Genomic DNA, 57,671 nt, shown 5'->3' on the forward strand with positions numbered 1-57,671 from the left:
GCTCGACTTGCATGTGTTAAGCCTGCCGCCAGCGTTCAATCTGAGCCATGATCAAACTCTTCAATTAAAAAATCGTTTGTGCGCTCCTCTACCTAAGTAAAGGCTCGCTGCTCAATGAATTCTGTCGTGTTATCCACCGAAGTGAATAACTACATAAAACGTACCATTCATATTAAACATATAAACAATACTTAATTTGTGCGACGTCTTCATTGCGCTGTTTTTGCTACCTAAGTAGCTGGTAAAATCAACTTCAATGTGAGTGTCCACACAAATTGCATGATAACTAATTGTTAAAGAAAATCTTCGACTTACGTGAAGTAGAAGAAAAGTTAAATCGCATTCGTTTAACCTTATCGCTCTAGGCCTTGCCTCNGCTTCTCAGGTCTCCCTGAAGAAGTGGAGCGCATTTTAGAGATTTTTAGCGCCGCGTCAACAGTTAATTTAACTTTTTTGTATACATTACATCTGAATGTATAAAAATAGTACAAAAGATCCATTTTTGCCAACGGATTAAACAAAAAGAGCGCCATTGCGCTCTTTAAGTGTAATTGAAGTTATATACCATTTTTAGGTTTTATTCTCTTCTTGACCTGTTACATCGGTATCGGTTTCATTTTGTTTTTTTTCTGAAGGAAAATCTGAATCATTATCATCACCAACGACATGCTCTAATTTTAATTTTTTAACTGAACGAATCGTAGTGAAAGGCCCTGAGCTTGCATATAATACGAAGATTACTGATAACAACTCAGCTGGACTAGCTGCTACAATAACAAAGACTAATACAATAAGTAGCACGACAATAAAGTTAACCTTGCCTTTCCAGTCTACGTCTTTAAAGCTGTTATATCTAAAATTACTCACCATTAGGAGTCCTGAAACTATCGTTATAACTCCTAACACTAAACCAAAATCTTGGCCATTTAGTTCGTATTCAGTTCCCACCCACACAAGGCTTGCAATTACACCTGCGGCTGCCGGACTTGCTAATCCTTGAAAATATCGTTTGTCAGCAACACCAACCTGTGTATTAAACCTTGCCAATCGTAGTGCAGCTGCTGCAACAAAGACAAATGCAGCCAACCAACCAAATTTCCCCATTCCGGAAAGCGCCCAATTATAAGCAACTAAACCTGGCGCGATACCAAAAGAAACCATGTCAGCCATACTGTCATATTCAGCACCAAATTCGCTTTGAGTATTTGTCATACGAGCTACTCGCCCATCTAATCCATCAAAAATCATAGCGACAAATATTGCAATGGCTGCATTAGCAAAATGACCATTCATTGAAGATACAACGGCAAAAAAACCTGAAAACAAGCCAGCCGTTGTTAATAAATTAGGTAATAAATATATCCCTCTTGTTGGGGAAGTATTATTGTTACTTTTATCTGACATAAAGAAATTTTTTAACACACAAATGATTAAACCTAATGATTAATTTAACATAAAAGCATTAACGAAGGCAGATATATTTACTAATTCTTAGTAAGTCTTCTTTTTAAAAGTTTGTAAACTTTTTCCTTAATTGATATAACACAATCTATTAATCCATATTAATAAAGCTTGGCTTAATGTATTTATCAATCGTCGAATAGGTAGGGATATGAAAATAAAATGTATAGGTATGTTACTTACTAGTGTTGCATTTTTTAGTTCAGCGACAAATGTCACCATATATCGTTGGGTAGATAACAACAATGTAGTTCACTTTAGTCAACAACAACCCGAACATGACGATTATACAGAATTATCTATGTCAGCCCCTACCCACAGTATTCCCATTGAAAAGGCTAAACCTGTCGCTTCAGTTGAAAATGCATTAGCAATTGAAGGTTCTAAAGATAAATGCGAAGAAGCTAAAGCCAATGTTCAAACTTTAAAAACTTACGATAAAATTCAATATAAAGATGAGTCTGGTGAGTTAAAAGTGCTTAATGAAACGCAAAAGCAGCAGCAAATTGAAATTAATGAAAAACAAGTGGAAGTTTATTGTCGAGGTTGAACTCGACAATAAACACCTTACCAAATTATTTTTTACTAAAAGTTAACGTTTGATCATTAACGAGTACATGGATTGTATCTCCAGCTTTAAACTCTCCGGATAGAATGCACTGCGCTAAAGGATTTTCTATTAGTTGTTGTATTGACCTTTTTAAAGGTCTTGCACCAAATAGAGGATCAAATCCCGCGTCAGAAATCAATGTAAGTGCTTCATCAGATACTTCAAATCCAATATCTCTTTCTTCTAAACGTTTAGCTAGTTCATTTAATTGTATAGAAGCAATAAGTGAGATTTGTTCTTGTAGTAATGGATGAAATACTACTGATTCATCTATTCTATTAATGAATTCGGGCTTGAAGTGTTGACTGATTTCAGCCATAACTTGAGTTTTCATTTCTTGATAACGTTCATTATCACCAAATGCTTGAATAATATCTGACCCTATATTAGAAGTCATAATGACAACAGTATTTCTAAAATCCACTGTACGGCCTTGTCCATCGGTTAACCGTCCATCATCAAGCACTTGTAATAAAATATTAAAAACATCAGGATGCGCTTTCTCAATTTCATCGAGTAAAATGACAGAATACGGCTTTCTTCGAACAGCTTCTGTTAAGTATCCACCCTCTTCATAACCAACATAGCCAGGAGGCGCTCCTACAAGTCGAGCAACCGAGTGTTTTTCCATAAACTCAGACATATCAACGCGGATTAAGGCATCTTCACTGTCAAATAGAAAATGCGCCAAGGCTTTCGTTAATTCTGTTTTACCTACACCTGTAGGGCCAAGAAATAAGAAAGAGCCTATAGGCTGGTTTGGATCTGCTAAACCAGCCCGAGAACGTCTAATAGCATTAGAAACGGAAACAACCGCTTCTGATTGCCCTATAACTCGCTGATGCAAGTTATTTTCCATTGAGAGTAATTTATCACACTCCTCTTCTAACATTTTAGCCACTGGGATCCCTGTTGCCCTGCTCAAAACGTCCGCAATTTCAACTTCACTAACTTTATTTCGTAACAAAGTCATTTCTTGCATTTCTGCTTGACTCGCAAGGTCAAGTTGCTTTTCTAAAGCAGGAATTCGACTGTATTGCAGTTCAGCCATATGATTAAGATCACCTGCTCTTCGAGCTGAATCTAGCTCAATTCTTGCTTGCTCTAATTCAGACTTTATTGCTTGAGTGCCATGAATAGCAGCTTTCTCTGAAGTCCAAACTTCCTCCAATTCATCATAACGGCTTTCAAAATCAGTTAGTTGTTCATTGATAAGCGACAAACGTTTAATAGATGAATCATCAGATTCACCCGCTAAAGCTTTCTGCTCTAGTTTTAATTGAACAATTTTACGCTCTAACTTATCAAGATCTTCTGGCTTAGAATCCATTTGTAAGCGAATACTTGATGCAGCCTCATCAATTAAATCAATTGCTTTATCAGGTAATTGTCTATCACTAACATATCGATGCGATAGCGTAGCAGCCGCTACTATTGCAGGGTCAGTAATATCTACTTTATGATGAAGCTCATAACGTTCTTTTAATCCACGAAGAATGGCAATAGTATCTTCAACTGAAGGCTCTTCAACTAATACTTTTTGAAAACGACGTTCAAGAGCAGCGTCTTTTTCTATATACTGACGATATTCATCAAGTGTCGTTGCGCCAACACAATGTAAGTCACCACGAGCAAGTGCTGGCTTTAACATATTCCCAGCATCCATTGCCCCGTCACCTTTACCAGCACCAACCATAGTGTGTAATTCATCAATGAATAAAATGACTTGCCCTTCTAGTTTGGACAATTCATTTAATACTGCTTTTAAGCGCTCTTCAAACTCCCCTCTATATTTAGCACCAGCAACAAGCGCTCCCATATCTAATGATAATACACGTTTGTTTTTCAATCCTTCTGGTACTTCGTGATCGACAATACGCTGTGCTAACCCTTCAACAATAGCTGTTTTTCCAACACCTGGTTGCCCAATTAATACAGGATTATTTTTAGTGCGACGTTGAAGAACCTGAATTGTACGCCTGATCTCATCATCTCGACCGATTACAGGATCTAATTTACCTTGCTCGGCACGTTCAGTTAAATCTACCGTATATTTATCTAGCGCCTGACGTGACTCTTCGGCATTAGGATCATTAACATTTTCACCACCACGAACATGTAAAATTGCGTCTTGTATCCGCTGTTCGCTCGCACCTAATGACTTTAATGTTTGTCCTAGCTGCCCTTTGTCTTCTAGAGCGGCCAAAATAAAAACTTCCGATGAGATAAACTTATCTCCCAATTTTTGGGCATATTTATCACATAAATTTAACAAACTACCTGAGGCAGCTGACAGTTGTACTTCTCCACCTGCGCCACTAACTTGAGCCAGATTTGATAGTATATTTTCAACTTGAGAGCGCAACGTAAAAACATCAATCCCCGCGCTTTTTAGTAACGGGAGAATACTACCATTACTTTGATTTAATAACGCTAGCATCAAATGTGCAGGTTCAATAAATTGATGGTCTTTACCTAATGCTATAGATTGTGCATCAGATATTGCTACTTGAAATGATTGGGTAAAACGATCTAAACGCATAGTTAACTCCTAAAGTCATACTCGTCTACAGTTTTGCAGACATACTCACCCTTTAATTAATAAATGGGGTTATGTGGATAACTTTCAATGCTTTTATTATAGTAACTTGATCTAAATCAAGTTCTAATATCGGCATTTATTAACTTTTAATGCAAATTACTGACGCCATTCTCCCAGTAATATTGTTACGACGATATGAATAATATTTATCCTGGTTTGCATAAGTACATTGCTGACTGTCAATAACAATGGTAACACCAGATAATTCTAATAAATATTTAGCTATGCCCGATAAATTTGCTTGATATTTAGCGACTTTATTTTTAGCAAAAAATAAAGTTAATTGAGGGTGAAGTTTTATAAAAGCCTGCCTAACATCTTCTCCAACTTCAAAATATTGCTGACTAATACAAGGTCCTAGCCAAGCAATAACTTCTTCTGGCTTACATATCATTTTATTTAATGTTGCACCAATAATATTACTCACTATTGAACGCCAACCACAATGAAGTGCAGCAACTTCATCGCCATTTTTATTAGACAATAAAATAGGTAAACAATCTGCAGTCATTATTGCCAAAGCTATATTAGGGGTACGTGTAATAATTGCATCTGCTGATGGGTATGGAAAAATTACATTCTCTATATTAAGAACATCGTTACCATGTACTTGTTCAAGCCACTGTACTTCGCAGCCTTTAGGAAGAAAGCGCTGTAAATAATGACGGTTAGCCAATACGGTACTTTCGTCATCTCCCACATGAAGACCTAAATTAAAGCGACCGAAATTAGAGGAAATACTTGCTGTCTGACATGTCCCCGATTGCGTTGATTGAAGCGCCTGTACATTATTGACAAACAGTTCAATATTTTCAACGGGTTGCTCAGTAGTTATCTTCACCATTTAGCTTAGTATCTTCTCTTAAAGTATTAGTCAAATTTACCATATCTTTCGGAATTTCTGCATGCCATGTCATTTCTTCACCTGTAATAGGGTGAAATAGCGATAACATTGCAGCATGTAATGCTTGACGTTTAAAGTCTTTTAACACTTCTCGTAACTCTGGTGTTGCATTTCGAGGAGGCCTTGGACGTCCACCATATACAGGATCACCAACAAGTGGGTGAGTAATATGCGCCATATGAACACGAATTTGATGAGTTCGGCCAGTTTCTAAGCGTAATCGTAAACGAGTATGTAAACGAAACTTTTCCATAACACGATAATGAGTTACTGACGGGCGTCCCATCATTGTAACCGCCATATGGGTGCGCTTAGTTGAATGGCGTCCTATCGGTTCATCAACAACACCACCAGCAGTCATAACACCACAAGCGATAGCCTCATATTCTCGGGTAATTTCTCGTGCTTGCAATGACTCAACTAAGTTAGTTTGTGCAGCAATTGTTTTTGCAACAACCATTAACCCCGTTGTATCTTTATCTAGTCGATGCACAATACCTGCTCTGGGCACTACATCAACTTGCGGACAATGATGTAGTAAAGCATTTAATATTGTTCCATCAGGATTTCCGGCACCAGGATGTACAACAAGCCCTGCCGGCTTATTAATAACCAAAATATCATCATCTTCGTAAACAATATTTAATGAGATGTTTTGGGGAATAAAACGGACTTCAGCTTCAATTTCGCTATTAATTTCTATTTGTTCACCGCCGTACATTTTTTCTCTAGGTACAGTTAGAACATTACCATTAACTGACACATTGCCAGCGAGTATCCATTCTTTTAAACGAGAACGTGAATAATCAGGGAACATTTCAGCCAAAGTCTGGTCGAAACGCTTACCTAAGCATGAATCTGGAACTATTTCTTGGTGTTGAATTTTCTCAGCCATTAAAATCTCTGTGAATTAGCACTGTGCAAGGTTTGATTGCTAGGTTAGAATGCAAAACTTATTTTACCCTTTTGCTCATTCAATTACATTAAGTAAATATGATCAGCAGTAGTTTAATTTTAATTAAAAACAGAGTAGTGATAATTAAGTCTATGGAAAAATTGACATTTAGAACCCTATTTATAGTATTTTTACTAGCAATAGCAGGCTGTTCATCTTCTAGCGATAATGAAGTGGACAAGGTGCCAGACAAGTCAGCTCAAGCATTATTTACCGACGCGCGCGAAGCATTGGACAATGGCTTATTTCAAAAGGCTATTCAAATTTTATCTGCAATCGACTCACGATTTCCATATGGGCCTATTAGTCACCAGGTACAATTAGATTTAATCTATGCATATTATAAGAGTGGTGATGCCGCTCAAGGAATTGCACTAACAGATAGGTTTCTTCGGTTAAACCCCGCACATGTAAACGTTGATTATGTATATTACATGCGTGCATTGATAAATTTATCGACTGAAAGTAACTTATTTCAAGATCTGGCTGGAATTGATCGCTCAGATCGTGACCCTAGCGCCTCTAGAGAAGCCTTTAAAGATTTAAAAACGATAGTTACAAATTACCCACAAAGTAAATATGCTGCCGATTCAAGAAAACGAATGATAGCAATCAAGTCTCGTTTAGCTGAGTATGAACTTAGCGTTGCTCGCTTTTATATAGAAAGAGAGTCATATGCGTCTGCAGCGAATCGAGGTCGTTATATAGTTGAAGTCTACTCACAAACAAGTCAAGTTGAAGAAGCCTTAGAAATAATGATTGAATGTTACGAAAAAATGGGGTTAACAGATCTTCGTAATAATGCAATGCAAGTATTAGCAGCGAATTACCCTGACAATGATAAAGTTGCTAACTAGTTAACGATAAGTTGAATAAAAAAGGATGCAAATAGCATCCTTTTTAATGGATTATATAACTTTAAATAGCCTCGTTATCTTCTTCACCGGTACGAATTCTGATAATACGTTCAACGTTTGTCACAAAAATTTTACCGTCTCCAATCTTACCTGTTTTCGCAGTATTCATAATTGCATCGACACAACGTTCAACATCTTCATCTGCCACTACTATTTCAATTTTTGCTTTAGGTAAAAAATCAACCATGTACTCTGCACCACGGTAGAGCTCAGTATGCCCTTTTTGGCGACCAAAACCTTTAACTTCTGAAACCGTCATACCATTTACCCCTATTTCACCGAGGTTTTCTCTTACATCATCTAATTTAAACGGTTTAATAATTGCTTCAATTTTTTTCATACTCAGCCTTTGTAATGTCCAAAACAACGATATTACTTTGCACTTTACTGATTTTTCTATGCAAAGATAAACGCCACAACCTAATAGATTATCAACCATTGTACACATAAGTACTAAAAAACTAAAAATTGAATTTTGCATAAAGTCGATCACAAGATAATTATTGTTTGGTACACTTATTAAATGTTCTAGAATCTATACTCTAAATTCTAGGTTAATGTCTAAAGTAAAATTCGAGGAAGTTCATGGATCCGCATAGCATTATCAAAGAAATGCAAGTATTACCGAAAATAAATACTGAGTTTGAAATAAACCGTCGCATTAGCTTTATCAAAAGTACATTAGTTAATTCTGGATTAAAAAACTTAGTATTAGGAATTAGTGGCGGAGTTGACTCTACAACCTGTGGGCGATTAGCACAATTAGCCGTAGATGAATTAAATAAAGAGCACCAAGATAACTTTCAATTTATCGCTGTACGACTACCATATGATATACAAGCAGATGAAGACGACGCTCAATTAGCATTATCATTTATTAAACCCACACATAGTATAAGTACAAATATCGAACATGGGGCGAACGGCATACATAACGAGGTTATAAATGCTTTAAGTGGTGCTGAAATACTTAATGCGAATGCAGCTGAAATTGACTTTTCAAAAGGCAACGTAAAAGCAAGAACGCGTATGGTAATGCAATATCATATTGCTGGTATCCTTGGTGCACTAGTATTAGGCACAGATCATTCTGCAGAAAACGTCACTGGTTTTTTTACTAAATGGGGAGATGGTGCTTGTGATCTTGCTCCTTTATTTGGCTTGTCAAAACGTCAAGTTCGTCAACTTGCTAAAAAGTTAGGTGCTCCTCACTTACTTATTGATAAAGCGCCAACAGCTGATTTAGAAGAATTATCACCAAGTAAAAAAGATGAAGACGCACTTGGTATCACTTATGATCAACTAGATGACTTTTTGGAGGGAAAACCGGTCAGCAAAGAAATAGAGAAGCATATTGTAAATATTTATTTAAAAACTCAGCACAAGCGTGCACCGATCCCTACGCTATATGATTAAGTAAACTTCGATATGAAAAGTGCCGATTTAAAAATAAATTGGCACTAATAAAAATAGTGTTCTATAACTTTATTTAGATTTAATTAACCTCATGGAAAGAGGTGAACTATGAAAAGTAATGGATTTACTTTAATTGAAACATTAATTGCAACGGCTATTTTAATCATACTTACTGCTGTAGGTATTCCTTCAATGATTGATCTATTGATTAAAATGCGTGTTGATAATGAAATTAATCATATAAATCGCTTACTTATCCTAACAAGGAATACAGCGTTAAATACCAGCCAAACCGTCACTTTATGTCCTCTTAAAGGTAATATTTGTGAAAATAACTGGCAACTCCCCCTCACCGTCTTTACTGATGCAAATAACAATAAAGTGTATGAACCTCTGCTACAAGAAAAACTAATTCAATATAAAAAGGCGATAGTCGAAGGAGATAAGCTACAGTATGGTAACACCAGAAAAGGGCTAACTTATGCACCTGATGGGTACTTAAAAGGCTGGGGCCAAAATGCTACGTTTAGTTATTGCCCTAAAGGTCATTTAAAAAAATCAAGGGCTGTGACAGTCGCGGTTTCAGGTAGAACATACAAATCTGAATTTAATCAGAAGAAAGGCCATGATGTTACACGCTCAGGAAAAGCAATTAAATGCAACTAACCATATCAGACAGTATGAATTAAATTATTCTAGCAGCGCATACTAATAAATGTTATAAATATTGAACGAATGTCATAGGCCACATGTTTTTCTTATGTTAAATCGTCAATCAAATTCTTTTAGATCACAATTAATTAAAGGCTTTACACTAGTAGAGCTTATAGTAGGCATGGGGATTGTGGGCATTCTATTAGCTATAGGAATACCAGGATTAAATGAGTTTACTATCAAGTCACGGGTTGATAGCGAAATATCAGAAATTCATCGAATAATTCTAACCGCTAGAAATACAGCTATTAGTACAGGACAATATGTCACTATTTGCCCTCTTTCAGGGAAAAACTGTCAAACCACTAATTGGCAAAACACATTAAGCGTTTTTACAAACGAAGCTAATACACTAGCTAATGCAAAGATCTTTGAGTCAACGCTAGTTCCTGCAAGTGAATTTTTAATAAAAGTTAAAAATGCTGCTAAATCAGGTGAAACAATCAAATCAACGAAGACAGATATTGTCTTTGCACCAACAGGGAAGTTAGCCAGTGCTGGTCCAGTAATGATAAAATATTGCCCTCAAGGGCGTGCAGATTTATCTAGAGCAGTGGAGATCTCATTATCTGGACGAGCCTACGCCAGTGAAGATATAGATAATGATAATAAAGATGAAGACAGAAGTGGAAATGAAATAAGTTGTTAGTCTGTTTCAAAGTAATATAATTCAAAAGTAAATTAAGCATAACTGAAACTATCAATATTCCATTTTCAATTATGCTTATGTTTTTACTTTGTTTAATCAATTACTTTGACATGGTTTTCTCTAAGTTATTGGCAATTGCGCTTTTAAACTTATCTTGATCTAAAACACACTCATTAACCGCATATACTTTTTTCTTATTATCTCTGGTTAATGTGTACACTCGTTCATTGATTAATGAATCAGGTAAGCTCCTATATAACTCTTCACTTAAACGTGCAGTATAAATACTTTGCCCACCTCCATAAAAATCTACAAAGCATTTTACTTTAATGTTTGGTTTCGCTATTTCTTGTGCCAACGTGCCCGTAGTAAATAAACAAGCCAATGAGATAAAAGGTATTGCTATCAAAGTAACTTTACTATTCATTGCATTCTCCCTACTTATTGTTCCCAACAAGTACCAGCAGGTGTTTTATAACCTGCTTCATTAATCGTTAATGTAGTACAGCCAGTATCTTTAGTCTGCGAATTTTTTGCTGTCGCGGTTAAAATAAATGTATCACCTGTCACTTTCGCATCGATACTATACTTTTTAGACTCTGTAATATATGGATCAGCGGCCATTCCCAATACTTTCATATCCTCAGTATAAGCACGGCTGTCAGTGTAGAGTTGTTCTTGAAGGTTAGCTAAACGCACTAACTCTCGTTGCCCTTCAGATCTATCCGATCGCATGACAAAACTCGTATATGATGGATAAACAACCGCTGCTAAAATACCGATAATAGCCACAGTGATCATTAATTCAATCAATGTAAAGCCATTATAATGATTAGTTTTTTGCATTATTGATCCTCTTGAATATATAAATGCGTTCTATTTGTACTTAATGTAAAGCCTACGGGGATAATTTGACGACCTGTAATAATATTTCCCACCGCTTCATCAACGGTATTAGGGTTCCCATCATCATTAGGTACAACGATAAGTGTAGGACTATCTAAAAATGACTGATCTATGATAATACTGCGATCTTTCTCATCAATGACACCGTCATTTTCCCATTTATAAATTTGTCTACCTTGCGCTAAATCTACAGCATATAAGCGACTTTCACCACCTGGCACTTCACAGGCTAGTACCACATTATCTGGAGGTGTATAAGAGGTAAAATACACAACATTATTGATCACATTTGCAGATGAAGTATTTTTTTCACCGGTAGATTTATCTAAATTGATAAACCATCCCTTTTTCTCGCTAAGTTTAACGGCTTCTTTTTGACGATCAGCATCTGATAATGAAGCATCATCAAATACACTCGTAGTTAAATCATATAAATCACTACTTGAATTTGTATGAACAATTGTACTCGGTGTTGCTGGCGTTGTTGTAGATGAATATGAACGAGTGAAAATATTTTCATCTTTAATCATGAAAAAAGTATCTTGGGTATCTGTACCTAACGGGTTTGATCTATCCCCACTACCAATTAATAATGCATCGTAAGGTGTTTCTTGCTGCCTTATTACTGTTTTGGTAACACCGTTATCAATAATATCAGTTTGAATTGTTTCGGTTATAAAAGCACGAACAATAGAAGGTTCATAAAAGAAACGTCTATCTTCTGCATTAGTTGTACCTGCTACAGAAGCTAATTTAAAAACGGTCCAAGGATGAGTTGAATCTTTCGGATTCGCATCAGGCATATCGACACGCCACAAATTCCCTCCAGTATCTCCTACATATAAACGATCAGTTAAACCATCACCATTACTATCAAGATGTGCAACGTTAGAAGGAATACTATCAGTTATTCCTGCAAATTCGGTAATACCGCCTGAAGGTGCTAAACTCCATTTTAATGCGCCGGTTTCTGCATCAACCATATAGATAGCACGCCCGACAGAATCATCAGTACCAACACCGGCTTGGTCTTTATTAATATCATAACCACCACCAAAAATAACAACAGGCTTAGCGACAGTTGCCGAGGCATTTACTTTTGAATAAGTAATAACGGGTTGCGACCAAGACTGGCCAAGCTCACTAAAACCGGGGGTTGAACTATCTATATGCCAAAGGAGTTTCGGTGTCGTTGTACTAATATCAATGGCATAATAAGAACTCCCGCCTCGACGTAAACCAAAAAATATCCAAACTTTGTCGGTACCATTTATAATACCATCACCATTGTGGTCTTGAACATGTGAACTTATACGCCCATCAATACCATAGACTTTATCTGCAGTACTAAAGTTATCTCGCAATGGCTTGATATTACCAAAAAATTCTTTAGGCATAAAAGACCAAAGTTCATCAATTGTATCATTGACATCTTCAAACATATGCAACATACCTGCATTAGTACCAATCACGATGCGAATAACATCATTACCATAATTAACCACTAAGGGTTTAGAATGTAATGGATCACCAAAAACATCGTAACGAATATCCGTAGTACTGTTATCTTCATCTTCATCGTCAACATCAATACCTTTAGCCCAGTTAAGCATGTCATCAATATCAGATTGATTATTAGCCACATCTAAAGCAGTAGCTAACGCAGCATTAGAACCAAATGATGTCTTGGCTGTAGCAGAAGTTAATAGTGCCAGTTTATTGCCTGTACCAATATCACTATAAATAGTGCGATTCGTTTTGTTGCGCAGCATTTCAGCTACCCCGCCTTCTTCAACAATAGCACCATCAGGGGATGCATTGGCAGGCGTCCAATAGCTACGAACATAACTTGAAAAGTACCCGGTGGTATCATCTATTGCAGCAACACCATTAGCACCTTTTTGTACATCATCGAAAACTTTGTATTTTTTAAGATTCCCTTGCCAGCGTGGCCCATGTTGCGGATCAAACATGGCATAATAAACAGAGTTAAGTGTTTCAGTGCGGTCAAAATTATTAGCGGCTACTGATGCAGAGGTTAAACTCTCATTACTCGGCTCTAAATTTTCAAGTATGTTTAATAAAGCTGCGGTAAGCTGAGTACTATCAGTCGCTTTAAAGTAAAGGCCTTTTTGATTACCTAATTTTGCCGTTTCTTTTAGTAATGGCTCTGCAGAGTTTGCTCCATCACTAAAACCAATCGGGAAAGTATCAATTGTCTGTTTATTTGGGATAGTCGCATTTACATCATGGTTTCTCATCCAACCCGCTAATGCAGCTAAATAATTACCACTATATTTAGAGCCGTCAAACTTATTAGTTGTCGTCGTACCATCGCCATTATCTATCACTTCTTGTAAATTATTAACTAAACTATCAGCATGGTTATCCTGTGTAGGCTCTCCATCAGTAATTAATATAACATAAGCTTTACTATGACATCCGCCAAAAGGTGACTGATAGACATTACTAACTTCTATCGAAGTATCTCTAGGAGGAGTATTAGCATAGTTATAATTTACTTGATTACTATCATTACCATAATAAACAGATTGACCGGCAAAATAACGGGATGCTTCATATAATGTTTCGCATAAAGGGGTATTGGTTAATGCTCTTAAATCATCCTCGATAATATCAATTAAGTTACTTTTATTTGTTGCAGTCATTTGCTTAATACCTGCAACAATTCGCCCACCATTGGCGCTATTATTTTTATTGCCTAAATTATAATTAAAAATTTGCAAACCAAAATCAACAGCTGGAGCAGCATTAATTACATTAACAATACTCTCTTTTGCGATGTCTATTCTTTCTTTTTTAACATTGCTCATCGAAGTATTATGATTCCAACGCAAGAAATTGTCGGTATAAAGAGTCACCAGCTCGCCAGACCAACTCACACTGGCTTCAGATTCAGCCAATGTTCCATAATATATAGGGTTTTGCTTAGTCCCCTTACCATTGACAGGGTAACCATTAGCCATAGTTCCACCATTTATAAGGTCATCGCCTTTGTTGATGCTTGAATCAACTGATGGGGAAAAAGTTTCCGGGACTTTGTTTACATCATCTTGACAATCGATAGCTTTAATATTGACACCTGTCGTATCAGGGATTTCTTCCCATGCACCAGAGTTCCCTTTAATGGTATATTCTCGGATTCGTCCCGTATAAAAACCAGTTTTTGCTAAAATTTCACGTGCCGAGGCGCAACTATTGATGTCGAAAGAAAAGTGTCGAGGTTCACTGCTAGCGTTAGGTATAGGTAAGGAAGTTCCTGATAGCCCGCCTTTAGTATAATAAATACGTGTATTTTTAGCTGAGTTATCTCCGCCAATTCCTGGGTAATTGGTTTTAGGGTTATAACTTGGCTTAACCCATTCATCTGTTCCCATACTGCCAGAGTTATCGAATATAATCAGAACTTGAGGTCGCTTTCCTGACTGTTTTGCTGTGTCACTTATATATAATTCAATATCTTCGCTATAAGCAAAATAAGAGACTAAGGTTAAAGCACCTATCAATATTAACTTTTTCATATAAAGTTCCTCAAAATTCTTACACAATATACTCGTTATTTAACGTAATAACTCTTGCGCTACACCAGAATTTACAATAATTCGATTAGTTTGTACGCCACTTACATTTTTTCGGCCATACGTTTTAATAACTTGTGTTCTTAATACATTACAACTAAATACACTGGTAGAAGAGGCGTTACGCGAATGTGGGCAATCCCCTTCTAATTTTAACGCGTTATTCGCAATATCTATCAACGCCACTGTATTTGGCTTTAACGTGGCAGATAAATTATTTTCTAAGCCTGTGATTGGAAACCTCACCAATGGAAAAGCAAAACTATTTGTCCCCGCAGCGCCAGATAATTGGTCGGCAATAACTTCATCGTTAACGCTAATAGCTTGTTGAGTCGCGATAGCTTTTTCTTCACTCGCGCCTGACATACGTACATCACTCGATGAATTTTGCATCAACGCTACGGCAACAGCGGTCAACGCAATAAGAAAGACAAGTGAAACGATCAGAACAACACCCTGCTGATGTTTGCTATTATTCAATTGACTATTTGCTTTCGATAAATACAACTTTTTCATAAAAAACCTATCACTATTTAATTACATCGAAACAAGATAAAAAATTTTATTACCAACTATCAACACGCGCATTAAATAAACTTACGGTACTCGAGAATAATAACCGACGATAATTATCATCAAAAGTAACTGCTAAATCACCAAGTTGATAAGTATTTTTATTATCGTACTTGTTATCAATCTTCACACTGCGAGCTAATACATATATCTTGGCAGCGATAATGCGGCTATTACTTCCTCTATCCCAAAGATCATCTGTCATATCATCAGCTGAAATATAGGCGTTAACGATACCATCATCGTCAGTATCGACCCCATACATAAAACGGATCATTTCAATCCCATCAATTAAAGGATCAAAACTCATACTCGTCGTTAAACGACCCTGCATTAATACAGGTACATTATTACTGCCTTCTGTTTTTACATAGTAAACATGGTGTTGATATTCCCATACTCTACTATTATCAACTACTGGTAATGCTGCGCCCGTAAAAATTTGCCCACCACTGGTATTTGTTACCATATAGAAATTGTTGTTCGTAAGCGCACCAGCTACAGTGGTATCAATAGCATTTCCCATCACTCTTTTAATTTGGAGTATATCTGAACCAATAACAGCATCAGTAATACACCCCATATTAGCGGCTGTTGTCGCAGTTTTCCCCCACGTTGTTCTAAAATGCCCTAACGCAGTAGGAAAAGTGGCATTATTTAGCCCTTCGCCCACACAGTCAGGAGCAGGTGCTCCAGGGACAGCTACAAAAGCACTTCGACTCAGGGTCCCAGTATAATCTCCCCAAAAATCAGCTTTTTGCAAATCTTCACTTAAGATACTTAACGCGAAACGGCCATTCTCTTGAAGCTCTCCATAACTTGAAGTTTCAACAGATGTTGTTTTCATGCCAACAAAAATACTTAACACACCTGCAAAAAGCACCAAGCCAATGGCCAGTGCGATAAATATTTCAATGATGGTGTAACCTAATTGTTTTTTCATTTTAAAAAATAAATGCCCCAATAGTAATTTGGCGACGTTTATCACCAGAAGCGCCACAAGTGCCAGTACTGCTGTCGGTAATGCCAGTTCGTCCTTGCCAACTAATAGTGACTGATACTTCATTAATATTAGTTACCGTTATACAGCCTCTAGCACCGGTTAAACCACCCACTTTTTTTGTTCCATTCAAAACATCGGCCCCCATTAAAGCAAGTTCCCACTCATAACGATCATTGGTAACCATAGCTGTTGGTGTGCAAACAGCCGCCGGATTATTACAACGACTTGCGGGTACTGCATCAAGCGCGGCACCATAATCAGTACCTGCATAATTAGCTAATCCACTTGCATCATTACTTCGCATTCGCTCAATAATATCTTGCGCTAATGCTGAAGCAAGCGCGCGCTGCATTGCATCAAAGCTCCCTTTTTTAGCGGTAGCCTGCATAGCTACCGCACCTAAAATACCAGTAACAATTAACACTAATGCAATTAACACTTCAATAAATGTCATACCACGTTGTTGTAATTTTTTATGGTGATACATTGATAGCCTCTTGAGTTGATAAAACACTACGTTTGAGTACAGAGATACAACAAGTTTTATAGAAAAAATCAAAAGATGAAAAAGCCCAAAAACAGGCATAAGAAAAGGACACTTTAAAAAATAAAAATGTCGAAAGTTGTCGAACATATGTGTTAAAAATCACTAACGTGAACCGCATTAACCCATACCTATTTCCATATAGCGAATAATCATCCTATTGATTGATGCACAGTTATTATTCGCTTGAATGTAACTTACTTTAAAAATACTGGCAATATTTTATTACTGTGATTAGTTTTTGCGCATATTTTAACCTAAAGTAAGATTAGCGTAATTCTATGGGTACTGCAAACACTGTATTTTCTTCTCGTCCCGGGTATTCGATAACTTCTTGACCCCCCGAAAGTTTTAATGCATCAATCACTTGTCTAACCAGTATGTCTGGGGCAGAGGCGCCTGCAGTAACTCCTATTTTAGTTACTCCATTTAACCAAGATGGTTCAATATTATCGGCAGTGTCAATAAGGTAAGCTCTTGTACCTATTTTTTCAGCAAGTTCACGTAGTCGATTAGAGTTTGAACTATTTTTAGCGCCAACAACTAATAACATATCTACTTGACTCGCTATTGAACGCACAGCGTCTTGTCTATTTTGTGTTGCATAACAAATATCATCTTTACGTGGTCCTTCAATTGCTGGAAATTTAGCAATTAAGGCATCAATAACATCACTAGTATCATCAACTGAGAGTGTTGTTTGGCTACAAAAATATAGATGTTGGGGATTTTTAACGGTTAAATTAGCAACATCAGCTGCAGACTCAACTAAATAAATACCTCCATCTTTACTTTCATATTGTCCCATAGTACCTTCAACTTCAGGATGCCCAGCGTGGCCAATAAGCACACACTCAACATTTTTTCGACTGGCTCGAGATACTTCCATATGCACTTTAGTTACTAATGGACACGTTGCATCAAAGACTTTTAAACCACGGCTCTTCGCTTCATTACGAACAGCTTTCGAAACACCATGTGCTGAAAATATTACCGTACTATCATCGGGTACTTCATGAAGCTCATCAACAAAAACTGCGCCACGTTTTTTTAATCCATTAACAACAAATTTATTGTGTACAACCTCATGACGAACATAGATAGGCGCATCAAAAAGATCGAGTGCACGATCAACAATACTTATTGCTCTGTCCACACCTGCACAAAAACCTCTTGGATTAGCTAGAATAATGTCCACAGTTTTTACTCCGGTAAAATATCTATAACATCAATAATAAAAGTTACCGCTTGCCCTGCTAGCGGGTGATTAAAGTCAACAGTAACTGAATCACCTGACACTTCTTTAATCATACCAGGTAGCTCGATACCACCTGGTTGAGTAAAGGTGATAATACTGCCAACTTTCGCAGGAGTTTCGGCTGAAAACTTACTGCTTTCGACATAATGTAAGTTATCAGGATTAGATTCACCAAAAGCATCTACAGCTTCAAGGGTAAACTCTTTACTATCTCCAACAGATAATCCAAGTAGTTCTTTTTCAAATGCGGGAGAAATACTATTATCGCCCATAATAATTTTGGCGGGCTTATTATTGACTTTGGTACTGTCGGCAGCAGAACCATCTGCTAACTTCATAGTAATATGAACAATAATTTGTGAATCATTTTGTATTTGTTTACTCATTATTTCTTTCACTTAATTTCTTTCGTATTGCTGATTAGGTGTAACCTAAGAGTTTTTATTCTCTGGTGAAATTTTTTTGATTTTTTCTTGTTTAAAAGAATCAATTATCATTAACGCAGCGCCAATAAAAATCATAGAATCAGCCACATTAAATGCCGGCCAATGATTACTACCAATATAAAAATCAAGAAAATCTATAACATAACCAAAAAGCAACCTATCAATTAAATTACCAAGAGCGCCACTTAACATACACGCTAAAGCAATCGCTAATAGCGGTTGAGTCGCTGGCGTGCGTTTAAGCCATACACCGAAAACAATACTAGCGATAAATGCTATTATAGTAAAAAACCAGCGCTGCCATCCCCCTTGATCAGCTAGAAAACTAAAAGCAGCACCAAGATTATGGACGTAGGTAATATTAAAAAATGGCAATACATTAACTGATTCATATAAATCAAATGAATTGGCTACCCATTGCTTGGTGACTTGATCTATTACTAAGAATACAAAAGTGATCCATAACCAACGTAAACTTGTACTATTTTTCATTACATTCATAACAACATTAACCATTTTGAAACGATAACGCGACTTAAAGAAAAATGCTCAAGATTATATTGATAACTTGAGCACTCATATGAATTTACCTAATAATAAATTCATGTAAACCAACAGTTACTAATTATTAATTAGTTAATGTTACGCAAATTGACGAACTTCACCATTACCATCAATATTAGTAATACAACGACCGCATAAGTCAGTATGTGTTTCATCTTTACCCACATCATCCGTATAATGCCAACAACGTTCACATTTAGTCCCTGTTGAAGCCGCAATAGATAACCATAAACCATCAATTTCAGTTTCAGATGCATCTTCTGGTGCAGCATTAACAACATTAACCGTTGCACCTGAAGTAATAAGCACAAAGCGTAACTCGTGACCTAGTTGATTCAACTTATTTGCTAATGCTTCATTAGCAAATAATGTCACATCAGCTTCAAGTCCTTTACCAACCACTTTTTCTTTACGGGCTAACTCTAACGCTTTATTTACCTCGCCGCGAACGTGTAAAATATTTTGCCAAAAATCATTACTAAAAGCATAGCTTTCAGGCAAATGTACTAAGCCATCAAACCAAACGTTAGTGAATACAAACTCTTCACGAATGCCGTTAACTGGTGCAGGTAAAGCTTGCCAAATTTCTTGTGCGGTAAAAGATAAAATAGGTGCCATCCAGCGAGTCATTGCTTCAGCAACCAAGTACATAGCCGTTTGACATGAACGACGAGCAACACTGTCATCTTTCGCAGTATATTGACGATCTTTAATTATATCTAAATAAAAACCGCCTAATTCTGTTGTACAAAAGTTCATTAACTTGTGAACGACATTATGAAATTCATATTTTTCATATGCTTGCACAATTTCATCTTGTAATTGTGCCGCTTTACCTAATACCCAACGATCTAATGCAACCATATTCTCAGGTGAAACTGAGTGTTCTGATGGTACAAAACCGTTAATATTGGCTAATAAAAACCTTGATGTATTACGAATTCGTCTATATGCATCAGCTTGGCGATTAAATATTTCATCTGAAACAGTGATTTCTTGTGTATAGTTAACAGAAGCAACCCATAAACGTAGAATATCAGCTCCAAGCTTATTAGTAATTTCAGATGGCGTGACCACATTGCCTAATGATTTAGACATTTTGTGACCTTTAACATCAACAGTAAAGCCGTGTGTTAATACTTGCGCATAAGGCGCTGTACCATTCATAGCAACAGATGACATCATAGACGACATAAACCAACCACGATGTTGATCCGAACCTTCTAAATATAAATCAGCGCGTGTAGAAAATTCATCGCGTGCATCAATAACTGTCGAATGCGTTACACCAGAATCAAACCAAACATCTAAAGTATCCGGCACTTTAATATATTCTCTCGCATCATCACCGATTAACTCACTTGCTTCTAGATCAAACCACGCTTGAATACCTGTTTTTTCAACACGTAATGCAATTTCTTCAATGAGCTCAACACTACGAGGATGCAAAGCACCTGTATCTTGGTGAATAAAAAGTGCGATCGGCACTCCCCATGTACGCTGACGTGAAATACACCAATCGGGACGACCTTCAACCATTGATTCAATACGGCTTTGCCCCCAGTCTGGTATCCATTGGGTTTTCTTAATTTCGTCTAAAGATGCTTGTCTCAGCCCTTTATTATCCATACTAATAAACCATTGCGGTGTAGCACGGAAGATAATAGGCGTTTTATGTCTCCAACAATGAGGATATGAATGTTCATACGCATGATGATGTAACAAAGCTCCACGCTCATTTAATAATTCTACAATGGTGGCATTAGCTTTAAATACATGCTGACCAGCAAATAAAGGCGTGTCTTCTAAAAATACACCATTAGCGCCAACAGGATTGTAAATTTCTAGATCATATTTTTTACTTACCGAAAAATCGTCAACACCATGACCACCAGCTGTATGAACACAGCCAGTACCAGAGTCAGTAGTTACATGTTCACCACAAATAAATGGAACGGTGAGATCATAAAATGGATGTTGTACTCGTTTAAGTTCAAGATCTGCACCTTTACAATAGCCAAGTGCGTGGTATTTACTAATTCCAAAACGATCCATACAAGAGGAAACTAGATCAGAAGCTAGAATTAAACGAAACTTACCTTGTTCGTTTTCACATTGAACTAAACTATATTCAACCTCGGGGTGAACCGATATCGCTCGGTTTGCTGGCAATGTCCATGGCGTTGTTGTCCAAATAACTGTTGATATGTCACCTTCACCAACATGACCTTCAGGATGAGAAAAAACTTCACAAATTGCAGGGTCTGCTGCCTTAAACGCAACATCAATTGCTGGAGACTGTTTATCTATATATTCTACTTCAGCCTCAGCTAACGCCGAACCACAATCTGTACACCAATGCACAGGCTTAAAACCTTGCTGAATATGGCCATTTTCAGCAATTTTACCCAACGCACGGATAATATTTGCTTCAGTATCAAAATCCATTGTTAGATAAGGTTTATTCCAATCAGCGAAAACCCCTAAACGTTTAAAATCTTCACGTTGTCCGTCTACTTGCTTTGCAGCGTAGTCACGACATTTTTGACGAAACTCAGCTGCAGAAACTTTATGCCCAGGTTTGCCAACCTTTTTTTCTACCATTAATTCAATCGGTAAACCATGACAATCCCAGCCAGGTACATAAGGTGAGTCAAAATCTGAAAGCGTTTTTGATTTTACGATAATATCTTTTAAAATTTTGTTAACAGCATGACCTAAGTGAATATTACCATTTGCATACGGAGGCCCGTCGTGCAAAATAAACGATTTTTTACCCTTTTTAGCTGCGCGAATTTTGCCGTACAGATCTTTACTTGCCCAATCTTTTAGCATTTGCGGTTCACGATTTGCCATATTTCCTTTCATTGGAAACGCAGTATCTGGCAAATTCAGGGTATGTTTATAATCACTCATTTAAATTCATATCCGTTATAATTAATGTGGTTGGTTTTCAGTTATGCTCAAAAGTACGTTACGAGCATTATTACAGTCAATTGCTATTTGTTCTGTTAGCTCAGTTATTGACGCAAATTTTATTTCGTCGCGAAGCTTACGCAACAATTGAACTTCGATAATTTCGCCATATATTGATTGATTAAAATCAAATATATGAACCTCTAATTGCTGTCTAACACCATCTATTGTCGGGCGTTTTCCAATATTAGCAACACCACTATATTGGACTTTTGGGGTGTTAACTTTGACAACATAAACACCAGATACAGGAGAAACTCTACGTTTAAGTAAAATATTCGCTGTTGGAAATCCTAACTCACGGCCACGTTTATCACCATGGAAGACACGACCTATTATTGCGTAAGGACGTCCTAACATTTTTTCAGCCTCTGCTAAATCACCTCTAACTAATGCTTTGCGAATTTCAGTACTACTGATCCTACAATCTTCTAGTTTATAGCTTGCAGTATCAGACACGCTAAAATTAAATTCTTTACCTGCATTTTGAAGCATAGAAAAATTGCCTAAGCGATTTTTACCAAAATGAAAATCGTCACCAATAATTAAATGCTTAATATTAAGTTTGTTAACCAATAATTGTTCAACAAAATCAGTAGCCGTCAAATTAGCAAATTTACGATTAAAATTAACACAAATTAAATAATCAACGCCTAAACGTTTTAACAATACATATTTATCACGCAACCGTGTTAGCCTTGCCGGTGCTGTACTAGGTGAAAATAACTCTTGAGGCTGAGGTTCGAACACCATGACCGCCGAGGCAACACCTTTCTTTTGTGCTTGTGAGACTAATGCTTCTATAACGCGCCCGTGACCTAAATGAACACCATCAAAGTTACCAATAGTTAACACACACCCTTGACGAGAAAATTGCGTTTTTAACTCGATATTATGTATGCCACGGATTAACTGCATTTAGCTAAATAACCTTTAAAACCCCACTATTACATTCAACACTAGCAATAGTATTATAAAAAAATCGACGAATTATAGCTTAGTCGTTAATAAGATTCAGCCCTTGAACGCAATTTGTTCGAAATAATTTAGCTCTATTAAGTAACTTTAAAATCTTGAAAACGCACGCCAAGAAGTATTAAGCCAATAAAATAGCTCACCACACCTGCAAGTATACAATAAAAAAGCTTAATAAGTTGTTCTAAAACAGTTAGTTGCAACCAAACATTAAACTCTGGTGATAACCAATAAACAATTGCAGCCATGAGGCCTGCAGCTAATACTATTTTGACAATAAACACTTTAGTTTTCTTAGACAATTGAAAGATACTGTTAGTTTTTAGTCCATGATAGAGTAAATACGCATTAAGAGTTGCTGACATTGATGTCGCTAATGCTAAACCAACATACCCTAAAAATGGCGCAAGCATTAGATTAAACGCCATATTAGCCACCATCGCTTTAATCGCAATTTTTACAGGTGTTTTTGTGTCTTGTCTTGCATAATAACCTGGAGCTAAAATTTTAATAAACATAAAGCTTAATAAGCCTGATAAATACGCAAATAAAGCAAATGAAACTTGAGTTACTTCATATGAAGTAAATTCACCTCGCATAAATAACACCATAATAATCGGTTGTGCTAACACCATGAGTCCAGCAAGTGCCGGCCAACCAAATACGTTAATAACCCTAATTCCCCAATCAAGTGTTTGGGTAAACTCACTGGTATTTTTAGTTGCATGAAGACGAGCTAAACTGGGTAAAATAACAGTAGCGATACCAATTCCAAAAAGTCCTAAAGGAAACTCTAATAAACGATCAGCATAATATAACCAACTGATTGAGCCAGTAATTAAAAAACTCGCAATTAACGTATCTAATAATAAATTTATCTGTGTAACTGACACTCCAAACAATGCAGGTATGATCAACTTTCTTACTTTAATTACCCCAGGAGCGTTCCACGCCCATAGAGGTTTTACTAAAACCCCAGCACGGATCAAAAAAGGAATTTGAAATAAAAACTGAACAACCCCTCCAAGAAACACTCCCCAAGCTAAAGCATATTGTGGTTCTTCAAACCAAGAGTGACCAACCAAAGCTATACTAATAATACAGACATTCAGTAGAACGGGTGTAAATGCAGCTACAGCGAACTTACCCAAAGTATTTAGCACAGCGCCCGCTAAAGCCGTTAATGTGATAAACCATAAATAAGGAAAAGTAATTTTCAAAAGCGCTGAGGCCAACGTAAACTTATCTGCCGTTTCCCCACCATTAAACCAGTCTAAAAACCAGCCAAAGCCAAATAAAGCCACCAATATCGGGGAAGCTATTACACCTACGAATGTAACAATAGTAACAATGACACCCAAAGTACCTGATACTTGGGCTATTAGTTGCTTAGTATGCGTATTGCTGTCATCACCTTGTGCAATATCTTTTTCATGATACTCTGAAAGAACCGGTACAAATGCTTGTGCGAATGCACCTTCACCAAATAACCGTCTTAAAAAATTAGGAATTTTATTTGCAAAAAAGAAGACATCAGCCGCAGCACTTGCGCCAATAAAGCTAGCAATAACCACATCTCTAACTAAACCTAAAACTCGAGATATTAACGTCATTACACTTACAATAATGCCAGATTTTACTAACTTTCTACTCAACGGATAACCTCTTTAATAAATCTGAAAAATCAAAAACACGATATTTACAATCAACGCTAAAATTAATAGCTATAAAGGATAGCCGTATTATGATGCTATCCTCATAATTTAAACAAGCCATTACTCGCTTATTTCACCTCAATGGTATAAATGCCCGGCAATAATCTGTATCATATTGCCACTGACAATTTGATCCGCGATATTTTTTAAATAAAACCGCTAAAAGATTTGACAAAGTCGGTAAAAAAAGGCATATTTCGTCGCCTTAAATTTAAGCTATATTTAATCATTTTAGGAGTTCACCTTGGCTAACTCAAAGCAAGCTAAGAAACGTGCGGTTCAATCAGAAAAACGCCGTCAACATAATGCAAGTCGTCGTTCAATGATGCGCACTTTATTAAAGAAAGTAATCGCTGCCATTGAAGCCGGTGACAAAGAAGTTGCAACAAAAGAATTTGCTGCTGCTACACCAATCCTTGATCGCTATGCTGTTAAAGGCCTTATTCACAAGAATAAAGCTGCTCGTAGTAAAAGTCGTTTAAACGCGGCGATCAAAGCGCTTTAATTAGTGTAAACTTAATTTAAAAAACCGGCTTACGCCGGTTTTTTTATATCAAAAATACACTAAATAACTATTTATTGCCTTTATTTTATCTCGCCCCTTGTCTTCTTACTCAATTTTTTTTAGTCTCTAGCCGACAATAAAAATAAGGCTAGCACAATGAAAATTACAACACTTGCAATAGCATTACTATTTGCTACTTCCACTATCAGCGGCTGTACTGACGCACCAACAACGACTGAAAATGTAAAACCAACGCTTATACCCGAATATAAAGATCGTTTAGATATTTATCAAACGATTGAGCTTACTGCTGATTTAAGCCACCTTACAAAAGAACAAAAGCAAATGTTAGGTTTATTGATAGAAGCATCTGACATCATGGATGAGCTTTTTTGGAAGCAAGCCTATGGTGACAACAAAGAGGCTTTCCTTGCAAGTATAACCGATGAAAAAGTGCGTAAATTCACCACAATTAATTATGGTCCTTGGGATAGATTAGATGGTGATAAAACCTTTTTAACTGGCTACGCCCCAAAGCAACCTGGCGCTCAATTTTATCCAACGGATATGACTAAAGCAGAATTAGAAGCAAGTAATCTTGAAGATAAAAAAGGCTTATATTCTTTAATCAAACGTAATGAACAAGGGGAACTAACCTCTATCGCATATTCTGAAGCTTATAGTGAAGAATTAAACAGAGCAGCAGTAATACTCGAAAAAGCATCGACATTAGCAAAAGATAAAGAGTTTGCTAATTATTTAAAAATGCGGGCTCAGGCACTTCGTACAGATGAATATCAAGCTTCAGACTTTGCTTGGATGGACATGAAAAACAATCCTATTGATGTTGTTATCGGTCCAATAGAGACTTATGAGGATCAATTATTTGGTTATCGTACTGCTTTTGAATCTTATGTATTAGTTAAAGATCTTTCATGGAGTGAAAAGTTAGCAAAATATGCCGCCTTTTTGCCTGAATTACAAAAAGGTTTACCTGTTCATAAGAAATATAAAACTGAAACTCCCGGTTCTGATGCTGATTTAAATGCATATGATGTTATTTACTATGCTGGACACTCCAATGCAGGTAGCAAAACTATTGCAATAAATTTACCTAACGATGAAACTGTTCAACTCGAAAAAGGCACTCGCCGTTTACAGCTAAAAAATGCAATGCGGGCAAAATATGACGCAATCCTTGTACCGATAGCGCAAGAATTAATAGTACCTGAGCAGCGAAAAAATGTAACGTTTAATGCTTTTTTTGCTAACACTATGTTTCATGAAGTCGCTCATGGTTTAGGCATTAAAAACACCATAAATGATAAAGGTACTGTTCGCCAAGCTCTTAAAGAACATGCCTCAGCACTAGAAGAAGGGAAGGCTGATATTTTAGGCTTATACATGATACGTCAGTTACTTGAAAAAGGAGCAATTGAAGAAGGTGTACTTGCGGACTACTATACAACCTTCTTGGCTGGTATATTCCGCTCTGTTCGATTTGGCGCAAGCTCGGCTCATGGTAAAGCTAATATGGTTCGCTTTAATTATTTCGCCAAACATAAAGCTTTTGATCGCAATGAAGAAGGCTTATATAGCGTTAATATGGAAAAAATGAGTGAAGCAATTGATTCACTTTCAGCACTAATATTAGAACTTCAAGGCAATGGTGATTATCAAGGCGTTGATAATTTAGTTAATGATAGCGGTTTTATCGGTGAAACATTAACTCAGGATTTAAACAAATTATCACTAGCAAATATTCCTGTTGATATTACTTTTGAACAAGGTAAAAAAACATTAGGACTTTAGCGTTTAATCATAAGAGTAATTAACTACAGCGCTTATATTCAACAGATTAGATGTAATATTTATTCAGATTCTACTAAAAATATAAGCGCCTATTTTATTTGTGTATTTAATAGTGATATTTAATTTTTATTCACTATAATTAATTTATCACTTATTTATGGACGATTTTATTAAGCAAAATGAATTACTTGAAATGGCTACTCTTAGGTTCAATTTTTTCTCTTTCTGGTATGGCAAACGCACAAGAAATTACTGCATATACCGAATTGCTTACGCCTTATCAAATACTTGATGAAGATAACAAACTGACCGGTTTTTCTACCGCAGTTGTTAAAACATTAGCCAATAAAGTAAATGATACCGTTAATTTCGAATTACTGCCTTGGGAGCGAGCATATAGAGGCGTTAAAGAAAATAAAAATACATTGATTTTTTCTCTTTACAGGTCGAAGCAAAGAGAAAAACACTTCAAATGGGTAGGAAAACTTGATGAGAATATCCACAATTTTTATGCCTTAAGAAGTAATGTAGCTACACATATCAAATCAGAAAAAGCCACAAAAAGACTTATCACTGCTGTTATTTCAAACTCTTATGAAGATAAAACGCTTACCGCTAGAGGTTACACCAATTTAATGCGTGTAAGTAATGAAAAGCAAGTGGTCAACATGTTATTTTCGCATCGCATAGATCTATTATTTGGTAGCGAAGTGACTATCGCTAATTTAGTAACCGAAGCAGGAAGATCAATAGATGATATAATCAAACTTGTCCCTATTTCAAATTGGGGAGATGGGCTATATATTGCATTTAATAAAGATAGTGACGCTGATCTTGTTAAAAAATATCAGCGCGCTTATCAAGAATTATTGAACGATGGGGTAATTACTAAACTCAAAAAACAACATTTCAAATTTAACTATATCGCTCCTTAAGTAAGAAACGAATAAGATAGTTAAATATTAATTATTTAGTTTCTAAAAATGCAAAAGCAGTAGAAAATGCTTCTTCCTGAAACTTTTTTAACCCTGTATCACGAAAGTCAATATTGACCTGTGTTTTATTCCAAGCTGATTTGATATATGTGCTTGACACTATATCCACTGTAATATCTTCAATTAATTGAATAGCTGCTTCTAGTTTGAAACCAACAGGTCCACCAGAAAACTTTCCTTTTAATGCTCTGCCTTTAATAACAACATGCTCAATTTTATAGTCACTTAAAAATTTAGCAAAAGTGAATTGAAACTTTTTCATTTGCTCCGCATCACCAGCATCATTAATACTAATTTTAGGCACACGGATATGAGGAATGTCATACAATCCATTTTCTCGTGTCATAACACAAATAATTGCATCATTACCTTTCAACTCTACACCACAAACTCTCATGCTTAACCTCTTTTTATTAAGCCGTAACTTTTATAAATAGATTATACGTAAGAACGTCTTTGACTACAGCCTTATTTACTGTCTTTTTTCAGCTTAATAATTAAATCAATATGAGGAATAAGCTCTTCAATTTCTCGTATATGATCCCTAAGCGATTGCCATTGTGCCAATTCAAGTTTTCCTGAATCAAGAATAGCTCGCTTCAATTCACTAACCAAAGAGTTTCCATCACTTTGTTCAATAAACTCATTAATACGTAATAGGTCATCAAGGTCTGCTTGCGATAGAATATTTACTTCTTTATTAGCCATATAATTCTTTCACTTATCGTTACTTATATACTAAGTGAAAGTATAGACACTAATCTGAGATACGCAGAATTACCTACATAATACTCTACAGTTCAAAACACCTTGAACTTATAATTAACACTTTTTAGCGAAGTCTATTAAGGTATCGCCTGACATCCTATAACCAATCCATTCATTTTGTGGCTCTGCACCTAATGATTCATAAAACTCTCTTGACGGAGTATTCCAATCTAAACAACTCCACTCAAAACGACCACAACCTTTATCAACGGCAATCTTGGCTAAATGTTTCAGTAATGCAATACCTGCCCCTTTACCTCGATGCTCTAGAGAGACATATAAATCTTCTAAATACAATCCAGGCTTAGCCAACCAAGTAGAGTAGTTATAAAAATAAACAGAAAAACCAATAGCTTTACCTTCTAATTCACAAATTAAACCATAAACACCGCTATGCTCAGCAAACATACTGTCTTTAATAGTTTCCGTTGTCGCTAACACTTCATTTTCTGCTTTTTCATAAATCGCAAGCTCACGAATAAAGTATAAAATAGTGTCACAATCATCTTCAGTTGCTGGGCGTATAATTAATTGGCTCATAGATCTACTTATCAAATGGTTGTTAATATTGGCAAAGCAATTTACCGTTATTTCACTTAAAATGAAAGAGATTGAACGATATAGCTCATACCTATTTTGAGTATAATTAGCAACTTTCCATCAAACTATATGGTAATTGTAAAGGTGTTATTTACTTAAAGATGAACTAATGTATAGTCTAACGCTCTATATATAATCTAGTGCTTTTCAGGACACCATAGTGATTAAAAAATTTTCTTATCTCTCTATATTACTAACTATCTTAGCTCTAACAATATCAAATGTTTCTTTAGCTAAAACCGTAAGTAAGCTTGCTGACCAAACAGCTGAATACGCAGTAACTACCTATACTCAATCTATGGTCAATAGTTTAGCCGAATTAGTTAAGTACAATACAGTAGCGAAAGACGGAGTCGCTGCAACTGAAAACCCTGAGCATATTGCCTTTAAAGCTGAACTCAAAAAACAAGCTGATATCTTAGGATTAGATTATACAGATCACGGATATCTAGTAGTTATCGGTTTAGGTCATAGTAAAGATCGTGTTGGAATTATTACTCATGGCGATGTGCAACCAGCAACGCCGAGTAAATGGGCTAAATCACCCTATGAATTAGACACAACCTCAGAGCCAGGAAAATTAATTGCTCGAGGTACTGAGGACGATAAAGGCCCAATTTCAACAGCAATGTATGCAATGAAGTCAATCAAAGATAAACACATTCCACTCAAAAAACGTCTAGAATTATACGTATATATGGCAGAAGAATCAGACTGGGCGCCATTACAAGAGTTCGTTAAACAAAATGAATTACCGCAGATAAACATCACAATTGATGCTTCATATCCTGTAGTTACAGCGGAAAAAGGCTATGGAACGTTAAAGTTTGCCTTTAATAAGCAAGCATCTTCATCTTTAGATACGTTTATCAGTAATTTTGAAGGTGGGTACTTTGGTAGTCAAATACCAGAAGATGCTAAAGCAGTTATTCAAAATGCTGATCTATATTTACTAGAAACATTGATGAATAAAGCCAAAACTTATGATAGTCACATTAATTTTAATTTTGAATTAAAAGGTAATCAATTAACGATCACAGCCTTAGGTAAGTCTGCACATTCCTCAGAACCAGAAAATGGAGTCAACGCTATTCCGTTTCTAGCTGATTTGCTTTCTGATACACGTTGGGATAATAACGGCGCAGGCACGTTAGTTAACTTTATTAATGATAATATAGGACTAGGTTTAGAAGGTAAAAAGTTTGGAAAAATTGCCTATCGCGATGACTTTATGGGACCTATGACGGTATCCCCAACCGTAATTATACAAAACGAAAATAATATTGAATTAAACATTAATATTCGCCGCCCGCAAGGGAAATCTGCTCATCAACTACGAAGTGAAATAACCGATGTGATTGCTAAATGGAAGCTTAACAACCTCGCTGATATTACCGAATTAGATCATTATATTGGTGATCCTTTCGTTCAATCAAAAGCCCCACACACTGAAACACTTCTAAATGTTTTTTCAACATATACAGGGATAAAAGACGCCAAGCCTATTTCAATTGGTGGTGGTACAAATTCTCGTTTATTTCCTAACGCCGTTGCCTTTGGCCCCTCTATGCCTGATGCTGATTACACCGGACATTCAGAGCATGAGTTTATTACCATGGAGCAATTTGTCTTAAACCTTAAAATGTATACTGCGGTAATGGTAGAATTAGCTAAATAACCTCAATTCAGGTTAACTGTAACGAGTAGGAAAATATTCTACTTTTTCAAATGGAATATAAGCAGTAGATTATAAATTATGAAAAAAACATGTATTGTTACCGGCGGTAGCTCAGGTATAGGTTTAAGTATTGTTAAGTTATTTTTGGATAATAATTATCACGTTTTTAATTTAGATCTTAACCGCAGCGAGTTTGGCACTTTTTGCTCATGTGATATAACTAACCATCAACAAGTCACGCAAATTATTTCTGATATTGCACAAATACAGCCTATTGATGTGCTTGTCTCTAATGCAGGCATTCACTTTTCTGCCAATATAGAAAACACTTCAGAGCAAGAGTTCGAAAAAGTATTTAATATCAATGTAAAAGGTGCATACTCAGCAGTAAAAGCGGCTCTACCATCGATGAAAGCACAAAGAAACGGTGCGATAATTATTATGTCTTCAGACCAAGCATTAATTGCTAAACATAATTCATTTGCATATAACCTCAGTAAAATGGCCTTAGCCTCATTAGCAAAGACAACCGCATTAGATTACGCAAGCTTTAATATTCGTGCTAATGCAGTTTGTCCAGGCACTATCGAAACACCGTTATACCATCACGCAATAGATAATTATTGTAAAAATTCAGGGGCAGATAAAAATCAAACTCATCAAGACGAAGCGGCCCTACAACCGTTAAATCGTTTAGGTCAGCCCGAAGAAGTTGCAGAGCTTGTGTTGTTTTTAGCGTCAGACAAAGCCAAATTCATCACGGGTAGTTTACAAGTGATTGATGGTGGCTATACCGCACAATAATGTAACTAATAGACATACTTACAATGAAGATAATTGACAGTCACGTCCATTTTTTTGACTTAACACAGGGTGATTATCATTGGCTAAATGCTGATAATCCGCCCTTTTGGCCAGATAAAAAGATAATTAGCAAAAACTTTAATGAGTCAGACTTGTCTTTACAACGTCCGCTAACAATAGCTGGCTTTGTCCATATTGAAGCCGGTTATAATAATGTAGCACCATGGAAAGAAATTGAATGGCTTGAGAAAAGTTGTCAGCTACCTTTTCGCAGTATTGCCGCAATTGATCTAACCTTACCCTGCGATGAATTTCACCAACTCATCAATAAACTAGTGACGTTTACTTCAGTAGTTGGTTGCCGACATATATTAGATGAACAAGCCCTTCAATTATTGTCATCTGAGCAAGTACAACAAAATTTTGTCACACTTAACCAATATCAATTGAACTTTGAAGTTCAAATGCCTTTTGCTGATGAAAAAGCGGTTAATAAATTAAGTCACATTATTGCAAATAATACGGATGTTACCTTTATCATTAATCACGCTGGTATGCCGCCAACCGACGATTGTATGCACTCATATCATTCGAGTTGGTATGCAAGTCTATCAAGAATTTCAGCATTTAAAAATGTCGCGATAAAATGTTCAGGCTGGGAAATGTTTGATCGCCGCTACGATAAATTATGGCTAGCTGATATCATAAATCAATGTATCACCCTTTTTGATGTGCATCGCGTTATGATCAGCAGCAACTTTCCACTGACATTATTTAGTTGTAGCTACAAAAATTATTGGGAAACTATTATTGCAACTTTAAGCCAAAACCAACAAGATTTACTGCATAATAACAGCAAGTATTGGTATAAAATCCCATAATTATTCATCAAACTGAAAGCATATTTCCCTCCCCTTGCAGCACAAGTTAAAAACTGGAATAGTATGCTTATTAAATTTGATGGTTTTAGGATTTTATGGATAAGTTTGATAAGCAAATATTACACATACTGCAACAAGATTGTACTGCGCCAGTAAGTGAGGTGGCAGCCCAAGTAGGGCTGTCAACCACGCCATGTTGGCGACGCATACAAGCCATGGAAAAATCAGGAATCATCCGAGGGCGTGTAGCCTTAACCAATGCTGAAATGCTGAATGTGGGATTAACAGTATTTGTAATGATAAAAACCAACCAGCATAATCCTGATTGGCTTGATGACTTTGGAAAAATAGCGGACGAATTTCAAGAAATAATCGAGTTTTATCGAATGAGTGGTGAAGTAGATTACTTACTTAAAGTCGTTGTTCCCGATATGAAAGCTTATGATGCCTTCTATAAAAAGCTTATCGACAAAGCGAGCTTTGCCGATATTAGTTCAAGCTTTGCGATGGAAGAAATGAAATATACCACCGCATTACCTGTTGATTATTTATAAGATGAGTTGAAAGCCGAAGTTCTTTTTATCAGCATCACTTTTTCATCAGTGACTTTAAATCAGCAAAAGGATTATAAGTCGCTGACTCTTGATTGCTGTCGCCGGCTTTTACTTCCGTTTGATATTGAGCATGTTCAGTATATTTAGCATGCTCATTGTCATGGCAATAAATACATAATAGTTCCCAATTACTGCCATCATTTGGATTATTAGTATGATCATGATCAACATGATGAACCGTTAACTCTCTAATATTTGAGTATACAAATTCACGCGCACATCGGCCACAAACCCACGGATACAGTTTCAATGCTTTATCACGATAACCTTGCTCTTTTTGTTTATAATTAGCACTAGTGCCAAACCTATCTGAAGACATGTTTAATTCTCTTTAGATTTATTTAAACTCATAATACTCAACATTTATTTTAAAGCACTCACCATGACATGTGGCGAACGTTTTACGACATCATCATTTAATTCAATCCCAATACCTGGTGTTTCAGATACTTCGAAAAAACCATTAACCGGTTGTGGATCTTGAATACATAGCTCACGATTCCATGCTTTTATCGCATAAGTGTGATGTTCATGGATTAAAAAATTTGGAATAGCTGTTTCCAAGTGTAAAGAAGCCGCAGTTGCAACTGGACCACCACAAACATGAGCCTGAACACGAATATCATAAACATCAGCATAATCACATACTTTCTTAGTTTCGGTAAAGCCGCCACATAAGCCAACATCGGGTTGAAGAACGTCAATACTTTGATCTTCAAAATATTGGCGAACATCCCAGCGATGATATAAACGTTCACCACCGGCAATTGGTACATTAACTCTATCAGATACTTTTTTATGTACTTTAGGGTTTAAGTAATTAACGGGTTCTTCATACATCATACAACCAACTTCTTCAACTATTTCACCCATTTGAATGGCTGATGCTGCACCCATTAAAGAATGTGATTCAAAAATAATATCAACATCTTCCCCTACAGCATTTCTTATTGCACGCAATCTATCTCCAAAAAGACGCATTTGCGGGCGAGTAAAGAGTTTAGTGCGATCAAATGACGAGCTTCCATCTGCGTTATAAACAATGGGATCAACTTTTACCGCATCGTAACCTTCCGCTACGGCTTTTAAAGCAGCTTCGGCATATTCTTCAGGTTGAATAAGCTTTTTACATTCTTTATCCCAATCAAATTGTAATTGACTGGCATAAGTACGTAATTTGCCATTCACTTTTCCCCCCAACAATTGATAAATAGGAACGCCTAGTGCCTTTCCTTTTATATCCCATAAAGCGGTATCTATTGCACTCATCGCTGAATATAAAACTGGACCGCCACCTAATCCCCAAAAGCTTTCACGTAACATACGAGACCAAAGTAATTCTGTTTGCATTGGGTTAAAACCAATAAGTACAGCTTCCGCAATTTCTTTTATCATCGCCGCGGCTGCGCTGTGTCCCCAATCGTATGCTAAGCCTGCTTCGCCTAAGCCGACAATACCTTCATCGGTATAAACACGCACAAAAACAGGGTTCCAAGGTGGACGTTCAGGACATTCAATATCAAAAATTTCTACATGTGTAATTTTCATTCAATTTCTCTTTACTCAATTTAAATAGAGTATTAATTTGCGAAAGTAGGATCGTATCGATAAACACGTCTTAGCATTGCTGGCCAAGATTTTTGACCACCCGTTGTGCCAGTATGAACAATATTAGCTTGTGCTTTAATACCATCAACAATAGATTGTTCTACAAAGACAGCAGGTTTCCCCATCGACAGTATTTGAATTTGGATCTGGCATGCACGGGTTAAATCATACATATGCATAAAAGCATCACCAATGGTTTGACCCACTGTTAAACCGCCATGATTACGCAACAACATAAAGTTAGCATGACCTAAATTATCTTGTAGGCGTTTTTTTTCATCAGTATTAACCGCTAAGCCTTCATAATCATGATAACTCATCGAGGCAAGTGCAAACATTGCATATTGGCTTAAGGGTAATAAGCCTTCCTCGATACTTGCTACTGCAATTGTCTCATTTGTATGTAAATGCATTACACATTGTGCATCATGTCGAGCAGCATGAACTGCACTATGAATCGTAAAGCCAGCTGGGTTGATCGTAAATGGGCAATCCTTATCAATAATATTGCCATTAATATCAATTTTAACTAAATTTGACGCCGTAATTTCATCAAAGCTCAACCCGAAAGCATTGATCAAATAGTGTTCAGTATTAGGGATCCGTGCTGAAATATGCGTATAAATTAAGTCGTCCCAACCATGCATTACCACTAAACGATAACATGCGGCTAGATCGATACGAGTTTGCCATTCAGCTTCTGAAACTTTACCTTGTAAACTCATTTGTGCTACTTCAACCATTTAATTCTCGACATATTACTAACTATAAATTAATGATTTGCAGTTTACCTAATGCCCTAACTAAGTGAAAGCTGAAAACAAGTTGATAAGCTTTAATAGTAAACATTTAGCCAACTAAGCCCTTTATTATCGCTAGTATAATCAAGCCGAATACTAAAAATCGTGTAATTTTTGAATATTTTTCCTGCTGTTCTGGCTCCATAGGCGTACCATACTTTTCCCCTAAAATGACCATCAGCATAACACCTAAAAATACTGCGCCTAATATAATGATTAATGTCATAATAAAATACTTTCTTTTCTCAAACTCGAACTTAACTTACTATACCACATAGAAGAATTAATCATTTATTTTGGACTTTGCTAAATGGCTCAACAAGATAACTTTAAAGATAAACGCCAATTTATTATTCGCCTAGGCAAAGCATTACATAAGTTTGGTACACCGGCTTATCGATTAGAAGATCATTTGCAAACTGTCGCTAAAAATTTAGGGGTTGATGCAAATTTTGTGATCACCCCCACCTCATTAACCTTTATGTTAGCTGATGAAAACCCGGATCATCAAGAATATAATCATATTGTACGGGTGAAGCCGGGCGATTTAGATCTAGGTGCTCTTGCCAGAACTGATGAATTAGTTGACGAACTTTCATCCGGTCAACGTACCTTAGAAGAAGCAATAGAAAGATTAGATGAGATCGCCAACAAGCCAAATCCCTATGGTAAATTTCTAACATTCCTGGCTTTTGGTGCATCAAGTGGTGCTTTTGCTATGCTAATGCGCACCAGTTGGAATGATGTAATTTGGTCAACATTACTCGGCTTATTCGTTTGCCTTTTTGTCTTTTGGGCTGAACGCTCAAAACGTGTAACTGATATGCTTGAACCAATTTCAGCATTAACTTCTGCATTTTTAGCTTCTGCTATTACGTTAATTGATCCTAGCATTAACCTCCCCCTAGTTATACTGTCGAGTATTATTGCTTTTATCCCAGGATTGGCATTAACACTTGGCCTCTCTGAACTTGCCGCTCGCCATTTGATATCAGGAACTGCCCGAATAATGGATGCTGTGATGGTGCTATTTAAAATTTACTTTGGTGCTGTATTAGGTATGGCATTAGGTCATAAATTCTGGGGAATTGCTGAATTTGTTCAACCAATGAATACACCTGACTGGGTATCTTGGGTCGCGGTAACGACCCTTTCATTCAGCTTAGTTATATTATTTAAAGCACGAATTAAAGATGCGCCTTGGGGAATTATTTCAGGTTATGTCGCCTATGCCGCAAGCATTTGGGGTGCAACACAACTAGGTATAGCTTTAGGCGCTTTTGTTGGTGCATTCGCACTGGGAATATATAGTAATATTTTCTCTCGTTTAATGAACTTACCTTCAAGTATCGTAAAACTACTTGGTTTAGTTGTGCTTGTTCCTGGTAGTAAAGTTTATATTGGATTAAATAGTGCAGTTTCAGGGCAAATGATATTAAACTCAGTAAATGTTGGTTCCCAAACATTCCTTATTTTTATGTCGCTTGTTGCAGGACTAATTTTTGCCAACGTAATACTTCCCCCTCGTAAATTACTATAAGTAAAGTTAATGACAAAAATAAAAACGCCTTATCACCATGGTGATTTAAAAGCAGCTATTATAAAAACCGCTAGTAAAATGCTTGATGAGCAAGGAATTGAAGCATTATCATTGAGAAAAATAGCTGAAAAAGTAGGCGTTTCACGTACAGCCGCATATCACCACTTTAAAGATAAAAATGAATTACTCAGTGCCATTGCTAGCCAAGGTTTTATTTTGTGGCAGAAACAAACAAAAGCAATATTTGATAATAAAAACTTAAATCATCAACAACAATTAACTCAGTTTTGTCATGGCTATATTAAGTTTTCAATAAATAACCCTAATACTTACGACTTAATGTTTGGGCGCACGCTTTGGAAGGATAATGCCAGTTCTGACGAGTTGAAAAAAGTAGCCTATCCAAGTTTTGAGCACCAAGTTACAATGACAAAATATTGGCAAGAGAAAGGGATATTACCCCCAAGTGAGAATTCTTTAAGGCTTGCTCAAGTACTATGGGGCACATTACATGGAATTGCGAAACTTGTATTAGATGGTATTTATACCGACAATAATAATATTAGCGAAATGTGTGATTGTGCAATTGCCTTATTTATCAACACTAAAACTAATTAAAATTGTACTAAAACACTACTAATATTTAGTAAAAAATATCGTTTAAAGTTAAACACATACCAAAAGGTTCAAGTAAATAATGCAAGAATTGAATAACGATAAATTAGCACAATACAATGAATACTTTTCTATTGAACATGAATTTACGACTAACATCGAGTATTTGAATACTGATTCACATTGTAACTTTGACACATTTATTGAACAAATACCGACTCCTTTTGTACTAGCGACACAAGTTTCTACAATAGATAGCGTGGCTTTGCAGCCCTTACAAACAATAGGTGGTGTCGCTAACCAATTAGTACAATATTTAAATTTACAATCACAAAAAATTGATTTGTTAATGAATTACATTATTGCCCAAGAAGACAACGCTGAGCATCGCTTTCAAGGTTTAAGCTTTAGTGGCAGTGGTATTAGCTTTTGTGCTAAAGAGGCTATGCCTGTTTCGACAAAAGTATCAATAAAGCTATTTATCAATATTGATAATTGCAATATTTATTGTCATGGGGAAGTAATAGACATATCAGAAACAGAACAAGGCTTTCAACATAAAGTGTTGTTTCATCATATTAGAGACGATGACAGAGAACTATTAGTACGTTGTACCCTACACGCGCAACAAAAACAATTAAAAGCTTTATCGCAGAAACGAAAAAATGAAAGCTAATCACACATCGTTAAGCTCACTTGTTAAAGCAATATAGTGTTTTAGCTACCCCATCAAACACAAATTCTATTTAATGTCGTATCAACCTCTTCAGTTGTCGCTTTTTGTTGTTCTGCATGTTCAGCAACTCTATTCAATCCTGAGGTTATATCACCACTTAATGACACAATTTCAGCCATATTATCATTAATTGAAGCCGTAGATTGTTGCTGTTGCTCAGTACCATTGGCAATTTGTGAAGTTAATGTATTAACTTCAGTGAACACTTGACCTATTTGAGTTAAAGCAGAAACCACTTCTTTAGAATGCAATAAACTATTCTGTGTTAACTCTTGACCTTTTGCCATTCCTGCAACAGCATTGTTTGATTTAGTTTGGAGGCCTTCAACCATTGATTGTATGACCACTGTCGACTCTTGCGTCCTATGGGCAAGAGCTCTAACCTCATCAGCCACAACTGCAAAACCTCGTCCTTGCTCTCCGGCTCTAGCAGCTTCAATAGCGGCGTTAAGTGCAAGTAAATTAGTTTGGTCTGCAATATCACGAATAACATCTAATACCGAACCAATTTTAGACGCTTCTTCTTGTAATAACGCTAAATCGCTAACCATTGTGTTCACCTCTTCAGCAAAGTTAGCAATAGTATCTTGGTTTATATTTGAAGCATTTGTGCCTTGCTCAAGAATTTCGATTACTTGATGGGTCGTTTCACTCACTTGAGCTGCACTTTGCGATAAAGTTGCAGAAGTTGATGCAACTTCATCGATTGAATTCGCCATTAATGTAATTTGCGCTGAAGAATTATCCACGGCAATAACTGAGTCACTTATTTGACTAGTCAGAGAAGATGAGCCTTGACGTAATTTAACTGACTCCTCCTTTATTTCATTAACAATATCCGCTAAGTCAGTAATAAAAAAACTTAAATCATTAATAACTTTTGATAAATCATCGCCAGAGTTGTCACTTAACGGTTCAGCTGGCGCTTGATCGATACTAACGACTAGATCTAAATATTGTTGCAGTTTATTAATTCTATTAGAAAGTTGTTGGTTGGAAAGTATATATCCGGCAAGTAATTGCGCAGTAACGGTGACTACAAGCACACTAATTAATGTTATTTTACTCACTTCATCAACAAACAAAAGTACACTAACAATAGCTAAAACACCAATCAATAAAATTGGCATTAACAGCTTGATATTTAAACTTTTTAACATAAAAAACCTGTCATTATTATTTGTTATTATTTATAGCCTAACTTCAACTAACCTTCAGTTAAATATAGAGACTACTTTTAGATACTTTATTAAAAGGTAAATTACAGGGAAATATAAGTTTTTGCTATATATTTCAACAAAAATCCCCGATACTCTAAATATCGCCAATTAATATGCCACTGCACCATTTATGTCAATTAATATAATTCTTATAATTTTAATCGCGCTTGCACCTATAATTGCTGCCATTATGCTCGTTAAAAATTCCACCAAAAAGTTTAACTTAACCGACCAAGAGCTCGAAAGAATTAAAGCACGCAATAAAAAATTAGACCAAGAAGAACAACTAGAAAAAGATGATTAATTACGATAAATAGTTTGAATCAAGTGGTAGCCAAAACGGGTTTTAACTGGGCCATGAACTTTTAATACTTCCTTTTTAAACACTACATCGTCAAATGCTTTCACCATTTGTCCCCTTTTAAACTCTCCTAAGTCGCCACCTTTTTTGCTTGAGGGGCAAGTTGAAAATTTTTTTGCAAGCTGGCCAAAGTCTCCTCCTTTTTTTAGTTTGTCTCTAATCTCTAATGCTTGTTTTTCTGTTTTCACTAGTATGTGACGTGCACATGCAGCCATTTAGAACCCCTTAAAATTAATTAACATTTGATTAAATAAAAATAAAATATGACAATAGCGTAAGGTGTATTTAATTTCCGAAAATGTTGTACTAACAGATTAAATTTACGCCTTTTCCAAATTATACACTTAACCCGTCAATATATAGAGTAAATTAGTCATGCCATCAATTGATCACTTATTTGAGAATAATAAAAAATGGGCGAAAAGAATCACCGATAATGATCCTAATTTTTTTGAGCTACTATCCCAACAACAAACTCCTGAATATCTTTGGATTGGTTGTTCTGACTCTCGTGTACCTGCTAATGAACTACTTGGCATGTTACCCGGCGAAGTATTTGTACATAGAAATATAGCAAATCAAGTTATCCACACTGATTTAAATTGCCTTTCGGTGATCCAATATGCTGTAGAAATACTAAAAGTCAGGCACATCATTGTATGTGGTCACTATGGATGTGGTGGTGTAAAAGCCGCATTAGATGATCAAAGCTACGGTTTAATAGATAATTGGCTGCGTCATATTGAAGATGTTCACCGTTTTCATAAAACTAAATTTGATAAAGTTACTGACCAAGATGAAAAGGTAAACACCCTATGCGAATTAAACGTAATAGAACAAGTCGCTAATATTTCTAACACCACAATTTTAAGAAATGCATGGAAAGCAGGACAGAATACAACAGTACATGGTTTCGTTTATAAATTGCATGACGGTATATTAAAAGACTTAAACGTATCAGTAGGACTTAATTCAAAATAATACGTAAAATATTATACAACCTTATTATATTTAGCTTAAACGAGCCCTTATCAATACAAGGGCTAAATATTAGCCAAAATGCCTCTTTATTAGCCTGTAAAATATAAATTACAAAAAATCACTTATAAATACGTAATTGCACTCAAATCCTACTTTACTTATCTGTTAATGTTATGTTACAAACTAGTCTGCAAGGTTACAATTCTATTTTTATTTTCATAAAAGATTTAATTGTGAGCTTTAATGATATGCAATAAGTATATCTACTAAAAAAATATATAAATCCAGGGAAATCATAGTGAAAAAACTAAACTTACTCACGTTAAGCATTCAAGCAGCGTTATTGCTAGGTGCTTCAACTTCAGCATACACTTTTGCACAAGAAGAAGCTGAAAATAAATCAGACTCTGAAGAAAAAATTGAAAAAATTGAAGTAACTGGCTCTCGTATTAAACGTGTTGATATGGAAACAGTTAGCCCTATTGTTGTTATCGATATTGAACAAATGCGCGATAAAGGTTTCTCAACAGCGTACGATGCATTAAAAGATTTAACTTCGGCTTCGGGTACTGTACAAGGTGCTGAATTTGGTGCGCAAGGTGGTTTTACACCAAATGCTCAAACAGTTAGTTTACGAGGTTTAGGAACAAACCAGACCTTAATATTAGTCAATGGTCGTCGTATGGCTGATTATCCTCGTCCTTACAATGGCTCTTCAAACTTTGTTAACTTATCTACTATTCCATTTGCTGCTATCAAGCGAATTGAAGTTGTAACAGGTGGCGCATCTGCAGTTTATGGTTCTGATGCTGTAGCTGGTGTAATGAATATCATTACAAAAACAGATATCAATGAAACTACTGTTAACTACTTAACAAGTAGAGCTACTGAAGGTGGTGGCCAACAGGATCGCTTTCAAATAGTTACAGGTACTTCTGGCGATAATTATAGTGTTACAGCTGCTTTAGAATATCATACCCAAGATCCAATTTTTGCATCGCAACGTGATTGGTTAGATTCAGTTGATGATGGTCCAGCAGGAAGAGATTATTTAGATCGTGCTATCTTAAAACTTGATAACTTTAGCGGTGAATATCGTGATCCAGGTGAGCAAGCATGTATTGACTCTCAATCAGGTTTCGAATATGCATACCGTGAAGGTAGCGGCTATTATTGTGGTGGCGACTTTACTGGGCTTCGCACTATTCGTAACGAACGAAATACACTTTCAGGTTATGTTACTGGGTCATACCAATTAGACGATGGTACAGAACTTTTTGCTGATGTACTTTTTTCTGACCAAGAATCTTTAGTTCGTGGTGGTAATCATTGGATAAGTTCGAACATATTAGAAGTAGAATCATCACCGGGCGCAGGTAACTACGACGGTTTAGATTATGTATTAGAGCAACGTCAATTTAGTCAAGAAGAATTAGGCTGGAGAGACTCAAGCTACGATGAAACTTCATTATTTTTCAACATTGGTGCACGTGGTACATTATTTGAAGATTATGATTACGAGTTTATTGTTAGTCGTAGTGAAGCTGAATCAAACTCAACTAGAGCTTGGTTTAAAGAAGAAATGGTAGTGCCATTATTTTTCGGAACAGGTACCCACGGTTTTGGTTTACCTGATGGTAACGGTACTGTTGGCTTATATGACCCAATTGATAGTTCAATAGTGGACCAGTTAGTTGGTGATCAAGTCATTATTTCTGATTCATATTCAAATAACATCAGTTTTGTTCTTAGCGGTTCAGCGTTTGAATTGCCTGCTGGTGATGCCATGTTTGCTGTAGTAGCAGAATGGAATAAACAAGGATACACCCTTACTCCTGATGAGCGTACACTAAATACTGAAGGACAAGGCTGGTATAATTTAACTGGTACTGGTGGCGGTGGTGATCGTGAACGCTATGCTGCAGGTTTTGAATTAGACGTACCAGTTTTAGAAAATTTAGATCTTAAATTAGCAGGCCGTTACGACAAATATGATGACGATACTACTGAAGTGGGTGGTCGTTTTACTCCTCAAGTAGGTCTGACTTACAACCCTACTGAAGATATTTTGCTTCGTGCTAACTGGGGACAAAGTTTCCGAGCACCTGATATGCATCGTGTATTTGCTGATCAGTCAGGCTTTTACTCTACAGCCTATGATTGGGTTAAATGTGAAATAGACTATGATGGCGAAGAAGCTTTCCAAACTAACCAAGATTTTTGTGATGCTAAATCAGTTCGAGGTTATAGAGCAGGTACAACAACACTTAAAGAAGAAGAAGGTGATACTTACGGCGTAGGTATGGTCTGGGATATTACTGAAAACTTTAATGCGTCTTTAGATTGGTATCGTATTGAACTAAAACAAATTGTTGTATCTGAAAGTGTACAAGGTCTACTTGATAATGCCTACAATTGTAAATTTGGTTTAGAAGACCGAGTACCTGGCAGCGATTATTGTGCGCAAATTAATAGCCAAATAACACGTACAGGCTTAGATGATATCGACCCAGGTCAAATTGGCTCAGTAGATACATCATCAATCAATGCAGCTGAGCATAGTATTGAAGGTTTAGATGCTTCACTTGGTTATAAAGTTGAAAGTGAATACGGCGATTTTAATTTCAATCTTGGCTGGTCTCATGTACTTAAAATGGTATATAAGGCAACAGATGAAGATACTAACGAAAGCGACCGTGATAAAGCATGGAATGACGATGCGCGTTCAATTATAAATGGCTCTATTAGTTGGTCAACAGATGATATGGGCGTTACCCTTAGTGGCCGTCGAATTGGTTCAATCCCTGCTTGGATACAACCTGTTGAATATTCAGATGAAGCACACGCAGACTATGGTAATGTGGATAGATTACACCCTCACATTACATTTAACTTAACTGCTACTTATAGATTTACTGAAGATTTAGCATTTAATATACAAGTAGTAAACTTACTAAATGAGAGACCGCCAGAAGACGAATCTCATGAAGAATGGCCTTACTATAATAGCTTCCAATACGGTGGCGGTTCAGTAGGACGTGAAATAGGTGCAGAAGTTCGTTACACATTCTAAAACTTTTTAGCAATTTTTGCCAAAACTTGAAAAAGGCAGCTTAGCTGCCTTTTTTTATAGAGATTAAAAACAAGGATGCTAAGGATATTCAAATGATAAAGATAAATACATTTTTAAAAAAAGTTCTAGTAACGTTTATAGTATTACAGAGTTACATCAATTACAGCTTTGCTGCAGACAATACTACTAGGTTGCCTGTTGAGACATTCTTTAAATACTCAGAAATTAATAGCTTAAGTATATCACCAACAGGTAAATATTTAGCCGCTAAAGTAAAAATCAACGATAATATGCAGCTTGCTGTTATGTTAGCTGAAAGCCATAAAATAATATCATTACTGAATTTTGGTGATGACTCAGAAGTGGGTGAGTTTGGTTGGTTAAACAACGAACGAGTATATGCATCAATGGTTGATAAAGTTGGTCCATTAGAGAAAGCTCAAGCCACAGGATTTCTATTTAGCGCTAATGCTGACGGCAGTAAAAAAAGACAGTTATTACCAACACCAGCTCGCCCTGGAAAAGCAATGGGCCAACCAAGTGCTTTTCGAATTGTAGATACGCTTGACGATGATGAAGAGCATATATTAATCGATATTATTGATTCTAAATTTTCTTCAATTTATAAGCTTAATATATTTAATGCTAGACAAACTTATGTTGCTAAAGCGGCTCAAGAATATGGCCGTTTATTTACTGATAATAACCAGATAGTCAGATTATCTGTTGGAACAACTTACGATAAAGAAAAAGAAGAAAGTGTTACAACGGTATATTATCGCGATAATAACAAGGATGATTGGCAGTTAATTGATGAGCGTTCAATAAAAGATGGTATCTTTAGACCTATAGCATTTACAAAAGATAATAAAAAATTATACATTAATGCTGGCACGTCAATTAAGTTATATGATCCAAAAACTAAACAACTTTCAGACATAATAGACTTACCTGGTGATGCTGTTATTGAGAACTATATTTACGATTTTGATGCGACTAATCCTACTGTTGTTGGTGTTATTCGTGAACCTGGTTACTTAGTAAAAGAATATTTAGATACATCTCATCCTGATGTGCAATTAATGGAGTCATTGTCTGCTGCTTTTCCCAATGACTTTGTACGTGTGATTAATACAACAAAAGATAATAATAAGTTGCTTGTAGTGGTTTATAGCGATCTTAAACAAGGTGTTTATTATTTATTTGATCGTTCAACAAACAAATTAAGCTTTTTATTAGATACTGCCCCACATAGAGATTATAAGCAAATGGCGCCAATGAAACCATTTAGCTTTATCGCACGTGACGGATTAGAAATTAGAGGCTATTTAACATTGCCAAAAGGAAAAACTAAAAACTTACCGTTAGTACAAGTTGTACATGGTGGGCCTTATGGTGTTAAAGATAGCTGGAGATTTAATCCCGAAGCGCAATATTTTGCTAATTTAGGCTATGCTGTCATGCAAGTTAACTATCGTGGTTCAGGCGGTCGAGGAAAGTCTTTTGAGTATGATCATTTCCGTAAAATGGGTATGGAGATGCAGGATGACTTAACTGATGCTGTACATTGGGCTGTTAAAGAAGGCATAGCGGATAAAAACCGAGTTTGTATATATGGTGCTAGTTACGGTGGCTATGCTGCTATGATGGGCGTAGTAAAAGAACCTGACTTATATAAATGTGCGATACCTTATGTGGGTGTATATGATATTGCAGTTCAAAAGGATGAATCAGATACACGTTTACACAAATCAGGCCGTAAATTCTTAGAAGAGGCCTGGAATGCTTACGATGAGGAGTTCGTTAAAGAACGCTCTGCGATTTATCATTTAGATAAATTAAAAGCCGCTTTATTTTTAGTACATGGTCGTATGGATGCCCGTGTACCAATTAAAAACTATGAACTGCTCACTAAAAAGCTTGATGAAATGAATTACCCTTATGAATCACTAGTTGAAGATCACGAAGCACATGGTTTTAGAGATCAAGACAATGTTTATAACTTATACAAAAAAGTAGGTGTATTTTTAGATAAGCATATTGGTCAATAATCTTTAATTAAGTAAGTGTACAAATATTATCCCAATTAAATTTTCAAATAAGCACCTTTATTAATAAGGTGCTTTTTTAATTAATGATAAAAGTTTTGTAACATTTGAGTCTTGCAAATAGTGTGTATATCTCTAATACTTATAGTATGTTTACTTTCAATGTAAAATTTAAAAGGAAATATTTATGAAAAAATGGATCATTTCATCCCTACTTTTATCACTCGCCTTAACTTCAAAAGCTAGCTTTGCGTTTGATAATAATAACCAAGGAATTGAAACTGCAGAAGAAAAGCTATGTGTAGATGATAGCTGTAAAGCCCAAATTTTAAAATTAAAAAAACATTCGCGCTATGGAAATCCAGAAACATTAATTTTATTAGCTTCTGCCTATCTAACGGGTGAAGGCGTTGAAAAAAACCCTGAGTTAGCATTTAAAAAGATAAAGCGCGCCGTAAGAAGCGGCTCTGGTAAAGCGATGTTCATTCTGTCCGCATACTATAGAGATGGTATTGGTACGGATAAAGATATCGAAAAATCAAATTTATGGCTCTCTCGTTCTGTTAAAGAAAACTATTCTCAAGCGCTTTATCAAACTGCCCTATTAACGTTAGACTTTAATAAAGCTGATAATAGTGACGAATTAGATTTATTATTACGGGCAGAAGCCAAAGGCAATAAAGATGCAACATACTTACTCTCAATACTAAGAGAAACAGGCACTTTAGTTGAAAAAGACGCCTTACAAGCTGCCAAGGGATATAAGCGTCTCGCTTTTTCACATTATAAAGACAGTCAAGATCGCTTAGTTAACCTTATCAATAGCACTGAAGAAACATCTAAAGAATATAGTAAAATAAGAGCACTAGACGAAGATATAGAAACTATAACGGTAACCGGTGAGAAGTTATCTTTCCAAATGGCATTAAGTAACGCCATAGAGAGAGTTACTTACAACTCTCTCTATGACGGGAAATCAACCGGAAGTCATATCCAAGGAAGAGGTTGTACCAAGAAAACAAACTGCAGAATATACTCAGATAGTAATGACATATCTCTTACAATGAACGAGTTAAGTAATGCTAATCTGATATCAGGAAATTAATGTTTGACGCTAGGCGTAATAGTCAATGTTATTAAATTTACGGAGGTATGATAGAATATTTTATAATACTTTTAATTTACCTAATATTATTCCTTATATTACCAATGATAGGTGTATGTCAAAAACACCAGCTCCTTGAAAAGAGATTAATATAATTAATGGTATTTGTAGCATTTCCTTTTATTGGAGAATTGGTATTTATCTCTTTTAATAGTAATAAAATGAGTGTAAAAACCCTTTATTAGCTTCTAGAATTTCGTGCCATGTGGTTTGTTAAAGGCATAATTATGATGTAAATTGCAAGTAATTTACATAGTGTAGTAGAGGACTAATTTTTTCTACTGGGTATAATGACTGTTAAATGGCATCAAACTGTTGACATTAACATAGTAGATGAAGTTAAAATTTATGCACATTTGATTATTTTAATTAATACAAACAAAAAACCAGTAGTTATCTACTGGTTTTTTATTTATAGATAATTATAAGTAAACTTACAACACTCCACGCTCCATTTGATTTAACTCAATCGACTTAAACAAAGCAGTAAAGTTACCTTCACCAAAGCCTTTATCATCCACTCGTTGGATCATTTCAATAAATATTGGACCAAAGATATTTTTAGTAAATATTTGTAGTAAATATGAGTTTTCACTTTGGCTATCTACAAGTATTTGATGATCTTGAATACGCTTATGATCTTCTTTCACCCAAGGTATACGTTTAAATACATCGTCATAATACTCTGGTACAATATCTAAGGTATCGATGATATCTTTATCCAATTGATCTAAAGAGCCAACTAAATCATCGGTAATAAATGCTAAGTGTTGAACACCAGGCCCGTTATATTCATCGAGATACTCATCAATTTGATTATTGTTAGTGCCCTTTCCTTCATTAATAGGAATACTAAACTTGCCACAAGGAGATTGTAATGCATAAGAAACTAACGCGGTTTTTTCACCTTTAATATCGAAATATCTCACTTCAGTGAAGCCAAAAACATCTTTGTAAAAGTTAGCCCAATGCTCCATTGTACCTTGATACACATTATTAGTTAAATGATCGACCGCTTTAAAGCCCTTATCTTTTACAAAAACAGGCTTATCAATCGCTTCAAAATCATCACTATAAATAGAACCTTTAGCACCAAATTTTTCGATAAAATAAATTAAACTATCTCCAATACCGTAAATGGCGGGATAAGGTAATTTATTTTCAACATCTTGCGCTGATTTAGCACCACGCTTTATAGCTTGTTCAAAAGCAAAATCCGCATCTTCAACTCGCCAGCCCATTGAGCAAATAGCTGGACCATGGCTTTTAGCAAACTCTTTTGAAAAGCCTGCTTGTTCCTTATTTAATAAAAAATGAATATCGTTTTGATTAAAATACTCAATATCACGTCCTTTAAACTTTTTAGTTTTAGAAAAACCAAAACCATAGAAAGCTTTTTCCATGAAGTCTGAATCTGGTGTTGCATATTCTGTAAATTCTATGCCACAAAGTTTTAATGGATTTTTAACATCTGTCATAATTGTCTCTCTAACAACTCAATTGTTGCTATTATTACGAGGTTATAGACAGTTAGAAAGCCTGTAGAGAATCCAATTCATTTAAGTGCGTAACAAATTTTGTACGTATAATATGAACAATAAATTATCTATATCAGCACAGCCCATACAAGGGTTGAAGTCGTGATGTATCAATTAATTTACACATGATTTTTAACCTTGAAAATTTTTCTTCAACATATAATTTTCATAAGCTGTTACTTAGTAGCGATGAAATTTCACCCATAAAAAAAGGCGCTAAAAGCGCCTTAATTCAAAACGAATGTAGTTTAGTTTTCACGTCTTGGACGATCAGCTCTTTCACTACGTTTTCTAGGAGCACGTTCTGTAGAAGCTTGTGCATCCGATACAGAAATTTCTAATGATTGACGGCGAATTTTAACACGCTTTAATTGTGCAAATGATTTATCTGGCATACCTTTAGGTAATTGTACAAAGCTATGACGTTCATGTAAGTTAATTGCACCGATATAACTACTGTCTAGTGAGATTTCATTAGCAATAGCACCAACAATATCACCTGGTTTAGCGCCATGCTCTTTACCAACCTCTAAACGGTATGTTTGCCAATCAACATCATTACGAACAGATTTTGACTTACGTGGAGCTCTTTCACCACGTTCAGCACGATTACTTCTATCACCTCGTGAATCTCTGCGGCTGTCGCCACGCCCACCACGCTCATTACGGTCACGTGTTTCACGGCGAGGCTTAGGATCTTCTTTTGGCTGTAATGGTTGATTTAACTGTTTCTGATACAACAAAGCAGCAGCTAAATCAGCAATAGACAATTCAGACTCTACAGCCATTGCCTCAATAATTTCACGCATATTCGTAAGATCTTTATCGGCAACAGCTGTTGCTAATTCATTACGTGTGCGCTCAATACGTGCTTTACCTATTTCTTGAATACTTGGTAATTCATAAGTTTTGACTACACCAGAAGTTAAACGTTCATAGTGACGTAGCGAATACATTTCACGAGGACGTACGAATGAGATTGCAACCCCTTCACGACCTGCACGACCTGTACGACCAATACGATGAACATAAGCTTCGTTATCGCCAGGCAAGTCATAATTAACAACTAATGAAATACGTGGAATATCTAAGCCACGAGCAACCACATCAGTTGCTACTAATATAGAAGACTTACCTGATTTTAATTGATCTACAGTACGTTCACGTTGTGCTTGGTTCATGTCACCATTTAAGGCAACAGCTGCATAGCCAGCACGCTCTAATTTTTCAGCAACATCAATAGTGTCGTTACGGGTACGTACAAAAATTATCATTGCATCATATTCAACACTTTCAGCGATACGCTCAAGTGCAGTAATTTTATTTATGCCGCTAACTTTCCACGCATATTGCGTTATATTGGCTTTTTCTTTCTTAACTGCGGCAATTTTAATATGCTCAGGATCTTTTAAGAAACGATTAGCTACTTTACGAATTTGTGAAGGCATAGTCGCAGAAAATAACGCCATTTGAGTTTCTTTCGGTAAATGCTCTAAGATCCACTCAATGTCTTCTAAAAAGCCCATGTTTAACATTTCATCAGCTTCATCAAGCACACAAAACGATAAATTATCTAGTTTCAAACTCTTACGACGTAAGTGGTCCATTAATCGACCCGGCGTACCAACAACAACTTGAGCACCACGCTCTAACTGCTGAAATTGAGGCCCGTAAGATTGACCGCCGTATAAAGTAGCTACTTTTAAACCTTTCATATTTTTAGCAAATGTTTCGATTGCTTCAGCAACCTGAATCGCTAATTCACGTGTTGGCGCTAAAACCATCAATTGTGGCTTTTTGATTGAAACATCTATTTTTGCTAAAGCAGGTAATCCAAATGCGGCTGTTTTTCCCGTACCTGTTTGTGCTTCACCTAGTACATCTTTCCCTGCTAATAATGGTGGAATTGTTTTTGCTTGAATAGGGGTTGATGATTCAAAACCTAACACAACTAATGCAGAAAGTAGGTTTTCAGGCAAGCCAAGGGTATCAAAGCCAACAGAGGCATTGTTAATATCAGTCATATATAATTTTCGTCTTCTTAAGGCAGGCAGCTTAGCAATCTATCGCATATACCCGCGTACAATTACGAGGAAACCACCGGGAAGACTTTAGGCACATTCGTTAACTAGCTAAGGATGCTAGTAAGGCAAGTCTATTGGGATAACCCCACACATTTCAAAGGCCAATTCCATGACGGCCTTATATCGAGGCGCGAATTATACATACGTTTAATTAATAAGCAAGACAAATCTTTAAAATCATACTAATTTAAGGGAGTAAGTCAAAGACTGTAATCGCCACTTTTCATTAGATAGTCGAAAAGTTATATTTGTTTCATACACCTTTACTATCTAAAAATGAAGGTGGCTATAAATTACAGTTACTCTTCTTCCCCATTAAGCAGTTCAGAGAAAACAGACAATTTATCTAATACTAAGCCATGGATAGATTTTCGTGGATAGCGGCCTGTACTGCTAATTTTACCAGCATCTACTCCCATTAATATCTCTAAAGCCTGATCTATATCTTCAACACAATAGACAGAAAATTTATTGTTTTTAACTGCATTAATCACTTCATCAGATAACATTAAATTACTTACATTAGTCTTAGGAATAATAACACCCTGGGTTCCCGTTAATCCTTTGTCTTCACATAAACGATAGAAGCCCTCTATTTTCTCATTTACGCCACCAATTGACTGCACACCACCATGCTGATTAATAGAACCTGTTATCGCTATCCCTTGGTCAATAGGTAAATTCGCAATTGCAGAAATAAGCGCACATAATTCTGCCATCGACGCACTATCACCGTCGATATGACCATAAGATTGCTCAATGGCTATATTAGCGGAAATAGAAACTGGAAAGCCTTGTCCATATTTATGTCCAATATACCCGGAGAGTAATAACACACCTTTTGAATGAATTGATTTACCTAAATCAACTTCTCTTTCTATATCAGTTATGCCGTGACTACCCGCATAAACAGTTGCACTAATACGTGCAGGGGTACCGAAAACACTATCGCCTATTTCCAATACCGTTAATCCATTAATTTTACCTATTTGTTTACCACTCGTACTTATAAGAACTTGTTCTTCTTTAATTTCACTTAACCAAGCTTCACTAATTCTGCCTGTTCGTCGCTGTTTTGCTGCCAAAGCTTGTAAAACACAACTAGCATTAAGCTCCCCATGACTCCCATTTTTTTTCCATAAATAAACAGCTTCATCAAGTAAATCATTTACCTGAACAATATTGGCAGAAATTTTATGTTGGTGTTCAGCACGACGAAGCGCATATCTCACTAATTCTAATACGGCGCTTTTATCAACATGCGGATAGTCTTTTTTAATCGCTCTTTGACGAATTAGTTGAGCATAATCCGTTAAATTTTTATCATTTTTTTCAAGGTGACGATCAAAATCAGCTAAAATTCGAAACAATTCAGTAAACTCTTGATCATAATCTTGTAGGGTATAATAAAGCTCAGGATCACCCAATAAAATAACTTTAACTTCTAGGGGGATTTTTTCAGGTTGTAATGTCACACCACTTGGCTGACTATACTCTGAATAAGGATTTTCAATGGTAATTTCTTCGGTTTTCAAGGCTAACTTTAAACGTGACCACACAAGCGGTTGATTCAAAAGTTTCTCTGCATCTAACAATAAATATCCACCATTAGCTTTATGCAAAGCGCCAGCTCTGATCAAGCGGTAACTGGTATAAGTTGACCCTTGAAATGAAGCAAAATCTGCATGTCCAAATAAATTTTGAAATGTCGGGTTTTGTTCGTAAACAACAGGAGCTCCGGCTCCCGGATCTCTTGCCACCAATAAGTTGGGTAAAAAACGCTCGACCATTAATTTTCTTGCTTCTTTGTCGTTAAGTTGCTCACCAACGTCTTCAACGAGTATTTCAAGCACGGCATCAACAACATGCGCTTTCACTTTTGTAAGGTATTTTAATACACCAATATTACTGGCAAATTCATGCTCTAACTCTTTTAAAAAAGGCCGAATACTTTGCTCTGCCGTTTCATATTTAAGTTTACGCATTTTATCTGATGAAATTCGCTTCCATAAAGGTAATTCAATTAATTTTTCAGAAAGTAAATTTTCTAAGGTCGAAAGCAAGGCATAAAATTCATTGCGTTTTATTTCGTCTAAATTCGCAAATTCTTTGTCATTTAATGGTTTATCATCAACCAAAGGAGCAAAGCCTATTTCACCATTTTCTTCAAATAGCACAACATTATTTTTTAGTGCGGTTTCTTCAACGACAGCGATAGCTTCATCATATTTTTGATTAAATTCTCTATCAATTGCTGCTTTTTGACGTTGATAACCTGGGTTATCGAAAATTTCAGGAAATAAATCTAATAACTCATCAATAAAAGTATCAAGGCGAGCCAGTAGTTGTTTGCCATCACCAGGGCTAACATAAAGTCGATGAGGTGCATGTACATCATCAAAATTATTGATATAACACCATTCTGAAGGTGTTGGTTGTTCACTAGCAGTAGCTGCTAACATTTGCTTTATTAAAGTTTGTCTACCTGTACCATGTTCACCCATTGCATAAACATTAAAGCCAGGGGACTCCATCGACAGTCCAAAATTAAGTGCTTCTTTAGCACGTTCATGACCAATGAATATTTGCTCGACATTTTCAGCGTTTTCAATTTGGGAAAATAATTCAATGGCTAAGTTAGCCGTTAACTTTTCAGGAGTAAGTCGCAACTTTTGATGCGTTTCTTTCATTAGACTCTCATTATTAATGTTTGAACAACAAACATCTTCTATAAACTATCGTAATCATGTTGATAAAGCCGTAGTTTACACGTATATAAATGCCTTTGGCAAAAAGTCTCTGACAAATTAGCGATAGACAAATACTATGGACTTAAGCTTTCACGAATAAAGTGATCATGATTACAGTGTAAACACTTACTTACCTGGCTAAGTCTAGAAATTAACAATGAATGATGACAGTTAACGCAGGTAAGTTTACCAAAACCGATTATATCACCTTCCTTATAATCGCCATTGTGATCAAAGTCTTCACAAAGCTCAGCCCACTCCACTTGCGACTTGTCAGTTATTTTGACTAACAATGCCCAAAATGACTCATTCAATAAAGCTAAAAAAATAGAATGTTTGGCTTGCTCTTGATTCGATAAATAAAATTCATGTAAATCATATTTAAAATTTTCAATGAATTGCTTTATTTTTTCTTCAGGAATTGATTCAGCCGATGATAAAATAACCTTTGCTTGTTCAACTAATTCGACGATTTGAGTAACTTCATGTTTTTTCACATCAGTTAACCATACTGATAACTTTTGATAAAAATCAGTTATTACAGGTTTATTTAACATAATACCTCCTCAGGTAGTTCGAACAATTAGTAAACTTTGAGCGAGCAATAATCGCTTTAAAGCTTATTAATCAGTATAGACAATAGTACTATAAGAAAAAGTCTTACTACGAAAAAAGTCTGTGAATACCTTTAATAAACTTGTTAAAAACCCTCACGATAAGGTATTCTATGCCGATTAATTTATATCAAGCTTTTTGTTGAAATATTCAGGGTTATTACAATATCCCTGTTTTAAAAAAGCCCCAATTCTAGTCTTTTGAGAAATCGTTAATGGAATCCACTTATAACCCCCAATCTATCGAGGCTGATGTTCAGAAATTCTGGACTGATAACCAAACTTTTCGTGCACAAGAAGTTCCAGGTAAAGAGAAATTCTATTGTTTATCAATGTTTCCTTATCCAAGCGGGCGTCTGCATATGGGCCATGTGCGTAACTATAGTTTGGGTGATGTAATTTCTCGTTACCAACGGATGCAAGGAAAAAATGTAATGCAACCGATGGGGTGGGATGCTTTTGGCTTACCTGCTGAAAACGCCGCCATTAAAAATAATTCAGCCCCAGCCAAGTGGACCTATGAAAACATTGATTATATGCGTAATCAATTAAAGTCTTTAGGCTTTGGTTATGACTGGCATAGAGAATTAGCCACCTGTAAAAAAGACTATTACCGTTGGGAACAGTGGTTTTTTACTAAACTTTATGAAAAAGGCCTTGTATATAAAAAGAATGCAACCGTTAACTGGGATCCTGTAGATCAAACAGTATTAGCCAATGAGCAAGTTATCGATGGGCGCGGCTGGCGCTCTGGTGCAATTGTTGAACGTAAAGAAATTCCACAATGGTTCATCAAAATTACCGATTATGCCGAAGAGCTTTTAGATGACTTAGCATTATTAGACGGTTGGCCTGAGCAAGTAAAAACCATGCAACGTAACTGGATTGGTCGCTCTGAAGGGGTTGAAATGACTTTCCAACTTGCAGATTCAGATCAATCATTTGATATTTACACAACACGTCCAGATACATTAATGGGTGTTACTTACGTGGCACTAGCAGCTCAGCATCCTTTAGCGTTAGCTGCAGCTGAAAACAATACTGAATTAGCCAACTTCATTAAAGAATGTAAAACCAATAAAGCCACTGAAGCTGATATGGCTACGATGGAAAAAAAAGGTGTTGATACAGGATTAACTGCTATACACCCAATAACAGGAAAACCAGTGCCAGTATGGGCGGCAAATTTTGTGTTAATGGATTATGGTTCAGGGGCCGTAATGTCTGTACCTGGCCATGACCAGCGTGACTGGGAATTTGCGAAAAAGTATAACCTTGAAATTAAACAAGTAATTCAAGGCAGTGACTCTGATGATATTACTGTAGCAGCTATTGTTGAAAAAAATATTCTAATAAATTCAGGTGAATTTGATGGTTTAGATTTTGAACAAGCATTTAAAGCTATTTCAGATAAGTTAGTTTCTGAAAACAAGGGTAAGGTAACTGTTAATTACCGTTTACGCGATTGGGGGGTTTCTCGCCAACGTTACTGGGGGACACCTATACCAATGTTAAAATTAGCTAACGGTGAATCAGTCCCTGTACCTGAAGATCAATTACCCGTTGTTTTACCTGAAGATGTGATAATGGATGGTGTAACCTCACCGATAAAAAGCAACGAAGAATGGGCAAAAACAACTTATAACGGCGAAGAAGCCTTCAGAGAAACTGATACATTTGACACTTTTATGGAGTCATCATGGTATTACGCCCGCTATTGTTCACCAAATGACGACAGCCAAATGTTAGATCCAGAAAAAGCTAACTATTGGTTACCTGTTGATCAGTACATTGGTGGTATTGAACATGCCATATTACATTTATTATATGCACGTTTTTTTCATAAACTATTGCGTGATGTGGGTTTAGTTGAAAGCAGTGAGCCGTTTAAAAGCTTACTTTGTCAAGGCATGGTTCTAGCTGATACTTATTATCGAGAAGCTGATAATGGTGGCCAAGAATGGATTGCCCCTTCTGACGTGATCGTTGAACGTAATGAAAAAGGACAAATAATCTCAGCTATCAGCAAGCACGACAAAAAGCCAGTTATATCAGCGGGCATGAGTAAAATGTCTAAGTCGAAAAATAATGGAATAGATCCTCAACAGGTCATTGATTTATACGGCGCAGATACTGTACGTTTATTTATCATGTTTACCTCTCCACCAGAGCAAACTTTAGAGTGGTCTGATTCTGGTGTTGAAGGAGCACATCGCTTCTTAAAACGTGTATGGAAATTAGCCTACGACTTCACCGAAAGTGGTGATGTTGCACCACTAGCTGAAATTACCTTAAGTAGCGATCATAAAACATTACGCCGTGAAGTACATAAAACTATTGCTAAAGTTACCGATGATATTGGTCGAAGAAATACGTTTAATACCGCTATTGCAGCAATCATGGAATTAATGAATCACTTATCAAAAGCACCATTAAGTACGATAGAAGATAGAACAGTTATGCAAGAAGCTGTTCAAGCTGTCATATTAATGTTGACGCCTATCGCTCCTCATATGTGTCATCAACTATGGAAAGATATAGGCAATAATAATCATGTTGAAGAAGCACTATGGCCGGTAGTTGATAAAGCCGCTCTTATTGAAGATGAAAAGCTTATTATCGTACAAGTTAATGGTAAGCTTAGAGCAAAAATTACTGTTGCAGCTGATGCAAGCAAAGAACAAGTAGAGTCTTTAGGTTTAAGCGAAGACAATGTTGCTAAATTCATTGCTGATAAAACAGTTCGTAAAGTGATATATGTTCCTGGAAAACTACTTAATATTGTGGCTAACTAATGAAAATTCACAGTCAACTATTTACGACATCAATCAAAAAACTACTTAATAAACCTTTCGCAGTTTTATTGTACTGTATATTAATGTCTGGCTGTGGCTTTTCGCTTCGCGGCGATTATTTTATCGCCGCTCAATTACAGCATATCAACGTAACTTCGGTCGATAAATATGGCGAATTAACTCGTATAGTTAAACAGCATTTATTACTTAATAAAGTAGAGATCACCAAAAGTTATGATAAAACTTTACCTGAACTCAATATTTTAAAAGATACCCTAAATCGTCGAACGCTTTCTGTT

Annotated in this window: 52 protein-coding genes and 1 rRNA gene (1 of these 53 running past the window's edge); 22 read left to right on the plus strand and 31 right to left on the minus strand. The window is 36.1% G+C overall.

Going from position 1 to position 57,671, the window contains the following annotated elements; translation table 11 throughout:
* Both IE155_RS02145 and pssA read right to left on the minus strand, forming a co-directional pair.
* Positions 1 to 67 (minus strand): 16S ribosomal RNA (locus tag IE155_RS02145); the annotation flags it as partial.
* 503 nt (positions 68 to 570) lie between these two features.
* Positions 571 to 1,404 carry a CDP-diacylglycerol--serine O-phosphatidyltransferase gene (pssA, locus tag IE155_RS02150; RefSeq protein ID WP_189376461.1) on the minus strand — a complete coding sequence of 278 codons (834 nt, stop codon included), beginning with the start codon at positions 1,402 to 1,404 and terminating at the stop codon, positions 571 to 573.
* A gap of 208 nt (positions 1,405 to 1,612) precedes the next feature.
* Here pssA and IE155_RS02155 point away from each other — a divergent pair, with 208 nt between their 5' ends.
* Positions 1,613 to 2,011, plus strand: coding sequence for a DUF4124 domain-containing protein (locus IE155_RS02155; RefSeq protein ID WP_189376462.1), 399 nt, complete (start codon positions 1,613 to 1,615; stop codon positions 2,009 to 2,011).
* A 25-nt stretch (positions 2,012 to 2,036) separates the two neighbouring features.
* Here IE155_RS02155 and clpB read toward each other — a convergent pair whose 3' ends face one another.
* The 3 genes from clpB to rluD all read right to left on the minus strand — a co-directional run bounded on the left by clpB (position 2,037) and on the right by rluD (position 6,472).
* Positions 2,037 to 4,613, minus strand: coding sequence for an ATP-dependent chaperone ClpB (clpB, locus tag IE155_RS02160; RefSeq protein ID WP_189376463.1), 2,577 nt, complete (start codon positions 4,611 to 4,613; stop codon positions 2,037 to 2,039).
* Positions 4,614 to 4,752: 139 nt separating this feature from the next.
* Positions 4,753 to 5,517 (minus strand): peptidoglycan editing factor PgeF, encoded by a 765-nt coding sequence (pgeF, locus tag IE155_RS02165; protein WP_189376464.1) that lies wholly within the window; start codon positions 5,515 to 5,517, stop codon positions 4,753 to 4,755.
* Entirely contained in the window at positions 5,498 to 6,472 is a 975-nt protein-coding gene (gene rluD, locus IE155_RS02170; RefSeq protein ID WP_189376465.1) for a 23S rRNA pseudouridine(1911/1915/1917) synthase RluD, read from the minus strand. Before rluD ends, pgeF begins: the two co-directional genes overlap by 20 nt.
* A 152-nt stretch (positions 6,473 to 6,624) precedes the next feature.
* Between rluD and IE155_RS02175 the strand changes: the two genes are divergently transcribed.
* On the plus strand, positions 6,625 to 7,389 hold the full coding sequence (locus IE155_RS02175) for an outer membrane protein assembly factor BamD (RefSeq protein ID WP_189376466.1): 765 nt from the start codon (positions 6,625 to 6,627) through the stop codon (positions 7,387 to 7,389).
* Between the two features lie 61 nt (positions 7,390 to 7,450).
* Here IE155_RS02175 and glnB read toward each other — a convergent pair whose 3' ends face one another.
* Positions 7,451 to 7,789 (minus strand): nitrogen regulatory protein P-II, encoded by a 339-nt coding sequence (gene glnB / locus IE155_RS02180; RefSeq protein ID WP_189376467.1) that lies wholly within the window; start codon positions 7,787 to 7,789, stop codon positions 7,451 to 7,453.
* Positions 7,790 to 8,034: 245 nt separating this feature from the next.
* Here glnB and nadE point away from each other — a divergent pair, with 245 nt between their 5' ends.
* The 3 genes from nadE to IE155_RS02195 all read left to right on the plus strand — a co-directional run bounded on the left by nadE (position 8,035) and on the right by IE155_RS02195 (position 10,228).
* Positions 8,035 to 8,865, plus strand: a complete 831-nt coding sequence (gene nadE, locus IE155_RS02185; RefSeq protein ID WP_189376468.1) for an NAD(+) synthase — start codon at positions 8,035 to 8,037, stop codon at positions 8,863 to 8,865.
* Positions 8,866 to 8,973: 108 nt separating this feature from the next.
* Complete coding sequence (locus IE155_RS02190; RefSeq protein ID WP_189376469.1) at positions 8,974 to 9,531, plus strand: GspH/FimT family pseudopilin; 558 nt, start codon at positions 8,974 to 8,976, stop codon at positions 9,529 to 9,531.
* A gap of 94 nt (positions 9,532 to 9,625) precedes the next feature.
* Positions 9,626 to 10,228, plus strand: coding sequence for a GspH/FimT family pseudopilin (locus IE155_RS02195; RefSeq protein WP_189376470.1), 603 nt, complete (start codon positions 9,626 to 9,628; stop codon positions 10,226 to 10,228).
* Between the two features lie 100 nt (positions 10,229 to 10,328).
* On the opposite strand, the gene IE155_RS02200 is transcribed toward IE155_RS02195, so the two are convergent.
* The 12 genes from IE155_RS02200 to murJ form a co-directional block, all read right to left on the minus strand.
* The gene (locus IE155_RS02200) at positions 10,329 to 10,655 is read right to left on the minus strand and encodes a hypothetical protein (protein ID WP_189376471.1); all 327 of its coding nucleotides are present in this window, start codon (positions 10,653 to 10,655) and stop codon (positions 10,329 to 10,331) included.
* A 14-nt stretch (positions 10,656 to 10,669) separates the two neighbouring features.
* Positions 10,670 to 11,074, minus strand: coding sequence for a type IV pilin protein (locus tag IE155_RS02205; protein ID WP_189376472.1), 405 nt, complete (start codon positions 11,072 to 11,074; stop codon positions 10,670 to 10,672).
* Complete coding sequence (locus tag IE155_RS02210) at positions 11,074 to 14,676, minus strand: pilus assembly protein (RefSeq protein WP_189376473.1); 3,603 nt, start codon at positions 14,674 to 14,676, stop codon at positions 11,074 to 11,076. Before IE155_RS02210 ends, IE155_RS02205 begins: the two co-directional genes overlap by 1 nt.
* A 39-nt stretch (positions 14,677 to 14,715) precedes the next feature.
* Positions 14,716 to 15,249 carry a pilus assembly PilX family protein gene (locus IE155_RS02215; protein WP_189376474.1) on the minus strand — a complete coding sequence of 178 codons (534 nt, stop codon included), beginning with the start codon at positions 15,247 to 15,249 and terminating at the stop codon, positions 14,716 to 14,718.
* Between the two features lie 49 nt (positions 15,250 to 15,298).
* The gene (locus IE155_RS02220) at positions 15,299 to 16,249 is read right to left on the minus strand and encodes a PilW family protein (protein WP_189376475.1); all 951 of its coding nucleotides are present in this window, start codon (positions 16,247 to 16,249) and stop codon (positions 15,299 to 15,301) included.
* Between the two features lies 1 nt (position 16,250).
* Positions 16,251 to 16,796, minus strand: coding sequence for a type IV pilus modification protein PilV (gene pilV, locus IE155_RS02225; protein WP_189376476.1), 546 nt, complete (start codon positions 16,794 to 16,796; stop codon positions 16,251 to 16,253).
* Positions 16,797 to 17,121: 325 nt separating this feature from the next.
* Positions 17,122 to 18,051, minus strand: coding sequence for a 4-hydroxy-3-methylbut-2-enyl diphosphate reductase (ispH, locus tag IE155_RS02230; protein WP_189376477.1), 930 nt, complete (start codon positions 18,049 to 18,051; stop codon positions 17,122 to 17,124).
* Positions 18,052 to 18,056: 5 nt separating this feature from the next.
* Positions 18,057 to 18,497 (minus strand): FKBP-type peptidyl-prolyl cis-trans isomerase, encoded by a 441-nt coding sequence (gene fkpB, locus IE155_RS02235; RefSeq protein ID WP_189376478.1) that lies wholly within the window; start codon positions 18,495 to 18,497, stop codon positions 18,057 to 18,059.
* A gap of 45 nt (positions 18,498 to 18,542) precedes the next feature.
* A complete protein-coding gene (lspA, locus tag IE155_RS02240) occupies positions 18,543 to 19,058 on the minus strand; it encodes a signal peptidase II (protein WP_189376479.1) in 516 nt (171 codons plus the stop codon).
* 141 nt (positions 19,059 to 19,199) lie between these two features.
* On the minus strand, positions 19,200 to 22,037 hold the full coding sequence (ileS, locus tag IE155_RS02245; RefSeq protein WP_189376480.1) for an isoleucine--tRNA ligase: 2,838 nt from the start codon (positions 22,035 to 22,037) through the stop codon (positions 19,200 to 19,202).
* Positions 22,038 to 22,058: 21 nt separating this feature from the next.
* Positions 22,059 to 23,015, minus strand: a complete 957-nt coding sequence (ribF, locus tag IE155_RS02250; protein WP_189376481.1) for a bifunctional riboflavin kinase/FAD synthetase — start codon at positions 23,013 to 23,015, stop codon at positions 22,059 to 22,061.
* Positions 23,016 to 23,152: 137 nt separating this feature from the next.
* Positions 23,153 to 24,727 (minus strand): murein biosynthesis integral membrane protein MurJ, encoded by a 1,575-nt coding sequence (gene murJ, locus IE155_RS02255; RefSeq protein WP_189376482.1) that lies wholly within the window; start codon positions 24,725 to 24,727, stop codon positions 23,153 to 23,155.
* Between the two features lie 304 nt (positions 24,728 to 25,031).
* On the opposite strand from murJ, the gene rpsT reads away from it, so the two are divergent.
* From rpsT to IE155_RS02270, 3 genes are all read left to right on the plus strand, one after another.
* A complete protein-coding gene (gene rpsT / locus IE155_RS02260; RefSeq protein ID WP_189376483.1) occupies positions 25,032 to 25,292 on the plus strand; it encodes a 30S ribosomal protein S20 in 261 nt (86 codons plus the stop codon).
* Between the two features lie 156 nt (positions 25,293 to 25,448).
* Positions 25,449 to 27,104, plus strand: a complete 1,656-nt coding sequence (locus IE155_RS02265) for a DUF8614 domain-containing protein (RefSeq protein ID WP_189376484.1) — start codon at positions 25,449 to 25,451, stop codon at positions 27,102 to 27,104.
* Between the two features lie 188 nt (positions 27,105 to 27,292).
* Positions 27,293 to 28,039 (plus strand): substrate-binding periplasmic protein, encoded by a 747-nt coding sequence (locus IE155_RS02270; protein WP_189376485.1) that lies wholly within the window; start codon positions 27,293 to 27,295, stop codon positions 28,037 to 28,039.
* Between the two features lie 31 nt (positions 28,040 to 28,070).
* Here IE155_RS02270 and IE155_RS02275 read toward each other — a convergent pair whose 3' ends face one another.
* The 3 genes from IE155_RS02275 to IE155_RS02285 all read right to left on the minus strand — a co-directional run bounded on the left by IE155_RS02275 (position 28,071) and on the right by IE155_RS02285 (position 29,407).
* Positions 28,071 to 28,496 (minus strand): DUF3010 family protein, encoded by a 426-nt coding sequence (locus IE155_RS02275; RefSeq protein WP_189376486.1) that lies wholly within the window; start codon positions 28,494 to 28,496, stop codon positions 28,071 to 28,073.
* A gap of 71 nt (positions 28,497 to 28,567) precedes the next feature.
* Complete coding sequence (locus tag IE155_RS02280) at positions 28,568 to 28,807, minus strand: hypothetical protein (protein WP_189376487.1); 240 nt, start codon at positions 28,805 to 28,807, stop codon at positions 28,568 to 28,570.
* 114 nt (positions 28,808 to 28,921) lie between these two features.
* Entirely contained in the window at positions 28,922 to 29,407 is a 486-nt protein-coding gene (locus IE155_RS02285; protein WP_189376488.1) for a GNAT family N-acetyltransferase, read from the minus strand.
* Positions 29,408 to 29,630: 223 nt separating this feature from the next.
* On the opposite strand from IE155_RS02285, the gene IE155_RS02290 reads away from it, so the two are divergent.
* The 4 genes from IE155_RS02290 (at position 29,631) to IE155_RS02305 (ending at position 33,384) form a co-directional block, all read left to right on the plus strand.
* A complete protein-coding gene (locus IE155_RS02290) occupies positions 29,631 to 31,145 on the plus strand; it encodes a dipeptidase (protein WP_373295349.1) in 1,515 nt (504 codons plus the stop codon).
* A 78-nt stretch (positions 31,146 to 31,223) separates the two neighbouring features.
* Entirely contained in the window at positions 31,224 to 31,949 is a 726-nt protein-coding gene (locus IE155_RS02295) for an SDR family NAD(P)-dependent oxidoreductase (RefSeq protein WP_189376489.1), read from the plus strand.
* Between the two features lie 23 nt (positions 31,950 to 31,972).
* On the plus strand, positions 31,973 to 32,830 hold the full coding sequence (locus tag IE155_RS02300) for an amidohydrolase family protein (protein WP_189376490.1): 858 nt from the start codon (positions 31,973 to 31,975) through the stop codon (positions 32,828 to 32,830).
* Positions 32,831 to 32,925: 95 nt separating this feature from the next.
* Positions 32,926 to 33,384 (plus strand): Lrp/AsnC family transcriptional regulator, encoded by a 459-nt coding sequence (locus tag IE155_RS02305; RefSeq protein WP_189376491.1) that lies wholly within the window; start codon positions 32,926 to 32,928, stop codon positions 33,382 to 33,384.
* A gap of 34 nt (positions 33,385 to 33,418) precedes the next feature.
* Here IE155_RS02305 and IE155_RS02310 read toward each other — a convergent pair whose 3' ends face one another.
* From IE155_RS02310 to IE155_RS02325, 4 genes are all read right to left on the minus strand, one after another.
* Positions 33,419 to 33,763: a YajD family HNH nuclease gene (locus IE155_RS02310; RefSeq protein ID WP_189376492.1), complete on the minus strand. Its 345-nt coding sequence runs from the start codon at positions 33,761 to 33,763 to the stop codon at positions 33,419 to 33,421.
* Between the two features lie 44 nt (positions 33,764 to 33,807).
* Positions 33,808 to 34,992 carry a mandelate racemase/muconate lactonizing enzyme family protein gene (locus tag IE155_RS02315; RefSeq protein WP_189376493.1) on the minus strand — a complete coding sequence of 395 codons (1,185 nt, stop codon included), beginning with the start codon at positions 34,990 to 34,992 and terminating at the stop codon, positions 33,808 to 33,810.
* Between the two features lie 32 nt (positions 34,993 to 35,024).
* Positions 35,025 to 35,795 (minus strand): class II aldolase/adducin family protein, encoded by a 771-nt coding sequence (locus tag IE155_RS02320; protein WP_189376494.1) that lies wholly within the window; start codon positions 35,793 to 35,795, stop codon positions 35,025 to 35,027.
* 106 nt (positions 35,796 to 35,901) lie between these two features.
* Entirely contained in the window at positions 35,902 to 36,078 is a 177-nt protein-coding gene (locus IE155_RS02325) for a hypothetical protein (RefSeq protein ID WP_189376495.1), read from the minus strand.
* An 84-nt stretch (positions 36,079 to 36,162) separates the two neighbouring features.
* Here IE155_RS02325 and IE155_RS02330 point away from each other — a divergent pair, with 84 nt between their 5' ends.
* From IE155_RS02330 to IE155_RS02340, 3 genes are all read left to right on the plus strand, one after another.
* Positions 36,163 to 37,392, plus strand: a complete 1,230-nt coding sequence (locus IE155_RS02330; RefSeq protein WP_189376496.1) for a threonine/serine exporter family protein — start codon at positions 36,163 to 36,165, stop codon at positions 37,390 to 37,392.
* A gap of 9 nt (positions 37,393 to 37,401) precedes the next feature.
* Positions 37,402 to 38,010, plus strand: coding sequence for a TetR/AcrR family transcriptional regulator (locus IE155_RS02335; RefSeq protein WP_189376497.1), 609 nt, complete (start codon positions 37,402 to 37,404; stop codon positions 38,008 to 38,010).
* Between the two features lie 79 nt (positions 38,011 to 38,089).
* On the plus strand, positions 38,090 to 38,683 hold the full coding sequence (locus IE155_RS02340) for a PilZ domain-containing protein (RefSeq protein ID WP_189376498.1): 594 nt from the start codon (positions 38,090 to 38,092) through the stop codon (positions 38,681 to 38,683).
* Positions 38,684 to 38,736: 53 nt separating this feature from the next.
* Here the strand turns inward: IE155_RS02340 and IE155_RS02345 are convergent, their stop codons facing one another.
* Positions 38,737 to 39,903, minus strand: coding sequence for a methyl-accepting chemotaxis protein (locus IE155_RS02345; RefSeq protein ID WP_189376499.1), 1,167 nt, complete (start codon positions 39,901 to 39,903; stop codon positions 38,737 to 38,739).
* 190 nt (positions 39,904 to 40,093) lie between these two features.
* Between IE155_RS02345 and IE155_RS02350 the strand changes: the two genes are divergently transcribed.
* Positions 40,094 to 40,267, plus strand: coding sequence for a DUF2897 family protein (locus tag IE155_RS02350; RefSeq protein ID WP_189376500.1), 174 nt, complete (start codon positions 40,094 to 40,096; stop codon positions 40,265 to 40,267).
* Here IE155_RS02350 and IE155_RS02355 read toward each other — a convergent pair.
* Positions 40,264 to 40,539: a peptidylprolyl isomerase gene (locus IE155_RS02355; protein ID WP_189376501.1), complete on the minus strand. Its 276-nt coding sequence runs from the start codon at positions 40,537 to 40,539 to the stop codon at positions 40,264 to 40,266. The genes IE155_RS02350 and IE155_RS02355 overlap by 4 nt on opposite strands.
* A 160-nt stretch (positions 40,540 to 40,699) precedes the next feature.
* On the opposite strand from IE155_RS02355, the gene can reads away from it, so the two are divergent.
* The 4 genes from can (at position 40,700) to IE155_RS02375 (ending at position 47,531) form a co-directional block, all read left to right on the plus strand.
* Positions 40,700 to 41,305 (plus strand): carbonate dehydratase, encoded by a 606-nt coding sequence (gene can, locus IE155_RS02360; protein ID WP_189376502.1) that lies wholly within the window; start codon positions 40,700 to 40,702, stop codon positions 41,303 to 41,305.
* A gap of 298 nt (positions 41,306 to 41,603) precedes the next feature.
* Entirely contained in the window at positions 41,604 to 44,378 is a 2,775-nt protein-coding gene (locus IE155_RS02365; protein WP_189376503.1) for a TonB-dependent receptor plug domain-containing protein, read from the plus strand.
* 92 nt (positions 44,379 to 44,470) lie between these two features.
* Positions 44,471 to 46,429, plus strand: coding sequence for an alpha/beta hydrolase family protein (locus tag IE155_RS02370; protein WP_189376504.1), 1,959 nt, complete (start codon positions 44,471 to 44,473; stop codon positions 46,427 to 46,429).
* Positions 46,430 to 46,613: 184 nt separating this feature from the next.
* Positions 46,614 to 47,531: a tetratricopeptide repeat protein gene (locus IE155_RS02375; RefSeq protein ID WP_189376505.1), complete on the plus strand. Its 918-nt coding sequence runs from the start codon at positions 46,614 to 46,616 to the stop codon at positions 47,529 to 47,531.
* Between the two features lie 494 nt (positions 47,532 to 48,025).
* Here IE155_RS02375 and hppD read toward each other — a convergent pair whose 3' ends face one another.
* The 4 genes from hppD to IE155_RS02395 all read right to left on the minus strand — a co-directional run bounded on the left by hppD (position 48,026) and on the right by IE155_RS02395 (position 54,520).
* On the minus strand, positions 48,026 to 49,069 hold the full coding sequence (hppD, locus tag IE155_RS02380) for a 4-hydroxyphenylpyruvate dioxygenase (protein ID WP_189376506.1): 1,044 nt from the start codon (positions 49,067 to 49,069) through the stop codon (positions 48,026 to 48,028).
* Between the two features lie 308 nt (positions 49,070 to 49,377).
* On the minus strand, positions 49,378 to 51,153 hold the full coding sequence (locus IE155_RS02385; RefSeq protein ID WP_189376507.1) for a DEAD/DEAH box helicase: 1,776 nt from the start codon (positions 51,151 to 51,153) through the stop codon (positions 49,378 to 49,380).
* A 359-nt stretch (positions 51,154 to 51,512) separates the two neighbouring features.
* A complete protein-coding gene (locus tag IE155_RS02390; RefSeq protein ID WP_189376508.1) occupies positions 51,513 to 53,903 on the minus strand; it encodes a Lon protease family protein in 2,391 nt (796 codons plus the stop codon).
* A 134-nt stretch (positions 53,904 to 54,037) separates the two neighbouring features.
* Positions 54,038 to 54,520 carry a zinc ribbon-containing protein gene (locus IE155_RS02395; protein WP_189376509.1) on the minus strand — a complete coding sequence of 161 codons (483 nt, stop codon included), beginning with the start codon at positions 54,518 to 54,520 and terminating at the stop codon, positions 54,038 to 54,040.
* A 272-nt stretch (positions 54,521 to 54,792) separates the two neighbouring features.
* On the opposite strand from IE155_RS02395, the gene leuS reads away from it, so the two are divergent.
* Both leuS and IE155_RS02405 read left to right on the plus strand, forming a co-directional pair.
* On the plus strand, positions 54,793 to 57,372 hold the full coding sequence (gene leuS / locus IE155_RS02400; RefSeq protein WP_189376510.1) for a leucine--tRNA ligase: 2,580 nt from the start codon (positions 54,793 to 54,795) through the stop codon (positions 57,370 to 57,372).
* Positions 57,372 to 57,671 carry the 5' portion of an LPS-assembly lipoprotein LptE gene (locus IE155_RS02405; protein WP_189376511.1) on the plus strand. It continues 228 nt past the right edge of the window, so 300 of the gene's 528 nt are visible here — the first part of the coding sequence; its start codon is at positions 57,372 to 57,374; the stop codon falls past the right edge of the window. The genes leuS and IE155_RS02405 overlap by 1 nt, the downstream gene beginning before the upstream one ends.

Origin of the sequence: Thalassotalea profundi, assembly GCF_014653195.1 — a bacterium.
Lineage (GTDB): Bacteria > Pseudomonadota > Gammaproteobacteria > Enterobacterales > Alteromonadaceae > Thalassotalea_B > Thalassotalea_B profundi.

Bases quoted from the DNA above. Each gene is read 5' to 3' on its own strand.
- pssA (WP_189376461.1), bottom strand. From the start codon at position 1,404: ATGTCAGATAAAAGTAACAATAATACTTCCCCAACAAGAGGGATATAT.
- IE155_RS02155 (WP_189376462.1), top strand. From the start codon at position 1,613: ATGAAAATAAAATGTATAGGTATGTTACTTACTAGTGTTGCATTTTTT.
- clpB (WP_189376463.1), bottom strand. From the start codon at position 4,613: ATGCGTTTAGATCGTTTTACCCAATCATTTCAAGTAGCAATATCTGAT.
- pgeF (WP_189376464.1), bottom strand. From the start codon at position 5,517: ATGGTGAAGATAACTACTGAGCAACCCGTTGAAAATATTGAACTGTTT.
- rluD (WP_189376465.1), bottom strand. From the start codon at position 6,472: ATGGCTGAGAAAATTCAACACCAAGAAATAGTTCCAGATTCATGCTTA.
- IE155_RS02175 (WP_189376466.1), top strand. From the start codon at position 6,625: ATGGAAAAATTGACATTTAGAACCCTATTTATAGTATTTTTACTAGCA.
- glnB (WP_189376467.1), bottom strand. From the start codon at position 7,789: ATGAAAAAAATTGAAGCAATTATTAAACCGTTTAAATTAGATGATGTA.
- nadE (WP_189376468.1), top strand. From the start codon at position 8,035: ATGGATCCGCATAGCATTATCAAAGAAATGCAAGTATTACCGAAAATA.
- IE155_RS02190 (WP_189376469.1), top strand. From the start codon at position 8,974: ATGAAAAGTAATGGATTTACTTTAATTGAAACATTAATTGCAACGGCT.
- IE155_RS02195 (WP_189376470.1), top strand. From the start codon at position 9,626: ATGTTAAATCGTCAATCAAATTCTTTTAGATCACAATTAATTAAAGGC.
- IE155_RS02200 (WP_189376471.1), bottom strand. From the start codon at position 10,655: ATGAATAGTAAAGTTACTTTGATAGCAATACCTTTTATCTCATTGGCT.
- IE155_RS02205 (WP_189376472.1), bottom strand. From the start codon at position 11,074: ATGCAAAAAACTAATCATTATAATGGCTTTACATTGATTGAATTAATG.
- IE155_RS02210 (WP_189376473.1), bottom strand. From the start codon at position 14,676: ATGAAAAAGTTAATATTGATAGGTGCTTTAACCTTAGTCTCTTATTTT.
- IE155_RS02215 (WP_189376474.1), bottom strand. From the start codon at position 15,249: ATGAAAAAGTTGTATTTATCGAAAGCAAATAGTCAATTGAATAATAGC.
- IE155_RS02220 (WP_189376475.1), bottom strand. From the start codon at position 16,249: ATGAAAAAACAATTAGGTTACACCATCATTGAAATATTTATCGCACTG.
- pilV (WP_189376476.1), bottom strand. From the start codon at position 16,796: ATGTATCACCATAAAAAATTACAACAACGTGGTATGACATTTATTGAA.
- fkpB (WP_189376478.1), bottom strand. From the start codon at position 18,497: ATGAGTAAACAAATACAAAATGATTCACAAATTATTGTTCATATTACT.
- lspA (WP_189376479.1), bottom strand. From the start codon at position 19,058: ATGAATGTAATGAAAAATAGTACAAGTTTACGTTGGTTATGGATCACT.
- ileS (WP_189376480.1), bottom strand. From the start codon at position 22,037: ATGAGTGATTATAAACATACCCTGAATTTGCCAGATACTGCGTTTCCA.
- ribF (WP_189376481.1), bottom strand. From the start codon at position 23,015: ATGCAGTTAATCCGTGGCATACATAATATCGAGTTAAAAACGCAATTT.
- IE155_RS02265 (WP_189376484.1), top strand. From the start codon at position 25,449: ATGAAAATTACAACACTTGCAATAGCATTACTATTTGCTACTTCCACT.
- IE155_RS02275 (WP_189376486.1), bottom strand. From the start codon at position 28,496: ATGAGAGTTTGTGGTGTAGAGTTGAAAGGTAATGATGCAATTATTTGT.
- IE155_RS02280 (WP_189376487.1), bottom strand. From the start codon at position 28,807: ATGGCTAATAAAGAAGTAAATATTCTATCGCAAGCAGACCTTGATGAC.
- IE155_RS02285 (WP_189376488.1), bottom strand. From the start codon at position 29,407: ATGAGCCAATTAATTATACGCCCAGCAACTGAAGATGATTGTGACACT.
- IE155_RS02295 (WP_189376489.1), top strand. From the start codon at position 31,224: ATGAAAAAAACATGTATTGTTACCGGCGGTAGCTCAGGTATAGGTTTA.
- IE155_RS02300 (WP_189376490.1), top strand. From the start codon at position 31,973: ATGAAGATAATTGACAGTCACGTCCATTTTTTTGACTTAACACAGGGT.
- IE155_RS02305 (WP_189376491.1), top strand. From the start codon at position 32,926: ATGGATAAGTTTGATAAGCAAATATTACACATACTGCAACAAGATTGT.
- IE155_RS02310 (WP_189376492.1), bottom strand. From the start codon at position 33,763: ATGTCTTCAGATAGGTTTGGCACTAGTGCTAATTATAAACAAAAAGAG.
- IE155_RS02315 (WP_189376493.1), bottom strand. From the start codon at position 34,992: ATGAAAATTACACATGTAGAAATTTTTGATATTGAATGTCCTGAACGT.
- IE155_RS02320 (WP_189376494.1), bottom strand. From the start codon at position 35,795: ATGGTTGAAGTAGCACAAATGAGTTTACAAGGTAAAGTTTCAGAAGCT.
- IE155_RS02325 (WP_189376495.1), bottom strand. From the start codon at position 36,078: ATGACATTAATCATTATATTAGGCGCAGTATTTTTAGGTGTTATGCTG.
- IE155_RS02330 (WP_189376496.1), top strand. From the start codon at position 36,163: ATGGCTCAACAAGATAACTTTAAAGATAAACGCCAATTTATTATTCGC.
- IE155_RS02335 (WP_189376497.1), top strand. From the start codon at position 37,402: ATGACAAAAATAAAAACGCCTTATCACCATGGTGATTTAAAAGCAGCT.
- IE155_RS02340 (WP_189376498.1), top strand. From the start codon at position 38,090: ATGCAAGAATTGAATAACGATAAATTAGCACAATACAATGAATACTTT.
- IE155_RS02345 (WP_189376499.1), bottom strand. From the start codon at position 39,903: ATGTTAAAAAGTTTAAATATCAAGCTGTTAATGCCAATTTTATTGATT.
- IE155_RS02350 (WP_189376500.1), top strand. From the start codon at position 40,094: ATGTCAATTAATATAATTCTTATAATTTTAATCGCGCTTGCACCTATA.
- IE155_RS02355 (WP_189376501.1), bottom strand. From the start codon at position 40,539: ATGGCTGCATGTGCACGTCACATACTAGTGAAAACAGAAAAACAAGCA.
- can (WP_189376502.1), top strand. From the start codon at position 40,700: ATGCCATCAATTGATCACTTATTTGAGAATAATAAAAAATGGGCGAAA.
- IE155_RS02370 (WP_189376504.1), top strand. From the start codon at position 44,471: ATGATAAAGATAAATACATTTTTAAAAAAAGTTCTAGTAACGTTTATA.
- IE155_RS02375 (WP_189376505.1), top strand. From the start codon at position 46,614: ATGAAAAAATGGATCATTTCATCCCTACTTTTATCACTCGCCTTAACT.
- hppD (WP_189376506.1), bottom strand. From the start codon at position 49,069: ATGACAGATGTTAAAAATCCATTAAAACTTTGTGGCATAGAATTTACA.
- IE155_RS02385 (WP_189376507.1), bottom strand. From the start codon at position 51,153: ATGACTGATATTAACAATGCCTCTGTTGGCTTTGATACCCTTGGCTTG.
- IE155_RS02390 (WP_189376508.1), bottom strand. From the start codon at position 53,903: ATGAAAGAAACGCATCAAAAGTTGCGACTTACTCCTGAAAAGTTAACG.
- IE155_RS02395 (WP_189376509.1), bottom strand. From the start codon at position 54,520: ATGTTAAATAAACCTGTAATAACTGATTTTTATCAAAAGTTATCAGTA.
- leuS (WP_189376510.1), top strand. From the start codon at position 54,793: ATGGAATCCACTTATAACCCCCAATCTATCGAGGCTGATGTTCAGAAA.